Genomic DNA, 42,689 nt, shown 5'->3' on the forward strand with positions numbered 1-42,689 from the left:
CGCGCCATCAGCTCTTCGAACGGTTTCTTGCGGAAACAACACATCATGACGGTGTTGGTGGCCACCACATTATAGGCCGCGGCGTCCCGTCCTGGGCGTCCCACAAAATCGCTGGGCAGCAAAAGGCCCACCATCTGTGTGCGCCCGTCTTCCATGGTCTGGGTCAGCGTGGCCACGCCTGACACAACCGAACCGACAAAATCCATCTGATCCCCGGACCACACAATCGGTTGCCCGGCTTCATAGCTGCGATAATATTTGACCGTATCCAGCTCATCCAGCTCATCCGCATTACATCGCGCACAGACGGCCCGGTGTCGGATCGGACAATCCGCACATTTCACATGCGAGAGGACGGGCGCTGCCATGGTAAATTCCAATTGATCTGGGTCAATGACCTGGGGACGTTACGACCCCTAAAATAGAGGCATGGATACGAAATCACAATTGGCCCGCCTCGGTTTATTCGATGCCAAAGTGCCGCGCTATACAAGCTACCCCACGGCGCCTCATTTTGGATCATCTGTGGATTCACCCTTGTTTAAAAGGTGGATCAATGACATCGCGCCCAACAGTGCGATCTCTCTTTACGTGCATGTTCCATTTTGCCGCAGGCTCTGCTGGTTCTGCGCTTGCCGCACCCAAGGCACCCAATCCGATTCCCCCGTGCGCGCCTATCTGGACGTGCTCAAGGCGGAATTGGACCTGCTTGCGCAGCATCTGCCCAACGGCGTCACCCTATCCCGCCTTCATTGGGGCGGCGGCACCCCGACCATGTTATCCCCCGACATGATGCGCGATCTTGCCACCAAAATCGCATCCATCGCCCCACTGGCGAAGGACGCCGAATTCTCGGTCGAGATTGACCCGAACGAAATCGATAGCGCCCGGATCGAAGCCCTGGTCGCAGCCGGAATGAACCGCGCATCCATTGGCGTGCAGGATTTTGACCCCGAAATTCAGGAAACGATTGGTCGCCCGCAAAGCTATGAGACAACGCGCGCCACGGTTGAGATGTTGCGCGCCCATGGGATCGACAGTCTGAATGCGGATATTCTGTACGGGTTGCCTCACCAGACCAATACTCGGATGGCGGATAGCGTTCAGAAACTGCTGTCTCTTTCGCCTGATCGCGTCGCCCTTTATGGATATGCGCATGTGCCATGGATGGCGCGCCGTCAAAACATGATCCCGTCTGAAGCATTGCCCACGCCAGAAGCCCGGTTGGAGCTGTTTGAAACCGCACAGCAATTGTTTCAATGGGACGGCTACAAAGAGATCGGCATCGACCATTTCGCCTGCCCCGAAGACGGGCTGTCGGTGGCGCAAGCCCTTGGCAAACTACGCCGGAATTTCCAGGGCTATACCGATGACCGCTCAGACGTGTTGATCGGCATCGGCGCCTCGTCCATCTCACGGTTCCCGCGCGGCTATGCCCAAAACGCAGCCGCCACGTCAGCACATACAGCGGCCATACGCGCGGGTCGGTTTTCCACATCTCGCGGTCATTCGTTTTCCCAAGACGACCACATGCGCGCCCGGATGATCGAGGCTTTGATGTGCGATTTCCGCATTGACGGGGATGAGATCCAAAGGAAGTTCGCTATATCCGAAAGCGACCTGAAAGCGTTGTTTGAACACGTTGCCGTGCGTTTTCCGGATATGGTAACGCTCAGCGGCAGCGACTTTGTTATCCCCACGCATGCCCATCCGCTGACACGCGTCATCGCCCGCGCGTTCGACGCCTATGACCTCAGCAAAGCAGGCCACAGCGCGGCGATCTAACACCTAGATTACAACTGGTTCTCCCGCCCGTCGCCGCCGCATGTATGACATGCAGCGCTCCAGGTGGGCCAGGCTCGGCGCAGAGCGCCGAGCCTGGCCCAAGGCCGCCAAGGGGTCATGCCGAAGGCAGGGCACCTGCGGGCGCGGGAGTTCTAGCTCTACATTTTAGACGGAGCAGACCCATTACTCAGTAGGCACTGCGGCTGACAAAAGGCTCTGGGTATATGCGGCTTGCGGCGCTGTAAAAACAGCCTCTGCCGGGCCGGTTTCAACCACATCGCCCTGGTTCATCACCAGTACGCTGTGTGACATCGCCCGCACCACGTTCAAGTCATGGCTGATGAACATATAGGCCAGACCATAGCGTTTCTGCAGATCCCGCAGCAGCTCGACAATCTGAACCTGAACCGTCATGTCCAGCGCCGAAGTTGGCTCATCCAGCACCACCAGCTTCGGCCGCAAAACCATCGCCCGGGCAATGGCGATCCGCTGCCGTTGCCCGCCGGAAAACTCATGCGGGTAGCGGTCCATGGCAGCCGGATCCAGCCCGACCTCCTCCATCACTTCGGCCACCAGTTCGCGTTGATTGCGATGTTTGTCGACCTCGTGCACCGTCAAACCTTCGGCGATGATCTGCGCACAGGTCATTCGCGGTGACAGCGCACCAAAGGGATCCTGAAACACAATCTGCATATCCTTGCGCAGGTCCCGCAGTTCCCGCGTCGACCATTTGCGCAGATCTTGGCCCTCAAACTGTACCGCCCCTTCGGAGGCAATCAACCGCATGATCGCCAAAGCCATTGTGGTTTTGCCAGACCCGGACTCTCCCACAATCCCCAAGGTCTCCCCCGCGCGGATCGAAATGGAGCAGGGATTCACCGCCTTGATATGGCCAACCGTTTTGCGTAGCAGCCCGCGTTGGATCGGGAACCAGACCTTCAGATCTTGAGCCGCGACAATTTCAGGCGCGTCTTCTGGCACCGGATCCGGAATGCCAGATGGTTCAGCCGCCAACAATTTTTGCGTATAGGGATGTTGTGGGTTGGTAAAGATCTCAGCCGTGGGACCCGTCTCGACAATCTCACCATCTTTCATCACACAAACCCGGTCGGCAATCCGACGCACAATGGCGAGGTCATGGGTGATGAACAACACGCCCATGCCCTCACGTTCCCGCAGCTCGGCCAATAGATCAAGGATCTGCGCCTGAATGGTCACGTCGAGCGCAGTTGTCGGCTCATCCGCGATCAGAATGTCGGGTTTATTGGCCAAGGCCATCGCGATCATCACTCGCTGGCGTTGCCCACCTGACAGCTGATGCGGATAGGCGCCCAAGCGGCTTTCGGCGTCACGAATTCCCACTCGCTGCATCAGCTCCAGGATACGTTGGCGCGCAGCAGCCCCGACCAACCCCTGATGTAGCGAGAGGCTTTCGGCCAATTGTTTTTCCAACGTATGCAACGGGTTCAGCGAGGTCATCGGCTCCTGGAAGATGAAGGAGATGTCGTTGCCTCGCACCGCCCGCAGATGGGCCTCGTCCGCGCCAACCATTTCGGTGTCGCCATATTTGACCGACCCCGTGACCTCGGCGCTTTCGCCGAGCAGAGACACGGTCGACAGGGCTGAGACCGACTTTCCGGACCCGGACTCGCCCACCAATGCCACGGTTTCCCCTTTGTCGACGGTGAAGGACACGCCTTTTACCGCCTCGACCCGTCTGCCGTCCTGACGGAAGGCCACGCGGAGGTCTTTCACTTGCAAAACTGCGCTCATGAAAAGGTCTTTCTTGGATCAAATGCATCGCGCACGCCTTCAAAGATGAAGACCAGAAGCGAGAGCATCAGGGCAAAAGTGATGAAGGCGGTGAAGGCCAGCCAGGGGGCTTGCAGGTTCTGTTTGGCTTGCAATGTCAGCTCACCCAACGAGGGCGACGATGACGGCAAACCAAAGCCGAGGAAGTCCAGCGAGGCCAGTGTGCCAATGGTTCCGGTCACGATGAAAGGCAACATGGTCAGGGTCGCCACCATGGCGTTGGGCAGCATGTGACGGAACATGATGGTCATGTTTCCGACCCCCAACGCCCGCGCCGCGCGCACGTATTCCAGATTACGCGCCCGCAGAAACTCCGCCCGCACCACGCCCACCAACGCGGTCCAGCCGAACAGAATGCTGAGGAAAACCAACAGCCAGAAACTGCGCCCCAGGATCGCAAATAGGATGATGATGACATAAAGCGACGGGGTGGAGGACCAGACCTCGATTATCCTTTGGAAGATCAGATCGACCCAACCGCCAAAGAAGCCCTGAACCGCGCCAGCAACAACGCCGATGATTGTCGCGGCAGCTGTCACCATCAAGGTGAACACAATCGACAGGCGGAAGCCGTGGATTACACGCGCTAAAACATCACGTTTGCGACTGTCGGTGCCCAGCCAGTTCTGCGCATTGGGCGGCAGTGGCGCCGCGCCTGGTCGGTCCACGGCTGTATCAAAGGAATAGGGAATGAGCGGCCAGATCGACCAGCCTTTTTCAAATCCTTCTGCCTCATAAGTGCCCGCGCCAATCGCCTCAATAATCCCTTCAGGGTCATCGAAACACTCTTCCAACCCACCGGATCGGATCAGACATTGCACTTCGGGGTCGCGATACGCCGCTTCCGTCTCAAAATCGCCGCCAAAACGGGTTTCTGCATAGGAGGTCACAACCGGCATAAAGAACTCACCCCGGTAGCGCACAAGGATTGGTTTATCATTGGCCAGAACATCCGCCAGCAGGGACAGACCAAAGAGGATAGAGAACAAGACCAGCGACCAATAGGCCCGGCGGTTGCCCCGGAAATTGCGCCAACGGCGCTGGTTCAGCGGTGACAAAGTAAACATCGACATCGCTTTATCCCTCCCGGCTTTCAAAATCGATGCGCGGATCGACCAGCACATACATCAGGTCCGAGATAATCCCGACCACCAGCCCCATCAGGCCAAAGATGAACAAGGTGCCAAACACAATTGGATAGTCCCGCGCCACAGCCGCTTCAAAGCCAAGCCGCCCAAGGCCGTCGAGCGAGAAGATCGTCTCGATAATCAGGCTGCCGCCAAAAAACACACCAATAAACACCGCAGGGAATCCTGCAATCACGATCAACATAGCGTTGCGGAACACATGGCCATACAGCACGCGATTTTCCGACAGCCCTTTGGCACGGGCGGTCATGACATAGTGTTTCTTGATCTCATCCAGGAAGGAGTTCTTGGTCAAAAGCGTCAGCGTCGCAAAGCTGGCAATGGTCGAGGCCAGAACCGGCAGCGCGATGTGCCAAAAATAATCGCCGATTTTGCCGATCAGGCTGAGTTCGCTGAAGTTATCCGAGGTCAGTCCCCGCAGCGGGAAGACCTGCCAATATGAACCACCGGCAAACAAGACCAACAACAGGATCGCAAACAGAAATCCAGGGATCGCATAGGCCGCAATAATCGCACCGCTGGTCCAGGTGTCAAAGTTACTGCCGTCCTTGATCGCCTTGCGAATGCCCAATGGAATTGAGATCAGATAGGCGATCAACGTCGACCAAAGCCCCAGCGTGATCGAGACCGGCATTTTTTCAAGCACCAGATCAATCACGCCGATTTTGCGGAAATAGCTCTCACCAAAATCAAAGCGCGCGTAATTGCCGAGCATCAGCAAAAACCGCTGCAAGGGTGGCTTGTCGAAACCAAACTCACGCTCAAGCTCTTCGATAAACTCAGGCGGCAAACCGCGGGCACCGGCGTATTTCTCATCACCACCGCCGCCCAGGGTCAGATCATTGTCCAGCTCCAGGTTCGCCTCGGCCCCGCCGCCAGAAAAGCCGGCAAAGACATCGCCCTGCCCCTGTTGCTGGGCGATGATCTGTTCAATCGGGCCGCCGGGGACAAATTGCACCAGTGCAAAGTTAACAATCATGATCCCCAACAAGGTGGGGATCACCAACAACAAACGTCGTAGGATGTAGGCTGCCATGATTACCGCAACGCGCCTTTGGCTTTTAGATCCGCTTCTTTGTCGGGGTTGATCCACCACAGATCCAACCAGCCCAGCGCGAATTTCGGCAGGTTTTCGGGGTATTCGTACATATCGAAATGGCTGACCCAGTAGTTGGGCACATAGCCACTTGGAAGCACGAAAAACTCATGACGCAACGCACGATCCAGAGCCATGAGTGCTTGGTCTTGGTCAGTCTTGCTGGTTGTTTCAAACGATGCTTCAATAATCGAGTCGACCAACGGGCTGGCCAGTCCGGCCGGGTTAAAAATACTAAACGCGGCTTCTTTTGAACCGTATTGCTGCGACAGCCCGCCCCCCGTGGACATAAAAGATCCGTAGCGAGAGGAGTAAACCATGTCGAAATCGCGTTCACGATCCCGCAGTGTAAATTGTGCAGGGTCAACTTTCTCGGCGATTGCATCTACGCCCAACGCTTGTAGGTTTTGAACATAGGTTTCGATCATAGTCGCGATGGTTTCAGGAACACTCGTCGCGTAAGGGATTTCGATCTTCAGCGTCTCCCCCACAGCGTTACGACGCAGCTTGTCGTCCCCGACAACCCAACCGGCAGCATCCAGCATTTTCGCGGCTTTGCGCAGGTTGCGACGATCACGCAACCGTTCTGCGTTTGAGGTATGGCTATAGGACACCGGTGTTGTCAAAAAATCAGCTGGCACGACTTCGCCTAAGCTTTTCAGAAATGACAACTCACCACCTGTCGGGACATCTTTGGCTTCTAGATCGGTGCCCTCGACAAAGGAACTGCGCTGCGTCGACAATCCGAACAACAACGATTCATTGACCCACTCAAAGTTGAAGGCCAAAGCTAGGGCTGCACGGACTTCTTTATCGGCCAACTGCGGCTTGGCCAGATTGAAGACAAATCCAGTTGGGTTCGGTGGGTTTTGGTTGGGGATTTCTGCCTTCACTACATTGCCGTCACTCACATTTGGAAAGTCATAGCTCGTCGACCAAATCTTGGCGTCTCGCTCCAAACGAAAGGTATATTCGCCCGCCTTAAAGCCCTCAAACGATGCGGTTTGGTCCGCGAAGTACTCAACACGAATACGATCGTAGTTATGGCGTCCGACATTGATGGGCAGGTCTTTGCCCCAGTAGTCATCGCGTCGGTTGTACACGATCCGGCGGTTTACATCGTAGCTGTCCAGCATATAGGGACCTGAACCCACAGCAACCTCATACCTGGGCTCATCCAAGCGACGCGTTTCATCCGCTTCAAACCAGGCTTTGGAAAACACAGGCGTGTTGCCCACCGTTTCAATCAGACTACGGCGGGTGACATCCGTATTGAATGTAAACTTGACCGTATGATCATCCAACGCTTCCGCACCGGTGACCATATTGCTCACGGCTTGCGCATAAGACGGCAGGCCTTGGGTGATGAACAGCGTGTGGCTATAGACGACGTCCTCGGCCGTGACCGGCGTCCCGTCCCAAAACGTAGCTTCGGGTCGCATGTGGAAGATCACCCAATTGCGTCCTTCATCATACTCCAAGCTTTCCGCCAGCAGGCCGTAGTATTGCCCCACCCCGTCGCTGGTACTCTCAATCAGGCTGTCATACTGAATCGTCGTCAACACTCCTGCACGCCCTTTGACGGTGTAAGGGTTCATATTGTCAAACGTGCCCGAGGTCGCCAGCGATAACTCCCCGCCCTTGGGGGCCTCCGGGTTCACATAGTTCAGATGTTCATAATCCGCCGGATAGTCGAGATTGCCGAAATAGGAATAGCCGTGGCTCTTGGTCAACCCGTCTTCGGCACGGGCAAGTCCGGTGGCCAGTATGAGCGCGCCAAGACCAAGGCCCAACCATTTCATCGGTGTTCCTATTCGGGCAACGGTCGCAACACGGGCCTGCACATCGGGTGACTGCATCGACGGATCCTCCATTTGGGTTCTACTGCCAGAGTTATGGATTACTTCTATGTGTCCAAGCACAGCTAATACAAGTTTAGAGAATGTGAACACCCCGTGAAGAGGCGAACTGATGCCTGAAAAAGAAACAGCCGCCACCCGTTAGGGTAGCGGCCTCAAATTCATCGCTTACGCGGCGCGACTTACTGAATTGTCGCCAGATATGCGATCAGGTTCGCGCGGTCTGTGTCTTTCTTCAGACCGGCAAAGCTCATCGAGGTGCCCGGCGCGTAGTCTTTTGGTTTTGCCAGGAAGGTATTCAATGCGTCTTCGGTCCAGGCTCCGGCAGGCAGTGCGCCTGAGTAGCCGAATCCTCCGGCGGAATTGGCCTCACGCCCGACCACACCAAACAGGTACGGGCCGGTTGCGTTGGCACCACTTTCCAATTTGTGGCAAGCGGAACACTTCTTGAAAACCTTGGCACCTTTGCCCACATCCGCGGTGGCCAAGAGCTCGGTAAAGCTTACTTCTTCAACTTCTGCGGCACCGCCAGCATCAGCGACTTCAATCACATAGGACGCCTCACCGTGGCTATCCATTGCATAAATCTCTGTTGCCGCCCATTTGCCTAGCAGGAATACGAGGAACGCACCGCAGAATCCTGCGGTCGCTTTGGTAAGGGTCATCGTGTCGAACATGATCGCGAGTCCATTTAGCTGTCTGCCCGTTTGTCTAAGGCTTCCCCTATACACTGACAAGGTATAGACAGCGCGACTAAATGCCCGTTTATTGAAGTTTTCTACGGATGAGACGTAAATGACCCGCAAAATCGCCATTCAGGGAGAACTTGGCTCCTATAGTCACGAGGCTTGCCGCGCTGCGCGACCCGATATGGAAGTGTTGCCCTGCCGCACCTTTGAACAGGCAATTGCCGCTGTGAACACCGAAAATGCGGATCAGGCAATGCTGCCGGTCGAGAATTCCACCTATGGCCGTGTCGCAGATATTCACCGTCTGCTGCCCTATTCCGACTTGCATATTGTCGACGAAGCCTTTGTGCGGGTGCACATCAATGTTCTGGGCGTTCCGGGTGCCACCTTGTCCGATATCAAGGAAGCCTATTCCCATCTGGTACTCCTGCCGCAATGCTCGAGCTTTCTAAAGGAACACGGCATCGTGGGCCGCGTCAGCTCAGACAATGCGCGGGCCGCCCGCGACGTGGCAGAACGCGGTGATCCCGCCGTTGCAGCCTTGGCCAGCGAATTAGCGGGTGAGATTTATGGTCTGAACGTGCTGGCTCGCCATGTAGAAGATCAGGGAAACAACACCACCCGGTTCATCATCATGGATCGAGAAGCCAACTACGAACGTCGCGGCGAACATGGGATGGTCACCAGCTTTGTCTTTCAGGTGCGCAACATTCCTGCTGCGCTTTACAAGGCAATGGGTGGTTTTGCCACCAATGGCATCAACATGGTGAAACTCGAAAGCTATATGATCGACGGCTCTTTCACCGCAACCCAGTTTTATGCCGACATCGAAGGCCACCCAGATGACGCAAACGTCCAGCTCGCCATGGACGAGCTGGCATATTTCACCACAAATATCAAGATATTGGGCGTCTTTCCCGCCAGCCTGCAACGCCACGAGTAGCACTGATTCGGGGTGTTTGGGGGACTATGCGTAGTCGCCCAAACGCTCTTCCAAAATTGTGACGAACTTGCCAATCCGCTCGCGGAAGCGTTGCTCCACCTTGCCACGTGCCAGTTTAAGCGATTGCAACACCAACCGGCCCGGCAGGGTCGAGGCCGCGAGATCCGCGACAATCGCCACTCTGGTGCAATTCGGTGACAGGGCCACCAGTTCCACATTGAAAAGCCCGGACACACCGCCGCCTTCACCTTTGACCGCAAGAAAGGTTGCGGGCTGCAATTGCTTCAAGGTCAGATCCAGCGTACGCCCTTTGCCGCGCAATTGAAATGCAACCCGCCACTGCGTGCCTTCCGACACATCACCTTGTGTGCGACGTTCAACGTCCAGCCCACGGCGGGCCGCAAGACGTTCCAGATTATCGAAATCAGACAAAAGCTGAAAAACCCGCTCAATCGGGGCGTCGATATCTTCCGATGCTTTCAGTTCCATGTTCTCACCTGTTCGTAACGTTCAAATCCGCGGACCACTGATTATTCAGCGCAGTGTATCCGCAAGCCAGTTATCAAGAAGGAAACGCGCAATCGCTCCTTTGCGGGCTGGGCGAATTTTTGGGTGTAAATCTGCCTGAGATTCCATGACCTCCTGCTTATTCACCCAAAGCGCATCCTCAATTTCCTTCGGGTCGATTGTAATCTCTTCGCTGGTGGCTTCGCCCCAACAGCCAAACATCAGCGACATTGGGAAGGCCCAGGGCTGGCTGGCCAGATACCCCACGGGGCCGACCGTGACGCCGGTTTCCTCAAAGACTTCGCGGCGCACGGCGGCTTCCAGCGTTTCTCCGGGTTCCACAAACCCAGCCAACAGCGAATACATCCCCTCGGGCCAGCCTGGGGAGCGGCCAATCAGCACTTTGTCGCCACGCGTGATCAACATGATGACAACCGGGTCGGTGCGCGGGAAATGACGCGCGCCACAACCTCCACAGATCCGTTGCCAGCCCCCGTCGATCAAATCGCTTTTGTGACCGCATTTCGAGCAAAAACCGTGACTTTGGTGCCACGCCAGAACCGCCTTGGCTGTGGCTGCGATCTCACCGTCCTGCGGCGACAAAGCCACCATAAAGCTGCGCAGCTCTGCGAACACGTCGCCTTCGGGCAAGTCGGGATGCTGCTGCTCAGTCAGATCACGGAACGCTCCGATTTGGCTCAGATCTTCCTCGTGCGTATCCCATCCCAGAAGCTCCTGCGCGAATAGGCCTTCACTGGAGTTCCCCAACCCCAGAAACACTGTGCGTTCCGGTGCGTTTTGCACCAGCGGGTGCTGCGTGTCCAACATGATCAATTGATCCGGCATTGGCGCGACATCTGGGTTTTGCGAACGGCGCACCAACGGCTTGCCCTCCCACAGCAAAAGAACCTTGCTGCCCTGTGCCCAAAGATCAGACAGCGTTTCAGAGTCCCCTCGAAGATTGGCCGCCCGTTCCAGACCGCCGCCGCCAAAGGTTACCGTTTCTGCATGTTTCATCCGCTCTCTGCCCATTGCTTATTTTTTGTACGGTTTCGCCTTACAAATTACCGTCATAGCGCCAACTGCACATAATTACTTGGCGAAGTTTTCGCAAAAAATCGCTTCTGTGCCAATATTTTACGGGGTCAATCTTCTCTAAGTTGCACCACCCCCCAAAAATGGTGAATTGTTAAGATTCTATACTTTGCACATGCTTTAAACACTGTTTCTATGTGCAAGAACACAGAAGAAACCCAAGTGCGAGCAGAATAGAAATGCGCCAGGCAATGGCAAAATGACAGGTCCTTTAACGCCTCCCAGTCCCTCGGTGGCCCGGTTACGCCTTATGGCAACAACCGATCTGCACGCACATCTCATCGCTTATGATTACTACGCTGACAAAACGGATACCCCCCTTGGGCTGACACGCGTTGCAACCCTGATCCAACAGGCCCGCGCGGAAGCACAGGCCGAAGGTATCGCCACGCTGTTGATGGACAATGGCGATGGATTTCAGGGCGCCCCCCTTGGCGAAAGCATTCTGCACGGACAAAGCCAACGCCACCCTTTGATGACCGCCTTCAACGTGCTGCAATATGATGCAATCGGTCTGGGCAATCACGACTTCAACTATGGGCTGCCAACCCTGGGCCGATTGCTCAAGGATGCGCCCTGCCCGGCACTGTGCTCCAACATGAGCGCGATTGAACCCGGGTTGGAACTGCCGTTCAAAGCCAGCACCATCATTGAAAAACCAATGCCCGGCGTTGCGGATGCACCGCCTGTGCGTATTGGCGTTTTGTCCGTTTTGCCGCCGCAAACGGTTATCTGGGATGCCTATTTCCTGGAAGGTCGGGTGGTTGTGCAGGACATGGTAAACGCCGCACGCGACACAGCGCGCGCCCTGCGCGAACAGGGCTGTGATCTGGTGATCGCACTTGCACACACGGGGCTTGGCGACCGGGACGCTGTCCTGAACATGGAAAATGCCCTCTACCCGCTCAGCGCTTTGGAAGAGATCGACGCGCTGGTGGCCGGCCATACCCATCTGGCCCTGCCCGACGCCCAGCACCAATTCCCCAATCCCGTGGTCATGCCCGGCGCATTTGGCAGTCATTTGGGTCTGATCGACATGTCGCTGCGCTGGGACGGTGCCCGGTGGAGACTGCAAGACACCCATTCTTCGTTGCGCGCGGTCGCGCCGGACGACGGGCCGTTGGTTGCCGAAAACCAGGACCTGCGTGCAGCCCTATGGGATGACCATGTCGAGGCCTGTGCGCGTTTGAACCAACCAGTGGGGCACATCACCTCGCCGCTGCATTCATTCTTTACGTTTTTCTCCCATGACCGTTCGCTGGCACTCAGCGCGTCTGCGCAGGCTGCCGCGGTGCGTGCTTATGTCCAAGGGACACCGGCCGAAAATCTACCGCTTTTGTCCGCTGCCGCTCCCGGCAAATTTGGCGCCCGTGCCGGACCCAGTTTCTACACCGATGTGCCCGCCGGCCCCGTCACCATGCGGCATGTGACTGATCTGCAGATCTTTCCCAATCGGCTACGGGCGGTTGAAGTCACCGGCACCGAGCTGCTGGACTGGCTGGAGATGTCTGCGGGGATTTTCAACCGTGTTTCTCCGGGCAGCCAGGACCAGCCATTGGTCAACGATCAGCGCGCCGGACACAATTACGATGTGATGTTTGGGGTCGAATATGAAATCGACCTGACACAGCCTGCGCGGTTCAACAGCACCGGCACTCTGGTCAATCCAACCGCCAAACGCATCCGCAATTTGCGCTGGGATGGCACACCGGTGCGCCCCGAACAACGCTTCCTGGTGGCCGTCAACAGTTACCGTGCCAGCGGCGGCGGGCATTTCAACATGGTGCGATATGCACCGCAACTGTCCTTGCCGCCGGTGCGTCTGCGCGATGTCATCCGCGACTATATTGCGGGCCACCTGCGCCGCGACCCGTTAGATGATGCGCCGACACCTTGGCAGTTCAGCCCAATAGAAAACGCTCATGTGGTCGCGCTGACAGGGCCGGCAGCAGCCGTGCATCTGGATGAGCTTCCTTCAGAACGCCTTTCGTTATTGCCTGTTGATAGCAACGGGTTCTTGGGGCTGCGCTTGCAGCTCTGATCCGGTTCTGCGCGGCACGCCCCCCGTCGCGCAGAACCGCTCTTTCCCTTTGTCATGCCCTTGTCATTCTTGGATCTGCACTCTATATGCGGAGTCGAGAGGTTGGCGCGGGCAGGCGCCTCGCCAACCTGGTCAGGTCCGGAAGGAAGCAGCCACAACGAGCCCCGCTTGGGTCGATGTCCAACCTCTCACTTTACCTCCCCTACAGGTGAACGCAAAATCTTGGGTGCGGCTCCGCGCGACCTACAAGATTTCGTTTGACGACTCGCGCCCCTTCCAGATAGCCATAGTACAGATGGTTCTTGAGCCCCCATCGGTGGGCCAGGATGAAAAGGGAACACGGTGCGGAGCCCGGATGCGTCTGACGCAAAATGGCTCTTACTCCGCGACTGCCCCCGCAACTGTAAGCGGCGAGCGATCTTGATCACAACCACTGGCCCTCAATTGGGCCGGGAAGGCGTCAGGAAAGCAGCGACCCGCAAGTCAGGAGACCTGCCATCGGACTTGAAACTCGAAACCGGGCGGGGTGCTCCGGGACGGGATCCGATTGTAGCCTGCGTTAAAACAGCCGCATGTGATCTTTGCCTCTCCCCGTCTTTTGCGCGCGGAGGGCGCTATGATCTGGACCAACGAAACACACGACTGTGCTGCAACCCATTGTCCGAAACTTGGCCGCCCCTGCCCGGCCGCCATGCGCATGTTAAAAGCGCTGAGCGCCAGCATGACCCAGGCCAAGGGTGTGACCGAAGACAATTTTCAAATGACTGGCCAGGCGGGATTAAACGCCTGCGCTGAGGGCTGTATGGCGCGGTTTGTCGCCTCTCATTACCGCATTCGGGTGTTCTGTGGTGTAAGCATTACCGCAGATCAGTCGGATCTGGACCGGTTTGCCGATGTGATGCTGTGCGACGCAAGCCCGGGGCCCAAGGGGCTGGGCAATTTGCCAATACGCCCGCGCGCCCTGGCGCAGGCCGTCCCGCAGCGCCCGCCCGTTGCGACAACCATCGCCCGGCATCTTGCAGCCGTGGACCCGACATAAAGACGGGGATCACACCCGCCGTGCGCCGATGGCCCAGGCCAGCTGCTCTTCGGTTTCCACCGCGTCCGGCTGCACGGCGCGCAAGCGTTTCAGGGCGGAATGCGGTTGCTCGCCCGCTTCGATCATCAGGCGCAAGACCGCCATGCCGGACCGGCCACAGCCGCCATTGCAATGCACCAAAACCCGGCCGCCTCCGACCAACGCCTTGCGGGCGGTGTGGCTGGCCTTGGGCCATTTGAACAGGACATCCGGTGCTGGGGTCGCGTAATCCACAACAGGCAGATGCAGCCACCTGCTGGCCATGCTTTGAATGTCGGCGCCTAATGTCACAGCACCCACGCCCTCATGCTCGGCCCTGGTTGTCATCGACAGGACAAGCCCCGGTTTCCAGTCGTTGATATGGTGCAAATCCGCCTGATAGGTCCCGGTTGCGCCCGGCAATCGGCACAAGGCCAATATCCCGTTCGCCACCGAAAGGGCATGAATTGTCAGCGTGCTTTGATCAGGGTCCACTTGCAGTGAACCAAGATCCGTCGTTGAACTGCTTTCCAGTCGCATCAGCGCCTCCCCAGCTGGGCTAGAGTTCCGCCATTCCCACAATTAAACTCTAACTCTGGAATGCGTCATTCGCCTAGGGTTTTCTTTGACCGCCGCAAAACACGCCTGTGATTTCAGCGCTGGAACGACCCCACACGAGATGAGCGGTGGACGAAGGGCGCGCGCTTCCTTACCTTGATGCAAACCCGAAATTGACGCGAATCCGGCAGACCCATTATGAACGACACCCCCAGCGGCGAGACGGGCACCCAGCCCAAATATCAGGTACTTGCGCGGAAATACCGCCCCGAGACCTTTGCCGATCTGGTGGGGCAGGACGCTATGGTGCGCACCCTGAAAAACGCCTTTGAGACGGGGCGGATTGCGCAGGCCTTTGTGATGACGGGGATCCGGGGCACCGGCAAAACCACGACCGCGCGGATCATTGCCAAAGGGATGAACTGTATCGGCCCCGACGGCCAGGGCGGACCAACCACCGAACCGTGTGGTCAGTGCGAACATTGCACCGCGATCATGGAAGGCCGGCACGTCGACGTGATGGAGATGGATGCGGCCTCCCGCACTGGTGTTAACGACATTCGCGAGATCATCGACAGTGTGGCCTATCGCGCGGCCTCGGCCCGCTACAAGATCTTTATTATCGACGAAGTGCACATGCTGTCGACCTCGGCCTTTAACGCGTTACTCAAAACGCTGGAAGAGCCGCCCGCCCATGTCAAATTCATCTTTGCCACCACCGAAATCCGCAAGGTTCCGGTGACCGTCCTGTCGCGCTGCCAACGCTTTGACCTGCGTCGGATCGAGCCTGAAGTGATGATCAGCCTCCTGCGTAAGATCGCCGGGTCTGAGGGAGCCGAGATTGCCGCAGACGCGCTGGCGCTGATCACCCGCGCCGCCGAAGGCTCTGCCCGGGATGCGACATCCCTGTTGGATCAGGCAATTTCCCATGGCGCGGGCGAGACAACCGCAGAGCAGGTGCGCGCCATGCTCGGCCTGGCAGATCGCGGCCGTGTGCTGGATCTGATCGACATGATCTTGCGCGGTGATGCAACAGCGGCGCTAACAGAACTGTCCAGCCAATATGCCGAAGGGGCCGACCCGCTCGCTGTTTTGCGCGACCTTGCGGAAATCACCCACTGGGTCTCGGTGGTGAAAATCACCCCGGATGCCGCAGAAGATCCAACCATCAGCCCGGATGAGCGCGCCCGCGGCCAAGCCATGGCCGAGGCCCTGCCGATGCGGGTTCTGACCCGCATGTGGCAGATGCTTCTGAAAGCCCTGGAAGAAGTCTCGGCAGCACCAAACGCCATGATGGCAGCAGAAATGACAGTGATCCGCCTGACCCATGTGGCCGATCTGCCCAGCCCGGAAGAATTGCTGCGCAAACTGCAGGAGTCACCAACGCCGCCTATTGGTCCAGGCGGTGGGATGCCCATGCAAAACATGGGCGCGCCTGCGGCGAGCGGGGGGGGCGCGGCTTCGGCTTACGCCTCAGCCGCGCCGCAAGGTGCACCCGTTGCCCCCCGCTCTGGCGGGTCGTCCATGGCGAGCAGTGGCGGGGCGGGTGCGATGGCTGCTGTGACTCCGGCACCCAATCTTGCGCTGGCACGCTATCCCACGTTTGAACATGTGGTCGAATTGATCCGTAAACACCGCGATGTCAAACTGTTGGTGGAAGTTGAGGGCGGCATTCGCCTGGCGGCCTATCAACCGGGTCGGATCGAATTCACCCCCTCACAAAGCGCCCCACGTGATCTGGCTGCGCGCCTTGGCACGGCCCTACAGAACTGGACCGGCAACCGCTGGGTAGTCTCGATTGTCGATGGCTGCGTGGCTGAGACGATTGCCGAAGTCCGCGACGCCGCAGAAAATGCCCTGCGCGCCAAAGCCACGGCGCATCCATTGGTGCAGGCCGTGCTCGAAGCCTTCCCTAAAGCCAAGATCAAGCGCATCCGCACCCCAGAAGAGATGGAAGCCGAGGTGCAGGCCCAAGCCCTGCCCGAGGTAGAGGACGAATGGGATCCGTTTGAAGAATGACCCCCAGCTCCTTTGCGCGACCAAAGCCCCCCCAACAACCCCCTGAGTATTATTTGAGGCCCATATGATCGAACGTCTCCACACCGGCCAACGCATGAGCAAGATCGTCAAACACAACGGCACCGCCTATCTGTGCGGTCAAGTTGGCAATGCAGGCGACACAGTCGCCGAGCAAACCCGCGAATGCATCCGCCGTATTGAACGCCTGCTGGAAGAAGCAGGTTCCTCCAAAGAGCAAATTCTCCAGGTCGTGATCTGGCTGGCGGATATGGCGGATTTTGCCGAGATGAACGCGGTCTGGGATGTCTGGGTTCCCGAAGGACACGCCCCGGCCCGCGCTTGCGGTGAAGCCAAACTGGCCCGTCCCGAACTAAAGGTCGAGATGATCGTCACGGCCGCTTGTGATTAAGAGCTGCGCCGACTGCCACATCTCGCGGTAGCTACAGCCACTGCCCCGTCGCGCTTCACCCTCTCACGCGTATTTGTACGGCTTTAGCTTCATCTTTTCCAAAATACTTCGGGGGGTGAGCCAATTGGCGAACATTGGGGGCAGCGCCTCCTCCCCCTTGTCGAAACGGATCGCGCTCCGTATCTAAAGATCAAACGTATGCGATACTGCACCCTCAAAAGATAGGAGCCCCCGATGTTAAAAGGCCTCGGTGCTCTCGGCGATATGGCCGGGATGATGAAAAAAGCCCAAGAAATGCAAACCAAAATGGCCGAGATGCAGGATGATCTCGCCAATCTGACCGTTGTGGGCGAAGCCGGTGCAGGCTTGGTCAAGGCCACTGCCACCGCCAAGGGTGAGCTGACGGCGCTGGACATCGACCCTTCGATCTTTTCCGGGGACGACAAGGAAGTGGTCGAAGATCTGATCCTTGCAGCAATCAAGGACGCACAGGCAAAGGCCGCTCAGAAATCTCAAGACGAGATGAAGCAGCTGACCGACAGCCTTGGCCTGCCCGCCGATATGAAGCTGCCGTTTTAAGCATAAAATTGGCCGACACGTGCCCCTTGCGCGTCGGCCAGATCAGACACCGGACGCAAACCGAGCGAAACAAAACTCGAACATTTTGCTTTCCGCGTGCTGCCGCTGTGCCGTATAAGACATAAAGCAACAGCAAATCAGTCGGACGCCCTGCCCCCGTGTCGCAAAACTCCACCGCCGAAATCGAACAACTGATCGCCCTTCTGGCCAAACTGCCGGGACTGGGCCCACGCTCGTCGCGCCGCGCGGTCCTGCACCTGATCCGCAAACGCGAGTTGCTGCTCACGCCACTGGCCGCCGCCATGCAAGAGGTCGCCACGACAGCGCGCAGTTGCCTCAACTGTGGCAACGTTGGAACCAGCGAGATCTGTGCAATCTGTAGCGATGAGGGGCGGGCGAACGGCGAACTCTGCGTGGTCGAAGATGTCTCGGATCTTTGGGCGATGGAACGCGCTGGCGTGTTCAAAGGGCGCTACCATGTCCTGGGTGGCACCCTGTCGGCACTGGACGGCGTCGGGCCGGACGAGCTGCGCATCCCACAATTGGTGGACCGGGCGACAGCCGAAAGCGTGCAGGAAGTCATCCTGGCGCTCAACGCCACCATCGATGGCCAAACCACCGCGCACTACATTGCGGATCTGATGCCCGATCAGGTTGCGCTCACCTCGCTGGCCCAGGGTGTGCCAATCGGAGGCGAGCTGGACTACCTCGACGAAGGGACAATCTCGGCGGCTCTCAAAGCGCGCAAGGCATTCTAAACTCTGTGTCTCTGAAGAGAGCTGGCTCATTGAGGCCTACAAAAGCCCTCCATCACGAAAACGATCACCCAGCAAAAAACAAATGCTCCCGCGCTTGCAGATGTGCTCTGGCCATTGGCCAGAGCACATCGCAATCTTGGGCGTAGCGCCGCGCCGAAGGCGCGGCGCTACGCCCAACGGGAGGACAGCAATCTTTGATTGCCGACGACGGGCGGGAGTTCTACGGTCGAAACTTCAGAACCGGCCAAAGAAGAAATTCAGAAACTGCGAACCGCTGATAGAAGTGCTGCGAAGCCGACGTCAGTGACATCCTTATGCAGGACGAGCCGCAGCGGTTCGTTTTCGCCAAAATTGATTTTCACACCGGCAGCAGTGAGGCTTGCAACCAATCGTTCTTGCACATCAGACTCCACACGCAAGAACAGCATATTGGTGTCCCCCCGAACATCTGTGATCCCCGCGGTTGCCAGTGCCGCCTTCAACTCGGCCGCCCGGGCGTGGTCATCAGCCAGTCGCGCAGTGTTATGCTCCAGCGCGTAAAGCCCCGCTGCCGCCAAAACGCCTGCCTGCCGCATTCCGCCGCCCAGTATTTTACGCAGACGCCGCCCTTTGCCGATCAGGTCAGACCGCCCAACAAGAACCGACCCCACCGGTGCGCCCAACCCTTTGGACAGGCAGATAGATACCGTATCAAAAGGTGCTGCCAACGCCTTTTCGCCGCATTGCAAGGCGACCGTCGCGTTAAAGAACCGAGCACCGTCCAAATGGGTCGAAAGCCCCGCCGCACGCGCCACATCCACGACCTCAACACAGCGCGCCAATGGCACCGCCATGCCGTTGTGGGTGTTTTCCAAAGACAGCAGACGACTGATCGGATGATGCGCGTCATCCGCTTTGATCGCCTTGGCAATATCAGCCGCGCATAGCCCGCCGTCCGGTTCGACACGGCGCGGATCCAAAACACATCCACCCAGAACCGACGCACCGCCGGCCTCGTATTTATAGACGTGATAGTCGCGCCCGGTGATCACCTCTTCACCGCGCCCGCAATGAGCCAGCATCGCGATCAGATTGCTCTGCGTACCTGACGGCAGGAACAACGCCGCATCCTTGCCCAAGCGTTCAGCCAGCGTGGCTTCCAGACGGGCGATGCTGGGATCTTCACCATAGACGTCATCGCCGACTTCGGCCTCGGCCATAACCGCGCGCATGGCCGCATCCGGCCGGGTGACGGTGTCACTGCGCAGATCGCATTGGGTGTCGATGCCCAGTTCCAGAGACTGTTTCGAGCTGTATTGGCTCATGACCAAACTCCCTTGCCGAACTCACCCTAAATCCAGGTTTGGCCGAACGTCCGATTGTTGTGTTTAGATGGTGCACCGAACGTTTTTGTCGCGCCCTTGCGTCTTGCATTTAGGCGTAAGCCGCAGTGAAGATCAAAACCTGAATTGTATGCGATACGTTTGACCGGCACACGGGTACGATCGATGACATGGTCAAAGCTTGCATAGAGGAAAACCGGCTTCGGGCGGTGGCGCCATAACTCGGTGGAAAATACATAAATTCACACAAATCTTTCGACAAAATTAACGATTGATGTTGGCGAAAATGTGAAGTGACACTTACCCTAAACGAAAGTACATTCGTACAGACGTGTACTTTAAAGTGTAGCTTTATTTGCCTTGGGCAATTTGCCCACTATTTGTTTGTTTATTCTTAGTTTGATTTTGCGGGGAGCACTTGTGCAGTTTAGCCCCCAAGCAAACCAGCACTATTACCCCGCAAAGAAGCCGCAGCATTTTCGTGCTGCGGCTTTGAACGTTCTTACGGGCTGTCTGAATAGGCTTACGCGCGGTCCTCGTCGTCCTCATCCTCACCGCCACCAGCGGGCAGGTTAAAGAAGCTGTCCGCGTCCACAATCGGATCGCTGTCCGAAGGATTCTGCTCTGCCGGATTGCCACCCAGCGTAAAGGCTTCCAGACCTTCGATACCGCTTGGCATCTTGGGTTCTGCATCCATTTCCAGGGATTGCTCGGTCGACACCAGCTTGCGACGCTCATCATCGCTCATCACGCCGCCTTCGGCCGCTTTGGCCGCCGCAGCTTTTTGCACCACAGCGTCCAGCTCGGATTGTTTACACAGGCCCAGCGCAACAGGATCGATGGGCTGCATGTTGGAAATATTCCAATGCGTCCGCTCGCGGATCGACTGAATGGTCGGCTTGGTTGTGCCCACCAGTTTGGCGATCTGACCATCGGACAGTTCCGGGTGGAATTTCACCAGCCACAGGATCGAATTCGGGCGGTCCTGGCGTTTGGACAGCGGCGTGTACCGCGGTCCGCGACGCTTTTCTTCACCGGCTGCAGCCGGGTTGAACTTGAGGCGCAGCTTGTGCAGCGGGCTTTCTTCGGCCTTGTCGACCTCTTCCTGGGTCAGCTGGTTGTTGGCAACGGGGTCAAACCCCTTTACGCCCACAGCCACTTCACCATCGGCGATGCCCTGGATTTCCAGCTCGTGCATGCCTACAAAATCACCGATCTGCTTGAAGCTGATCGTCGTATTGTCCACCAGCCACACGGCGGTCGCCTTGGCCATCAACGGTTTTGCCATGCGTCTTCTCCTTCACGCGTGCCTTATCCCCGGATATAGCTTCCCTGTCGCCTGGAACAGGCGGCCCCGGTATTTTGGGGCAGGTTTCCGTTTTCGGGGAACTTAAACCTCTATATAGTCGCCTTCGTTTGATAAGGAAAGAGGCCAATGCGCGCTGTATTTTACGCACTCCTACTGATTATTCCCGCCCTCACCGCGCCTTTGGCTGCCGAGGGGGAACGCGCCGGAGAATTTGACTACTACGTCTTGACGCTCAGCTGGTCTCCGAACTGGTGCGAGGTGGAAGGCGATGCCAAAGGCTCGGACCAATGCGACCCGCGCCACGATCACGGATGGGTCATGCATGGGCTCTGGCCACAGTTCCACCAGGGCTGGCCCAGCTATTGTCGGACGACACAACAGGCCCCGACCCGCCGGATGACCGGCGAGATGGCCGATATCATGGGCACATCCGGCCTAGCCTGGCATCAGTGGAAGAAACACGGCACGTGTTCTGGTCTATCGGCCCAGAGCTATTTCAACCTCTCCCGCCAGGCCTATGAGCAGATCGAGCGACCTGCGATCTTTCGCAATCTCGACAAAACAGTCAAACTGCCCGCCTCGATTGTCGAGGACGCCTTTCTAAAGGCCAACACCGATCTTGACCGAGACAGCCTGACCATCACCTGCCGCGCTGGCCATATTCAGGAGGCCAGGATTTGCCTTTCGCGCGATCTGAAACCGGTGCCCTGTGGGCGTGATGTGATCCGCGATTGCCAGCTGAAGGATGCGCTGTTCACCCCGATCCGATAGGCCCTTCACGCCAATTTGGTGCATCTGTGAAAGATTGAAATCCCATTTTGTGCTATCCTTAACCCAGGGCCGCCCCAAGGCCGACGCTCAGACATTCACGGCACCGGCCAGACAGGCGGCAGCATGTAGGTGAGGAAAAGGGGTAAGGCATGGCACAGACAATTGGAAACCCAGCCAGCTGGCTGATGAAGCATTTCGCCAGCTCAGGGCAGCATCTTGGCGATTCGGTCGATCTGATCCGATCGCCCAGCACCAATCTGCCGGAGGTGCGGCGGCTGGCGATGCAAGATCTGGTCGCAGCACTCCAGATGGGCATGCGCGATTTCGCGGCCTGTCGCAGCGACGCGATGTTTACCGTGTTCATGTATCCACTGATCGGCCTTGCCATGGTTGCAATGGTCGCATCAGAACAGTTTTTCCCGCTTTTGGTGCCGATGATCTTTGGCTTTGCCATTGTGGGTCCTGCGGCAGCTGTGGGGCTATATGAAATGTCAGCCCGCCGCGAGGCCGGGTTTGAGGCAAAATGGAGCGATGCGTTGAACCTGGTGCGCACCCCGGCTTTTGTGCCGATCCTAATACTCAGCCTGTTTCTGGCGGCCCTGTTTGTTTTGTGGCTGATCGTGGCCAATATGATCTTCACCTACACGATGGGTCCGGAGACGCCGGAGCGCCTGTCGACCTTCTTGCGGGATGTGGTGATGACACCGGAAGGTCGGGCGATGGCGGTGATCGGTATGGCGGTGGGATCGATCTTTGCGCTGACGGCCTTTGCCACATCGCTGATTTCCTTCCCGATGCTGTTGGACAGACGAGTCGGTGTACCGGTGGCGGTTGTCACATCGATGCGTGCCGTGCGGCATAATCTGCGGGTGACTTTGGCCTGGGGCATCCTGGTTGGAAGCGCCCTGGCCATTGGATCCATCCCCTTCTTTGCAGGGTTGATCATCATTGTGCCAATCCTGGGTCATGCCACATGGCATCTCTATCGCCGGCTGGTTGTTTAGCTCAAACTACAGCGATTTTCGACCGCCCGCCAAAGGCGGGCGCGCCGCGCAAGCGGAGGCCGGGCGCAGCTGCGCCCGGCCTCCGCTTGCGCGGCGCCGTTGCACCTATCGGAACAACGCCTGTTTCGTGACATAACGTCAGCCTGCAACCTGCAAAACAATCTTGCCAATATGGGCTGAGCTTTCCATGCGCGCATGGGCTGCACTCGCCTGTTCAAAGTCAAAACACTGGTCCATCACCGGTGCGACCTTTCCGGTCTCCAGCAAAGGCCAGACAAGCCGCTTTAACTCAGCTGCAATCGACGCCTTGGCCAGATCACTTTGTGGGCGCAGCGTGGATCCCGTGATCGTCAGCCGCTGCATCATCACATGGGCAAAATTCACCGCAACCTTTGGCCCGGACAAAAAAGCGATTTGGACCAGACGCCCATCATCTGCCAATGCTTTGATGTTACGTGGAATATAGTCACCTCCCACCATGTCGAGGATCACATCTGCGCCGCCTTCGACCCGCAACACATCAACAAAATCGCCGTCGCGATAGTTGACCGCCCGTTCCGCACCCAGATCCAGACAGGCCTGACATTTTGCATCCGTCCCCGCCGTCGCAAAGACCCGAGCGCCAAAGGCGTGCGCCAGCTGGATCGCAGTTGTGCCTATCCCAGACGAGCCGCCGTGCACCAAAAATCGCTCTCCGGCTCTTAGCCCCCCACGCTGAAACACATTTGACCAGACCGTAAAGAATGTCTCAGGCAGGCAGGCAGCTTGTTTGAGGTCCAGACCGTCGGGAACGGGCAAGCAATGGGCCGCTGGGGTGGCCACATATTCCGCATAACCACCACCGGGCAACAAGGCACAAACCTGATCGCCCACTGCGACGCCACTGACACCAGAGCCAACTGCAACAACCTCTCCGGCAGCTTCCAGGCCGGGCAGATCGCTGGCACCGAGCGGCGGCGCATATGAGCCTGCACGCTGCAGAGCATCCGGTCTGTTCACCCCCGCATAGGCCACTTTGATCACCACCTGATCCACCGCAGGCACCGGCACCGGGCGGCTGCACAGCTGCAAAACCTCTGGCCCACCAGGTTGAGAAATCTCGATCGCGCGCATTGTCTCTGTCATGGCCTGCTCCCTCTGTTCGGTCAGCGTGTTTAACCTTTGTGTTTTACGCGAACGCGCAGCCATCCTACCCGTGATACTGGCTGCGACATGCTGCCCGCGCACCCACCCAGAGCCTTAACTCTGACGGCCAGGCAGATCGTCACGCGGCTGCGGCTTCTTTATCTGGCTCGCCAACCAGTTTGGCCCCGCCAGCAAAGGCTTCAACAACGGGTTGTTTTGCACCCCGGCTTTTACCTTTTCAAACAGCATCACATCATCGATACGCCGTTCCAAGAAGTCCCAGGTCGCCTGGTGCTCCAGACTGTCATCGCCCAGCCAATACAGCACCGTCGCCGAGTAGACACCCGACAGGGTCATCCGCTTGCTGTACCAATTCACATCTTCCGAGGTGTCGCCCAGCGTGTCCCAGATCGCGTCACTGGTCGACCAGACTGCCCGCGCACCGTCGCCTGCATAGATCGGCAGGGAGAACAGCGTGGTGCCCCGCCGGACCAGTTCTTTGTCCTCGATCACTTCAAGGCGGATGCGCACGGCTTGGGCAATCTTGTCGCGAAACCGCATGCCGTCCATATCGGCCGCCTTTAGTCGGTTCACCATCGCTTGGTCGCCAGCCATGTGAAAGGCCATCGCCAGATCCACCGCACCACGAGGACAGACCAGTTTGGCCACCGCCGGATCCACATCCGCATCGCGAATCGCCGCTTGGAATGTTTCTTCGCTCCAGCCATCAAAGGGCACATGCATCACCGCAGCATCCAGTATCTGGGCCCGAATTTCGGTTTGATCCGTCTCTGTCATGGCTATCTCCCTGCTTACACGATGTTATGTCGAGGACTCGCCCCACCTACTAGACAAAATAACATCGTCTTGCTATACGGCCAGCTCCTGCAATTTCCTTGCAACTCTTATCTAGAAAGGTGGTGAAAACCACATGCAGGTTAGTGTTCGCGACAATAACGTCGACCAGGCGCTTCGTGCCCTGAAGAAAAAGCTGCAGCGCGAAGGCGTTTTCCGCGAAATGAAGCTCAAGCAACATTTCGAGAAACCGTCCGAGAAAAAAGCGCGTGAGAAAGCTGAAGCGATCCGTCGTGCCCGTAAACTGGCACGTAAGAAAGCACAACGCGAAGGTCTCCTCTAAGGAAATTTTCTGTGGCGCGCGGGTCGACATGTCGATCTGAGCGATGCTTCTCCAGTTTTGTTCTGGATACTGTAAAGTGTAACGACCCCCGCAGCCTTGGCTTCGGGGGTTTGTTTTTGGGGGGCGCGGCTCTGCAGGGCAACGCGACACCGCTGCCCAGAACAACGGGCCAGATGCCGGATCAGTACTAAAGGCAACATCAACATTTCTTAATACAGCCGACGTCGCGTGAGCCATATCTTCCGAACGAACTTCGCATTGTCACCCCAAAGAAGCCACATTTGCACTTTAGGCGACGCTCAAAACGATTCCGGATCGGCATGCACGCCACTGCGCACTGGCAGAATTACACTTAAATTCTGAAATACAATGGGCGTATTTACGCCGAAACAACTCTCTACATTCACCAAAAGCAAATTTACGCCACCACTACCATCGTGAAACGGCGAGGATTTACCGATTCGTTACGATTTTAAACATGCGCCAAGCAGCCTGCCCTAATTCCGCGCTAATCCCATCGTAGAGGTTAACACGACGACCTCGCGACGAGGCTACCCTAGGAGAAGTACCTATGAGCGAAGCGAGCGCTTTTGAGCGACAGATGTTGGAATTGATCAACGCAGAACGTGCGGCAAACGGGCTTGACCCTGTGCAGCTAGAACTGCGACTGAATGAATCCGCCGAAGATCACAGCACATGGATGCTTGACGAAGATGTATTTTCACATACAGGTGAAAACGGCTCATCCGCCGGCGAACGCATGTCTGACGCCGGATTTGAATTCACGGGAAGCTGGCGCTGGAGCGAGAACATCGCCTGGCAGAGCGAACGTGGCGACCCCGGGCTCGAAGACGATGTGATCGATCTGCACAACGCCTTGATGAACAGCCCTGGCCACCGCGCCAATATCCTGGACCCCAATGTCACGGTCATTGGCATCGGGATCGAGCTGGGCGAGTTTGATGGCTACACCGCCGTCATGGTCACGCAAAACTTTGCGCGCACCTCCGCTGACCTGCAGTTGGATGACGGCATTGCGTCCGTCCCGGATTCGACCGAACCGGACCCCGTTGAACCCGCGCCAACCGAACCGGAAGCAGCGCAACCAACCGCTGGCAACGATGTAATCACTCTGGAAACACCAGGTGCGATTGACCTTCTAGGCGGGCATGATACTGGCACCGGCACCACTGGAAATGACACCATCCGGGGCGGCAATGGCCGCGACGAGTTGATCGGCAACGCAGGCGCTGACAGTCTGTTTGGCGGACGTCATGCCGATGATCTATATGGTGGCGACGGTCGTGACCGATTGTTCGGTGGGGCTGGCCACGATGAACTGTTTGGCGACGGCGATCGCGACGTCCTGCGCGGCAACAACGGTCGCGACACCCTAGACGGCGGAGCTGGCAACGATGTGCTAGTGGGTGGCAACGCAGAGGATACGTTCGTGTTCTCCGCAGGCGTGGACCGGATAAATGACTTTAGCGCAGGTGGCGTCGATGACATCGTAGATCTCACAAACGCCAATGGCATCGACAGTTTTGAGGATCTGGTGGCCAATCACACCCGGCAGCTGAAGAACGGAAACCTGCGTATCACAGATGCCGATGGCGATCGTTTGGTGATCAAGAACACCGATCTGTCGGATCTGGAAGCATCGGACTTCCTGTTCTGATCCAACGGCTTTGCCGCTGCGCCCCATGCCTTTGATCAGGACGCGGCGGTTGTTGGAATAGGGAACGTTCAATCAACCTCCTGATCTGCCCCTCTCCCGCACAGTAAGATATCCAAATACATATCTAAAACCGGGAGAGCGCTCCACGAATGCCACCGAGCGGGTCACGCGTCTTCTGATCCGCTCTCAGATAGAAAGCCCGGCCATTGGCCGGGCTTTCTATCTGCACTTGATTTTGTCAGCTCAATAGACCTTGGGCACATGCAGCTCGTCCGGCAGGACGCGGCGTTCGTAGTCGGGATTGTATTCACGATCAGGCAAAGCGACTTTTTCGCCGGGGACATCCTCATAGGGAATACGTGTCAGCAGATCTTCGATACAGTTCAACCGTTCGCGTTTCTTGTCGTTGCCTTCAACAATGAACCACGGGGCCTCGGGGATGTTGGTGCGTTCAAACATCTCTTCCTTGGCCTTGGTGTATTGCTCCCAACGAATCCGACTCTCCAAATCCATAGGCGACAGCTTCCACTGTTTCATCGGATCATGTATCCGCATCATAAAGCGCAGCTGCTGCTCTTCATCGGTGATCGAGAACCAGTATTTCAGCAAGATGATGCCGGATCGCGCCAGCATGCGTTCAAATTCGGGAACATCCTGAAAGAACTGTTCGACCTGATCGTCTGTAGCAAAGCCCATGACCCGTTCTACGCCGGCACGGTTGTACCAAGACCGATCAAACAGCACGATCTCACCTGCAGCTGGCAGATGCGGCACATAGCGCTGGAAATACCACTGGCTCTGCTCCCGACGGCTGGGCGCGGGCAAGGCCACGACGCGGGCCACCCGGGGGTTCAGACGTTGCGTGATCCGCTTGATCACGCCACCCTTACCTGCACTGTCGCGACCCTCAAACAGGATGCAGACCTTGGCGCCGGTATGTTGCACCCAGTCCTGAACCTTGATCAGCTCGGCCTGCAAACGCAGCAGGTTCTGGAAATAGACTTTGCGATCCAGCATCTCGGGGTGCTGCGCGCGGTAGATCTTGCGCAGCTCCATCGACAGCATGGGCTCGGCGAATTCGATCTCAAAATCCTCATCCAGCGTGTCCTGCAGTTCAGCCTCAAGCCAATCCATAGTTGTGTTGTCTGAATCGCTGGTCACAGGGATCTCCTTCATCAAATTCAAAATCCATACGAGGCCATACCGGCCTCATATGATCGTTTCATGTCAATTGGGCAAAAAACCACCGCGCGGCACGCGGTTAGGGTTAGTAGCATAGCGCCGAACAGGCAAAGGTTGAAGGCATCGCCCTACGCTGCACCTCATTTATCTTAACCAATTACCGCGCAATGCTCAAACAGGCAGCGCCGTTGTCTTGAACACCGTGCGCAGAGCAAAAGAGCTCTGCATTTGTGCCACCCCGGGCAGGCGCGCCAGATACTGGCGGTGGATCCGGGCAAAGTCATCGGTGTTCTGTGCCACGACTTTTAGAATGTAATCCGCAGTGCCCGCCATAAGATGACATTCCAGCACATCCGGGATCAGCGCGACGCCTTTCTCAAACGCATCCAGCAGCTCATCCGCTTGCCCCGACAGGGTGATTTCGACAAACACCGTGGTGGGCACTTCCATTTTGCGCGCATCCAAAAGCGCTACATATTTACGAATATAGCCATCCGCCTCTAACCGTTGCACCCGTCGGTGGCAGGCCGATTGGGACAGGTTCACTGCCTCGGATAGGTCAGCATTTGATATCCGCCCCCTGTCTTGAAGCACCTTTAGAATCCGACGATCTGTTTCATCTAGGGACATTTGTCGAAGATCCTTTCACACTTAACCCTATTTTCTCGAATATCCTTCTATTGCCGCAAAGTAAATATACCCAGAAAGGCAACACATTTTACCGCAACTGCGTCACGCTGAGATCACTGGGAATTGTGAGAGCGTGCAGGAGAGTCACCATGAAAATCGGATGCCCCACCGAGATCAAGCCACAGGAATTTCGGGTCGGAATGACACCGGACGCTGCGCGCGAAGCGGTCAACCACGGCCATGCCGTTTATATCCAACAGGGTGCCGGTCTGGGCGCTGGTTTCTCTGATCAGGACTACCAACAGGCCGGCGCCGCCATTCTGGACACCGCCGAAGAGATTTTTGCCACCTCCGAGATGATCGTAAAGGTGAAAGAGCCGCAAGCGGTTGAACGCAAAATGCTGCGCGAAGGCCAGTTGCTGTTCACTTATCTGCACCTCGCCCCCGACCCTGCGCAAACCCGTGACCTGCTGGCCTCTGGCTGCACTGCGATTGCTTATGAAACCGTGACGGATACCCATGGTGGCCTACCCCTACTGGCGCCGATGTCCGAAGTGGCCGGTCGCCTCGCCCCACAGGTCGGTGCCTGGACCCTGCAAAAAGCCAATGGCGGACGCGGCGTTCTGATGGGCGGCGTGCCCGGTGTTGCCCCGGCCAAGGTTGTGGTCATCGGCGGCGGTGTTGTCGGCACCCACGCGGCCAAGGTTGCCGCTGGCATGGGCGCAGATGTCACCGTGTTGGATCGCTCGCTCAACCGGTTGAAATATCTGGACGATGTCTTTGGTCGTGATTTCAAAAACCAATATGCCACCGCAGGCGCCACGGCCGAGCTGGTGCGCGCTGCCGATATGGTGATCGGCGCGGTTCTGATCCCCGGTGCCGCTGCCCCCAAACTGGTGACTCGCGCGGATCTGTCCGAGATGAAGCCCGGTGCAACCCTGGTGGATGTCGCCATCGACCAAGGTGGCTGTTTTGAAACCTCCCACGCGACCACACACGCCGACCCGATCTATGAGGTCGACGGCATCATGCACTACTGCGTCGCCAATATGCCCGGCGCCGTGGCGCGCACCTCGACCCAGGCTCTCGGCAACGCCACCCTGCCCTTCCTGCTGGCCCTGGCCGACAAGGGATGGAAACGCGCCTGCTCGGATGATCCGCACCTGTTGAACGGTCTGAACGTCCACTCTGGCCAGCTGACCTATGAGGCTGTGGGTCAGGCGCTTGGCCTTGACCATATCGTGGCGGAAACCGCCATCCAGTAACCGTCCCCGACCCCCCTCCTGCGCGGCTCTTTTCATGTCCATGGTCGCGCAACACTCGCGTTTTGCCCTTGATCCGCCTTTACCCTTCCGGGTGGTTCTTGGGCAAAACGCCTTTTAATTTCCCCAAACGCATAAGTTGAACCGCATGTATTGGCAATTTACAGGCGGCCCTTGCCTCCATTACCCTGCGCGCACCTCGGAAAACCCAAAATAAACAAGAGGGTGACCCAGGGGGCGAACGGGGACAAAGGGAAACGCGACATGCTCAACGAGTTCAAATCATTTATCGCCCGCGGCAACGTCATGGACATGGCCGTCGGTATCATCATCGGGGCGGCCTTCACCGCAATTGTGAAATCCATGGTGGATGATCTGGTCAATCCAATCATCGGCCTGTTCACAGGTGGCATCGATTTCACCAACAACTTCTTTGTACTGTCCGGCGACGGCGAATATGCCTCGCTCGAAGCCGCCCGCGAAGCAGGCGCTGCCGTCTTTGCCTATGGCGCCTTTGGCATGGCCGTGCTGAACTTCCTGATCATCGCTTATGTGGTCTTCATGCTGGTTCGCTACGTGAACAAAGCCAAAGAAGCGATGGAAAGCAAAGAGGAAGACGTCGCAGAAGAAGCACCAAAAGGACCGAGCGAGCTGGACGTGCTTTTGGAAATCCGCGACTCGCTGAAATCCAGCAAATAAACATCACGACCGCCGCATATTGCATGGGGCGGTCCTTTTTCGCTTTATTTCAGAACGATCGTTCTGTAATTGGTAAATATGGCACGACTACAATCATACGACCGCACCACGCTGGTACAAAAGACGCTGCAACTGTTCTGGTCAGGCGGCTACACGGCAACATCGATGGATGACCTGGTGCGCCAAACCGGTGTCAGCCGTCATGGCATCTACAAAGAGTTCGGTGGTAAAAAAGGCGCGCTGTTGCATGCGTTGGACCTGTATCAGGCACAGATCGTCACCCCGGCCTTTCGCCGCGTCGAACAAGCCGAGGCAACGCTTGATACTATCGCGGCGTATTTCACTCTTCAAATCGATCTGGCACAAAAATCCGGCCTGCCGGGGCCTGGATGTCTGGTCGCCAATCTCACCACGGAAATCGCGCCCCACGACGCGGAGGTCCGAGGCAGAGTCGACGCCCATCACACCCGCCTGCGCAGCGGTTTCCGATCAGCGCTGGCCAATACCGCGCCAGATCAATCCCCTGACCAACTGCACGCACGGGCCGAGGCGACGCTGACCTTTGCAACTGGGCTCTGGTCCCTGTCGCGCGTGACCGAGGAGGCAGGCGTCCTGCACGCCGTCGCCAACCACTTCATATCCATGTTAAAAAGTGACATCACATGAGCCCCCTCGCGATAACACGCCATCTGCCCACCGCCTTTCTCTGGGCCTTGGGGTTCAACATGATCTGGATGAATGTCTCCGAGGTTTTTCGCTATTTTGCCTTAGTGATGCCGATGATGCGGGATGCGATGCATGTCATTCCCAAGGTCGCGCCGATGAACCTGCCAGTGTTTCTGATCTGGGGGATCTGGGACACGCTGTTGGTGGTCGCGGTCACGGCTATCGCCTGGTTGACGCTTGATCGGTTTGGTGAAACCTGGCAGTCCCAGCTTGCAACAGCAACTGGCATTTGGGCCTCGATCTTTGTGATTTTATGGCTTGGGCTCTACAATATGAACCTCGCTCCACTGTCTGTGGCGCTGGTCGCCCTCCCCTTGGCTTGGGTTGAAGTCGCGGTCGCCGTCTGGCTGGTTCATATCGCGCGCAGACGCAGCCGAGACTGAAACAGCAGCGATCTAACCACCGCGCGCGCGCCGCAACAGCTGGTTCTGCCCCCCGCGATACTCCACTCTGCCCGCCGCTTTGTACCCTAACTTTGCGGCCAACCGAACCGAGGGCACATTGTCTTGGGTAATCATCGCTGCCGTCTCAGGCCAGGGCTGGCCGTCGGCCCAATGCAGCGCAGCCACCATCGCCTCTTGGGCCAGGCCCTGCCCTTGGGCTGCGGGATCCAAAACCCAACCGGCTTCAATCGGATCCGCGCCCAGAATATCCTTGAGCGCAGGCTCGGACAGGCGCGGCAGGATACAAAATCCCGCCATGCCCAAATAGGCACCATCGCGCGCGGTGATCGCCCAATAACCAAAGCCAAGCGCCGCCCAATGGCCGATGTGAAACATCAGTTTGGCCCAGGCGGTTTCCGCCGTTACAGGCACGCCGCTGATATGTTTCACAACCTCGGGCTGTGACCAGACCCGTAGCACATCACCGTAATCCTGCAGCCCATGGGCGCGCAGGATCAACCGGTCGGTGCGGATCTCGGGCACGATCATTTGGGCAGGGTGCCCTCCGCCACATAGGTCAGGATCTCAACCACTTGCGCGGGGGTTTCTGCCACAGCCAGCGCCGCTGCATGCACTTCTTTCAGCGCATGTTGGTGTTCCGGCTGGCTCAGCACGATGATCGACTTGCCAAGGGCCGCCGCATAGCCCGCGTCAAACGCCGCGTTCCACTGTTTATATTTCTCACCAAAGCGCACCACGACCACATCGGCCTCTTCGATGCCCTTGCGGGTGCGGATGGCATTCAACTTGGCGCCCTTGTGGTCATGCCAGAACTTGCTGTCCTCGGCGCCCAGAATGGCGACGCCGCAATCATCACTGGCCGCATGATCGGTGACCGGTGCGTTGAACAGAATGCCAAGCGCCTCGCCGCCCTCTATGATCTGCTCCCGCCAATCCGTGTGGATCTCACCAGAAAGATATACGCTCATCATCGGACATGTCCTCCGCCTGCGCCCCAACTGGGGGCTGTTGTTCATCCCGCCTACACCTAGCGCAGGCGTGCGCCTCAATCCACTGACGAAATCTTGCGCGCGACGACAAATCGACCTGGGGTGCTGACCGGGTAGTCTCCTACCTCAACCACCTCAAAGCCCGCGTCTTGGATCATCTGCTCCAGGGTTGCGGTGGTCAGAAACGAAACCGTTTTTGGCGCTTTTCCAACCCACTGCATCACGGAAACCATCGCCGTCATGATCATACGTTTGATCACGCGAGCCTCGCCCAAGCTGGGTGTTTTCGAGATGAACAAACCCCCGTCGGGCAATCGCGCCGCAATCGCCGCCAGGTCCGCCGTAAGGTCTGGCAACAGGTGCAGCAGGTTCATCGCCAAGATCACGTCAAACGGACCTTCGGGAGCGTCCTGCGCCACGGCCACTTGAGTGGTCAGGTTGTCAACAGCGGCCTCAGCGGCGCGCTGATCGGCGATGGCCAGCATCGCGGGCGCCAGATCGGTTGCGGTGATCGACTTGACCTGCCCCGCCAGTTTGACGGCGGTGGTTCCAGTGCCCGCACCCAATTCCAGAACATCTTGTTCTGGCGTCAGATAGTGCGCCACCCGGTCCAACGTCCGCGCATAGGCGTCCTCATCACGCACCGGCAGCGCCGCATATCGCTCGGCGATACCATTCCAAAACCCTAAATCAACTGACATGTCACACACTCCATTGTTGTGCGCATCTTAGGCCCACACTAGCACGCGATGAATTGCCTAAAATCGCAAGGGACCTATACAGGGATGTATGAGCAGCCCCGATTGGACCCATATCCGCGCCTTCCTCGCCACCGCCGACACCGGATCCCTGTCGGCCGCCGCCCGGCAGTTGCGCCTGACCCAACCGACCCTATCACGTCAGGTCGCCGCGCTTGAGGATGAGATGGGCGTGATGCTGTTTGAACGTCTGGGCCGCGCCTTGCAATTGACCGATGCTGGGCATGAACTCTTGGCCCATGCGCGCCAGATGGGTCAGGCAGCCGAGGCCTTTGCCATCACTGCCACCAGTCAAAGCCAAGAGGTCGAAGGGCTGGTCCGCATCACTGCATCGGATGTGTTTTCCGTCTATGTCCTGCCCCAAGCGCTGCGGATCCTCGCCGAACGCGCACCGCGCCTAAAGATTGAGATTGTCGCAGACAACGACCTGCGCGACCTGATGCGGCGTGAGGCTGATATTGCCATCCGTCACGTCCGCCCGGACCAACCCGATCTGGTCGCCCGTCTGGTGCAGGAGGCGCGCGCCTATCTTTATGCTTCAGAAGACTACGTCAAAGCCCACGGCGCGCCGGCCACATTGGCCGACTGCAGCCAGCATGAATTCATCGGCTTTGGCGCGGTGGACGAGATGGTGGAATTTCTGAAACCACTGGGTATTGAGACCACGGCTGAAAACTTCCGGTTCAACACCCACAATGGTCTGGTGGCGTGGGAGCTGGTGCGCCAAGGGTTCGGCATCGCCATCATGGCGTCCGATGCAGGCGACAACACTCCGGGCGTGATCCGCATCCTACCCCAAATCGCGCCGGTGCCCTTCCCCATTTGGCTCACCACCCACCGCGAGCTGCACACCAGCCGCAAGATTCGGTTTGTCTTTGACGTACTGGCCGAGGTTCTGACGCAGAAAGGGTAGCGCAGAAAACGCCCCGACGGACCTGTGCCCAAAAGAAAAAACGCGCCCCGAGATGGAGCGCGTTTTCAAATTCGATAAAGTGCAGAGCTTAGGCGCGCAGCTCACCGCCGGTGGCTTTGGTCACTTTGGCGATGATCTTGGCGCTTACCGCTTCGATGTCTTTTTCCTTCAACGTCTTGTCTGTGGGTTGCAGGCGCACGGTGATGGCCAGGGATTTCTTACCCTCCCCCAGCGAGCCGCCGATAAATTCGTCAAAGACACGTACGTCGGAGATCAGCGCTTTGTCTGCACCAGCCGCCGCGTTGACCAGCGTCAGCGCCTCGACCTCGGTGTCGACAACAAAGGCAAAGTCACGCTCGACCGCTTGCAAATCGCTGATTTCCAGCGCACCGCGGTTGGCACCGGATTTGCGCGGCATCGGGATCTCTTCGGGCCAGATGGTAAAGGCAACCGCCGCGCCTTTGATCCCCAGCTCCGACAGCACCTTGGGGTGAACTTCACCAAAGACGCCCAGGGTCTTTTTCGGGCCCAGGCAAATGCGACCGTGGCGACCCGGATGCCACCAAGCATCGCCTTCACGCAGGATCTGAACCTTTGCAGGGGCGCCAATCGCGCTCAGCACCGCTTCAACATCGGCTTTGGCGTCATACACATCCACGTCGCGCGACGCGCCATGCACATCCTTGGAGCCGTTTTTCCCCACCAGAAGACCTGCGATCTGTTCGCGCTGTTCGCCCGGCTCACCGCCCTGGAACACGGGGCCTACTTCAAACAGAGCCAGATCCATATAGCCTCGCGCTTGATTGCGGGCAGCCGCCTGCAGCAGTCCCGGCAACAGATCCGGGCGCATATGGCTCATCTCGGATGAGATCGGGTTCGCCAGTCTGGTGATATCGTCTCCACCGCCAAACAATGCCGCCGCCGCTTGGTCGATAAATGTATAGCTCACCAATTCATTATAGCCGAGAGCCGCCGAGGTTCGTCGCGCCATCTGCATGCGACGCTGCTGCGCGGTCATCACCGGTTTGGGGATGCCATCGGTCAAACGCGGCAGTGGCTTGCCTTCCAGTTTGGTCAGCGAGGCGATCCGCGCCACTTCTTCCACCAGATCAGCTTCGCCCATCACATCGGGGCGCCAGCTGGGCACATGGGCCATGTTGCCTTCGAGACGGAAGCCCAAACGGGTCAGGGTCTGGCGCTGCTCGCTTTCGTGGATTTCCATCCCCACCAGCGACTGCACCCGCTCGGGGTTCAGTTTATAGGCGCGCGCATGGTTGGGCACATCGCCGGCGATCACCTTCTCGGACGGTTCACCACCGCATAGATCGAGGATCATCTGGGTCGCACGTTCCAACCCTTCGACGGTGAATTCCGGATCCACACCGCGTTCGAACCGATAACGCGCGTCGGAGTTGATCTTGAGCGCGCGGCCGGTGGTGGCGATCTGGATATGATCCCAGAACGCGCTTTCAATGAAGACATCAACCGTCTCCTCGGTACAGCCCGTCTCTTCGCCACCCATAATGCCGGCAACGCTTTCGACGCCCTTGTCGTCCGAAATCACCATTTGGCCTACGGCAAAGGTGTATTCTTTCTCATCCAACGCCAGCAGGGTTTCACCACCTGTCGCGCGATGCACGCGCAGATCACCGGAGACTTTGGCCACGTCAAACACATGCAGCGGACGGTTCTGGTCAAAGGTGAAGAAGTTGGTGATATCCACCAGGGTAGAAATCGGACGCAGACCAATCGCGGTCAACCGATCCTGCAGCCACTTGGGGCTGGGTCCGTTCTTCACACCACGGATCACACGCCCGGCAAAGACCGGCGCGCCGTCCAGCGTGTCCTCATCAATGGTCACTTTGATCGGGCATGGGAATTTGCCATCAATCGGGGTGAATTCGGTTGTCTTCAACTCGCCCAGGCCCCGCGCCGCCAGATCGCGCGCGATACCATAGACACCCAATGCGTCGGGGCGGTTCGGGGTGATTGCAATCTCGATCATCGTGTCGACCTTGGCTGGGTCGTTCTGCGCCAGCCAATCAACCAAGGAGTCGCCCACTTCGCCACTGTCCAGCTCGGCAATACCATCATGATCTTCGCCCAGCTCCAATTCGCGCCAGGACGCCATCATGCCGTGGCTTTCAACGCCGCGAATTTTGCCAACCGACAGGGTGAAATCCAGACCCGGCACGTAATCACCCGGCTTACACAGAACCACGGTGATCCCGGCTCGCGCATTTGGCGCGCCACAGACGATCTGTTTCTCGCCCTCATCGGTCATAACCTTGCAGACGCGCAGGCGATCGGCGTCGGGGTGTTGTTCGGCGGCTTCGATTTTGGCCAGGGTAAAGGCTTTTAGCGTCTCAGCCGGGTTCACCACCTCTTCAACCTCAAGTCCGAGGTCGGTAAGTGCTTCACAGATCTCGTCCACAGATGCGGTGGTGTCGAGATGTTCTTTCAGCCAGGACAGCGTGAATTTCATCGGTCAAGGATCCCTTGGCAAGCCATGCGTATACCCCGCAGGCAATGGCAAAGAATGGCCCAAGGTGCAAGCCTTGCGCGCGCTCATCGCTCAAGGATAGCTGGGGGTGCGGCCCAAAAGCTCGTCCAGCTGCCGGCCGATCCAACCATGGGGGACAAAATGGCCGCCCGGATGCAGATCCAACACCACTTTACCCGCGTCACAGTCCCAGGCGTTGCGGTGAAATGTCAGGAATTCGCGCGCGTGCCAGTCGCCGCCATCTTGGCCCGCACCACAGCCAAGGCGTGCCCGCCACAGGCCCACGGCATAGGTGGGATCATCGCCCGCAGGCCCTTTGGAATAGCTCATCACCGTGTCGGTCAACCCATGCACATGACGCACCTCAGCCGGGGCTTGGTCGCAGCGACTGTCTTCATGCAGCGCGCCCGCAATCGCCAGCAAGGCCGCCACATGGTCCCCGCTTTCACAGGCATAGCGCCAGGCCATCACCGACCCCAGCGAATAGCCAGAGACGTAGATCTTTTCCAAATCAATCGGATAGTTCTGCGCGACATCTTCGAGCACACGATTGGTGAAATCGACCTCATCACTGTCGGCCTGCCAATAATCCCACGCACGACCAACGCTGTTAGGCGTCACCAACAACACGCCCCGCCGTCTGGTCGAGGCGCCAATCCGGTCGCTGCGCTGCGCATGTACCCCGTTGCGGCCCCAACCGTGGTAATGCACCAGAACCGGCAGCGGGCTTTCCCCATCCCAGCCATCCGGTGCCATCACATGATAGGACCGACCGTCCAATTCACAGGGCTGATCCAGATGACAGTCAACGGCTTTCCACGGCCCCATCGCAATGGCGGCAGAAGCGGTAAAAAGGGTGGCGGCAAGGGCAAGCATATATCTCATGCCCCGGACCCTAGAAGATTTTGGTGAACAGTCACTTCACATGTGGGTTAGTGAGATGCTTCAAACCCGGCCACTCGTGTAAATCACAACAAAAGGAACTCGACTGCCCGGGTGGGCGCAACGCGCCCGCCGTGGGGCGGGCAGGCGCGTGCCGAGCCGCAAAGCGGCCCGGCTTTAGAAATTAATGCCGAGCTTCTCGGTCGCTTCTTGCTTTAGGTATGCGATAGCTATGTCTTTCACCATTCCAAGTGTTGCTCCACCCAGATCACCCACGGCTGACTTTGTTTTGTTCCAGATGGTATCGTCTCGAATAGCTACGATGTAGTCATGCCCCATGTTTGTTAGTCTAAAACCGGTGTCGGAAACTTGAGACACAAGCCCAGCGTCTGAGAGCAAGGCCACGTGATGGTTCCGTTCGATTTGCTCCTGCGGCATGCTGAGGTATTTTCGAAAATGCAGTACATCGTTTTCGTCACTCTCAAATTCAAAAAGCAACTCTCTCAGCAAATCATCATTGCGCTTCATAAAGCCTCCAATCAAAAAGAGCGCCCTTTGGGACGCCCTTTTATTCATTCCACAACTTTAAGTTAAGTCAACGCGACAAACCACCATGCAGCGTCGGCATGTCCAGACATTGGAAACCGTAGTGACGCAGCCAGCGCAGGTCGCTGTCGAAGAAGGCGCGCAGGTCGGGGATGCCGTATTTCAGCATGGCCAGACGGTCGATCCCGATGCCAAAGGCAAAGCCCTGATAGACCTCGGGGTCGATGCCACCGGCTGCGATGACCTTGGGGTGCACCATGCCAGAGCCCAGAACCTCGAGCCAGTCGTCGCCCTCGCCCACTTTCAACGTGCCGCCTTCCCAGGAGCAGCGGATGTCCACTTCGGCGGACGGTTCGGTGAAGGGGAAGTGAGAGGCGCGGAAACGCAGTTCCACATCGTCGACTTCAAAGAAGGCTTTTACAAACTCTTCCAGCACCCATTTCAGGTTCGCCATTGAAATGTCTTTGTCCAGCGCCAGACCTTCGACCTGATGGAACATCGGCGTGTGGGTCTGGTCGTAATCGGCGCGATATACGCCACCGGGACAGATGATACGCAACGGTGCGCCCAGTTTTTCCATCGAGCGGATCTGGACAGGCGAGGTATGGGTGCGTAGCACATGCGGCGGGCGGTTGTCGCCTTCACCGCGGTGCATATAGAATGTGTCCATCTCGGCCCGCGCGGGGTGGTGGCCGGGAATGTTCAGCGCGTCAAAGTTATACCAATCGGTGTCGATGCGCGGCCCTTCCTGCACGGAAAAGCCCAGCTCGGCAAAGATCGCGGTGATCTCTTCCTGCACCTGGGTGATAGGATGCAGCGTGCCTTGGCGGCGTTGCGGGCGGGTCGGCAGGGTCACATCCAGCCATTCAGAGCGCAGACGTTCGTCCAATGCAGCATCAGCCAGACCGGCCTTTTTGGCTGCCAAAGCCGAGTTGATCTCATCCTTCAGGGCGTTCAGCGCCGGGCCCGCCACCTGGCGTTCCTCGGGTGTCATTTTGCCCAGCTCGCGCATCTTCAACGCGACTTCGCCTTTTTTGCCAACAGCGGCGAGGCGAATGGCCTCCAGCGCGCTCTCATCTGCGGCCTCGGCAATCTGACCCAGATATTTTGCCTTAAGATCGTCCATGACGGTCCCCCGAATTCTGCTTAAGTCCTGCTACCACACGCGCCGCCAAACGCAAGGGGGCTGACGCGCGCAGCCCTGCCACCACCGGAGGCCGTTGCTGCAAAACCTGCACGCGCCCTGCGCAAAACCTTGCAACTGCCGCTACGACACGCCATCTTGGGAGGGAAGACCTGCGGCGCTTTTGTTTTTCCCGGGACCTGGACTGATGAGTACCTTTGTTGCACGCAAACTCACTACCATTTTGGCGGCGGACGCTGAGCGGTTCAGCGCAGCCATGGAAGCCGATGAGGTCGGCACCTATTCTGCGCTGAAAGCCGCCCGCGCGGTGTTTTTCAAACTGATCGAACGTCATGGTGGCCGGGTCGCCAATACGGCCGGCGACGGGCTGATTGCGGATTTCCCATCGGTGGTTGAGGCAACGCATTGCGCGATTGAGGTCCAGCAGGAACTGGCGGCAAAGGACGGCGCGCTGCGCTTTCGCATCGGCATCCACCTAGGCGATGTGATCTGCGACGGCGAGGACCTTTTGGGGGATGGCGTCAATCTGGCCGCGCGTTTGCAAACCATGGCCGAACCCGGCGGCATCCTGATTTCGCGCCAGGTCTACGATCAGGTCCACAACAAGCTGACCATTGGCTTTGAATACCTCGGCGAAAAACACGCGAAGAACCTGCCCGACGAGATCTCAGTCTATCGGATCACCACCGCCGAGGCCGGAGCGGCCAAGTTCGAAAAACTCCGCCCCAAGGTCAAAGCCAAAAGCCACGCGCAGACATCTGAACATCAGGACCGGGTGGCCCATGTCTGGGACGATGATTTTGAGGATTTCGACGCCAAATCCCATGCGCCTGATCCCGACAATGAGACACCCTCGCGACTGGATCAATTCGCACTAGAGAGCAAGACACAGAAGTGGTTTGTTTTTGGGGTTGGCGGCGCGGTGTTGCTGAACCTGATCACCGGCGGTGGGTTCTGGCCTGCCTGGCCGATCCTTGCCTTTGCGCTGCTGTTTGGCCTGCGCTACGGCGAGCGCGCCATGGGGTTCAAAACCTATAAATCGATCCCCGTGCGCATCTGGGTCTTGGTGCTGTTTCTGATCGGCGTCAATGTGATGAGCTTTTCCGGCCCCTGGGCGGTTTTCCCGGTGGGCGCGCTGCTGCTTGGCAGTTGGCTTTTGTACAAGCAACCGACGACGGACTGATACGCCTCAGGCGGCAAGCCCGGCCAGCATCGCGGCCTCACGTGTGCGCGCAATCATCCGCACCGGCGTAAGACAGGCATCCGGGCACAGACGCAGTTCTGGAAACAGGGCATAAATCTCCTCGGCGGTGTCTTTTTCCCAACCCTTCATGCCTTCACCTGCGGGCAAAAAGCTTTCGGACACCAGCCCATGCGTGCGCAGCAGCTGATGGTCGTCAAACAGCAGATGCACATAGGTCACCAGATCGCAATCAGCACGCGTGACCTGTTCGCCGTCCACCAGTGCCTTGGCTGGAACCAGAACCTCATCGGCACCAAACACCAACTCGGCCTGCCACCCCTGCACCAGGATCCGATGCTGGGGCGAGACATAGATGTCTTTCTCCGCGCCCAGAACCCCTTGGGCAATGCGCACCGGGGCAAACTCCCCCTGCCCGCGCACGGTGGTCTGACCGGACCAGCGCAACACCTGCGGCCCGTGATCCTGTGTCAGCACCAAATCGCCTGCGCGTAACGCCTCCACCCGGCGTGGCCCAGACGGGGTATCGACCAGGGTCCCAGCGGTGAAACAGGCAATCCCCGTGTCCCCTGGCCCCACCACGTCATGCACCAGCGTGTCGGGATTTGGTTGATTGAACTGCAGCGTGGTCGTCGTGGAGTTCGGCCCCACCAAAACCGCCAGATTATCCGAAGTCTCGCCTGCGGCCAGCCCGTCAACCGCCACAATATTCTGGGTGCCGCCGCCGATGTCATAAAAGTCGATGACCTCAGACGTGTCGATATTGGTCAGCGCATAGGCCTCATAATTGTTGGAGCCGCCGCCATCCGGGTCGGTCAGCAGAATATTAAAATCATCTGCCGAGATGACATAGATGATCTCACCATTGTCCGGATCGACCGAGACCTGCACATCCGGGTGGGTCAGTGGGATCTCTATGCCGACCTGACCGTTGGACTGGTAAAAGGACACCGTGAAATCCGCCGGATCCTCGCTGGGTGACAAGGCCACCTCAAGGAATTCGGACACGCCCGACGATGCGGCATAGGCGTTGGAATAATGGAGTTCACTGATACGGGCCATTGGGTCTTCCAATAATTACATCCGTAAAAAATGAATGCCGATTTTGTTAAAATTAAGGAAAATTAACCCTTTTTCTTCCCCATCACAAAATCAGCGCAACCGCATAAAAAAACCCGCCGGATTACTCCGACGGGTTTCAACTGTCAAAACAGACAGATTTTTTTAAGGCTTAGGCAGCCAGTGCGGCCTGCGCTTGTGCAACGATTGCACCAAACGCTTCGGGCTCATGCACGGCCAGATCAGCCAGAACCTTACGGTCAACTTCGATACCGGCCAGGGTCAGACCATTGATGAAGCGCGAATATGTCAGCGCCTCGTCATGGCTGCGGACAGCTGCATTGATACGCTGGATCCACAGAGCGCGGAAATTCCGCTTCCGGTTCTTACGGTCACGGGTTGCATATTGGTTGGCCTTATCGACGGCCTGGCGCGCGACCTTAAAGGTGCTCTTGCGGCGGCCATAATAACCTTTTGCAGCCTTGATGACTTTTCTGTGACGGGCGTGAGTGACGGTACCACCTTTAACGCGGGACATAGCTCAGATCTCCTCTTAACGATCGTAGGGCATGTAGCCCTTGACGGTTTTTGCGTCGGGCTTGGACAGGGTGGTGGTGCCGCGGGCATCACGGATGAATTTCGTGGTACGCTTGATCATACCGTGGCGTTTGCCGGCCTGACCTGCTTTTACCTTACCGCTAGCGGTAACCTTAAAGCGCTTCTTTGCGCTCGACTTTGTCTTCATTTTGGGCATTTCCGTCTCCTTCAATGCGGGTTCGCAATACACACGACTCGGCATGCCACTTAGCCGGACGCGCGAACAGAACGGCCATTTAGAAGCAGACGCCCCCGATGACAACCCCAAAAGACACTGCACCGTCGCAAACAAGGGAGAAACAGCGAACCGAATGCAGGAGTGCTGTATCGGCACGACACAACCGAATGTCTCTCTGAATTAGATCACCGAACACCCGCTTCCCCAGAATCCAGGACAAGACGACCGGTGTAGACATTTAACATGTCCGTCGTCAGGGTTTTTGGAACCAATGGCAGCTTAAACTAAGAGAGTATCTGGCTCATCTGGTTGGT

General features: G+C 57.8%; 43 protein-coding genes, 1 other RNA gene and 1 riboswitch (1 of these 45 only partly in view). Of the genes, 19 read left to right on the forward strand and 25 right to left on the reverse strand.

From position 1 onward, the window contains the following. On the reverse strand, positions 1 to 368 hold the start of the coding sequence (gene fnrL / locus KMP13_RS15985; RefSeq protein WP_215266984.1) for a transcriptional regulator FnrL. Its footprint begins 370 nt before the window's first position; the window shows 368 of its 738 coding nt (coding positions 1-368); the start codon lies at positions 366 to 368; the stop codon falls past the left edge of the window. Between the two features lie 61 nt (positions 369 to 429). On the opposite strand from fnrL, the gene hemN reads away from it, so the two are divergent. Beyond that, on the forward strand, positions 430 to 1,785 hold the full coding sequence (hemN, locus tag KMP13_RS15990) for an oxygen-independent coproporphyrinogen III oxidase (protein WP_215266985.1): 1,356 nt from the start codon (positions 430 to 432) through the stop codon (positions 1,783 to 1,785). 183 nt (positions 1,786 to 1,968) lie between these two features. Here the strand turns inward: hemN and KMP13_RS15995 are convergent, their stop codons facing one another. The 5 genes from KMP13_RS15995 to KMP13_RS16015 all read right to left on the reverse strand — a co-directional run bounded on the left by KMP13_RS15995 (position 1,969) and on the right by KMP13_RS16015 (position 8,377). Then, a complete protein-coding gene (locus KMP13_RS15995; protein ID WP_215266986.1) occupies positions 1,969 to 3,558 on the reverse strand; it encodes an ABC transporter ATP-binding protein in 1,590 nt (529 codons plus the stop codon). After that, positions 3,555 to 4,664, reverse strand: coding sequence for an ABC transporter permease (locus KMP13_RS16000; RefSeq protein ID WP_215267025.1), 1,110 nt, complete (start codon positions 4,662 to 4,664; stop codon positions 3,555 to 3,557). The genes KMP13_RS15995 and KMP13_RS16000 overlap by 4 nt, the downstream gene beginning before the upstream one ends. A gap of 10 nt (positions 4,665 to 4,674) precedes the next feature. After that, complete coding sequence (locus KMP13_RS16005; protein WP_215266987.1) at positions 4,675 to 5,781, reverse strand: microcin C ABC transporter permease YejB; 1,107 nt, start codon at positions 5,779 to 5,781, stop codon at positions 4,675 to 4,677. A 2-nt stretch (positions 5,782 to 5,783) separates the two neighbouring features. Then, the gene (locus KMP13_RS16010) at positions 5,784 to 7,700 is read right to left on the reverse strand and encodes an extracellular solute-binding protein (protein WP_215266988.1); all 1,917 of its coding nucleotides are present in this window, start codon (positions 7,698 to 7,700) and stop codon (positions 5,784 to 5,786) included. A 182-nt stretch (positions 7,701 to 7,882) separates the two neighbouring features. Beyond that, positions 7,883 to 8,377, reverse strand: a complete 495-nt coding sequence (locus KMP13_RS16015; RefSeq protein ID WP_215266989.1) for a c-type cytochrome — start codon at positions 8,375 to 8,377, stop codon at positions 7,883 to 7,885. A 118-nt stretch (positions 8,378 to 8,495) separates the two neighbouring features. On the opposite strand from KMP13_RS16015, the gene KMP13_RS16020 reads away from it, so the two are divergent. Continuing rightward, positions 8,496 to 9,332, forward strand: a complete 837-nt coding sequence (locus KMP13_RS16020) for a prephenate dehydratase (RefSeq protein ID WP_215266990.1) — start codon at positions 8,496 to 8,498, stop codon at positions 9,330 to 9,332. Positions 9,333 to 9,356: 24 nt separating this feature from the next. Here the strand turns inward: KMP13_RS16020 and KMP13_RS16025 are convergent, their stop codons facing one another. Together KMP13_RS16025 and nudC are read right to left on the reverse strand one after the other, a co-directional pair. Then, positions 9,357 to 9,821 (reverse strand): SRPBCC family protein, encoded by a 465-nt coding sequence (locus tag KMP13_RS16025; RefSeq protein ID WP_215266991.1) that lies wholly within the window; start codon positions 9,819 to 9,821, stop codon positions 9,357 to 9,359. A 45-nt stretch (positions 9,822 to 9,866) separates the two neighbouring features. Further along, a complete protein-coding gene (gene nudC / locus KMP13_RS16030; RefSeq protein ID WP_215266992.1) occupies positions 9,867 to 10,856 on the reverse strand; it encodes an NAD(+) diphosphatase in 990 nt (329 codons plus the stop codon). A 277-nt stretch (positions 10,857 to 11,133) separates the two neighbouring features. Between nudC and KMP13_RS16035 the strand changes: the two genes are divergently transcribed. The 3 genes from KMP13_RS16035 to KMP13_RS16045 all read left to right on the forward strand — a co-directional run bounded on the left by KMP13_RS16035 (position 11,134) and on the right by KMP13_RS16045 (position 14,014). After that, positions 11,134 to 12,975 (forward strand): bifunctional 2',3'-cyclic-nucleotide 2'-phosphodiesterase/3'-nucleotidase, encoded by a 1,842-nt coding sequence (locus KMP13_RS16035; RefSeq protein WP_215266993.1) that lies wholly within the window; start codon positions 11,134 to 11,136, stop codon positions 12,973 to 12,975. A gap of 95 nt (positions 12,976 to 13,070) precedes the next feature. Beyond that, an RNA gene (gene ffs, locus KMP13_RS16040) (signal recognition particle sRNA small type) lies at positions 13,071 to 13,169 on the forward strand. 85 nt (positions 13,170 to 13,254) lie between these two features. Then, positions 13,255 to 13,489, forward strand: a riboswitch (cobalamin riboswitch). A 102-nt stretch (positions 13,490 to 13,591) separates the two neighbouring features. Further along, a complete protein-coding gene (locus KMP13_RS16045) occupies positions 13,592 to 14,014 on the forward strand; it encodes a hypothetical protein (protein WP_215266994.1) in 423 nt (140 codons plus the stop codon). A 9-nt stretch (positions 14,015 to 14,023) separates the two neighbouring features. Here KMP13_RS16045 and KMP13_RS16050 read toward each other — a convergent pair whose 3' ends face one another. After that, positions 14,024 to 14,572 (reverse strand): protein-tyrosine phosphatase family protein, encoded by a 549-nt coding sequence (locus tag KMP13_RS16050; protein WP_215266995.1) that lies wholly within the window; start codon positions 14,570 to 14,572, stop codon positions 14,024 to 14,026. Between the two features lie 216 nt (positions 14,573 to 14,788). Between KMP13_RS16050 and KMP13_RS16055 the strand changes: the two genes are divergently transcribed. From KMP13_RS16055 to recR, 4 genes are all read left to right on the forward strand, one after another. Next, positions 14,789 to 16,609: a DNA polymerase III subunit gamma/tau gene (locus KMP13_RS16055; protein WP_215266996.1), complete on the forward strand. Its 1,821-nt coding sequence runs from the start codon at positions 14,789 to 14,791 to the stop codon at positions 16,607 to 16,609. A 64-nt stretch (positions 16,610 to 16,673) separates the two neighbouring features. Next, positions 16,674 to 17,018 carry a RidA family protein gene (locus KMP13_RS16060; protein ID WP_215266997.1) on the forward strand — a complete coding sequence of 115 codons (345 nt, stop codon included), beginning with the start codon at positions 16,674 to 16,676 and terminating at the stop codon, positions 17,016 to 17,018. Between the two features lie 234 nt (positions 17,019 to 17,252). Continuing rightward, on the forward strand, positions 17,253 to 17,597 hold the full coding sequence (locus KMP13_RS16065; protein ID WP_215266998.1) for a YbaB/EbfC family nucleoid-associated protein: 345 nt from the start codon (positions 17,253 to 17,255) through the stop codon (positions 17,595 to 17,597). Positions 17,598 to 17,755: 158 nt separating this feature from the next. Further along, positions 17,756 to 18,355, forward strand: coding sequence for a recombination mediator RecR (gene recR, locus KMP13_RS16070; protein WP_215266999.1), 600 nt, complete (start codon positions 17,756 to 17,758; stop codon positions 18,353 to 18,355). 257 nt (positions 18,356 to 18,612) lie between these two features. On the opposite strand, the gene ltaE is transcribed toward recR, so the two are convergent. After that, positions 18,613 to 19,659, reverse strand: a complete 1,047-nt coding sequence (gene ltaE, locus KMP13_RS16075) for a low-specificity L-threonine aldolase (protein WP_215267000.1) — start codon at positions 19,657 to 19,659, stop codon at positions 18,613 to 18,615. Positions 19,660 to 20,200: 541 nt separating this feature from the next. After that, positions 20,201 to 20,965 carry a DUF1013 domain-containing protein gene (locus tag KMP13_RS16080; protein WP_215267001.1) on the reverse strand — a complete coding sequence of 255 codons (765 nt, stop codon included), beginning with the start codon at positions 20,963 to 20,965 and terminating at the stop codon, positions 20,201 to 20,203. 147 nt (positions 20,966 to 21,112) lie between these two features. Here KMP13_RS16080 and KMP13_RS16085 point away from each other — a divergent pair, with 147 nt between their 5' ends. Both KMP13_RS16085 and KMP13_RS16090 read left to right on the forward strand, forming a co-directional pair. Beyond that, complete coding sequence (locus KMP13_RS16085; protein ID WP_215267002.1) at positions 21,113 to 21,757, forward strand: ribonuclease T2 family protein; 645 nt, start codon at positions 21,113 to 21,115, stop codon at positions 21,755 to 21,757. A 149-nt stretch (positions 21,758 to 21,906) separates the two neighbouring features. Beyond that, the gene (locus KMP13_RS16090; RefSeq protein ID WP_215267003.1) at positions 21,907 to 22,761 is read left to right on the forward strand and encodes a DUF2189 domain-containing protein; all 855 of its coding nucleotides are present in this window, start codon (positions 21,907 to 21,909) and stop codon (positions 22,759 to 22,761) included. Between the two features lie 138 nt (positions 22,762 to 22,899). Here the strand turns inward: KMP13_RS16090 and KMP13_RS16095 are convergent, their stop codons facing one another. Beyond that, positions 22,900 to 23,886 carry an NAD(P)H-quinone oxidoreductase gene (locus tag KMP13_RS16095; protein WP_215267004.1) on the reverse strand — a complete coding sequence of 329 codons (987 nt, stop codon included), beginning with the start codon at positions 23,884 to 23,886 and terminating at the stop codon, positions 22,900 to 22,902. A gap of 114 nt (positions 23,887 to 24,000) precedes the next feature. Then, positions 24,001 to 24,684: a COQ9 family protein gene (locus KMP13_RS16100; protein ID WP_215267005.1), complete on the reverse strand. Its 684-nt coding sequence runs from the start codon at positions 24,682 to 24,684 to the stop codon at positions 24,001 to 24,003. Between the two features lie 133 nt (positions 24,685 to 24,817). On the opposite strand from KMP13_RS16100, the gene rpsU reads away from it, so the two are divergent. Beyond that, positions 24,818 to 25,024, forward strand: coding sequence for a 30S ribosomal protein S21 (gene rpsU, locus KMP13_RS16105; RefSeq protein WP_005614280.1), 207 nt, complete (start codon positions 24,818 to 24,820; stop codon positions 25,022 to 25,024). 571 nt (positions 25,025 to 25,595) lie between these two features. Continuing rightward, on the forward strand, positions 25,596 to 26,702 hold the full coding sequence (locus tag KMP13_RS16110) for a CAP domain-containing protein (RefSeq protein WP_215267006.1): 1,107 nt from the start codon (positions 25,596 to 25,598) through the stop codon (positions 26,700 to 26,702). A 243-nt stretch (positions 26,703 to 26,945) separates the two neighbouring features. Here the strand turns inward: KMP13_RS16110 and ppk2 are convergent, their stop codons facing one another. Together ppk2 and KMP13_RS16120 are read right to left on the reverse strand one after the other, a co-directional pair. Continuing rightward, positions 26,946 to 27,836: a polyphosphate kinase 2 gene (gene ppk2, locus KMP13_RS16115; protein WP_251363903.1), complete on the reverse strand. Its 891-nt coding sequence runs from the start codon at positions 27,834 to 27,836 to the stop codon at positions 26,946 to 26,948. A 219-nt stretch (positions 27,837 to 28,055) separates the two neighbouring features. Beyond that, positions 28,056 to 28,514, reverse strand: a complete 459-nt coding sequence (locus tag KMP13_RS16120) for an Lrp/AsnC family transcriptional regulator (RefSeq protein WP_215267008.1) — start codon at positions 28,512 to 28,514, stop codon at positions 28,056 to 28,058. 149 nt (positions 28,515 to 28,663) lie between these two features. Here KMP13_RS16120 and ald point away from each other — a divergent pair, with 149 nt between their 5' ends. The 4 genes from ald (at position 28,664) to KMP13_RS16140 (ending at position 31,584) form a co-directional block, all read left to right on the forward strand. Next, the gene (ald, locus tag KMP13_RS16125) at positions 28,664 to 29,779 is read left to right on the forward strand and encodes an alanine dehydrogenase (protein ID WP_215267009.1); all 1,116 of its coding nucleotides are present in this window, start codon (positions 28,664 to 28,666) and stop codon (positions 29,777 to 29,779) included. Positions 29,780 to 30,040: 261 nt separating this feature from the next. Then, positions 30,041 to 30,475 carry a large conductance mechanosensitive channel protein MscL gene (mscL, locus tag KMP13_RS16130; RefSeq protein ID WP_215267010.1) on the forward strand — a complete coding sequence of 145 codons (435 nt, stop codon included), beginning with the start codon at positions 30,041 to 30,043 and terminating at the stop codon, positions 30,473 to 30,475. A gap of 78 nt (positions 30,476 to 30,553) precedes the next feature. Then, positions 30,554 to 31,141, forward strand: coding sequence for a TetR/AcrR family transcriptional regulator (locus KMP13_RS16135; protein WP_215267011.1), 588 nt, complete (start codon positions 30,554 to 30,556; stop codon positions 31,139 to 31,141). Then, complete coding sequence (locus KMP13_RS16140; protein WP_215267012.1) at positions 31,138 to 31,584, forward strand: hypothetical protein; 447 nt, start codon at positions 31,138 to 31,140, stop codon at positions 31,582 to 31,584. Before KMP13_RS16135 ends, KMP13_RS16140 begins: the two co-directional genes overlap by 4 nt. A 12-nt stretch (positions 31,585 to 31,596) precedes the next feature. On the opposite strand, the gene KMP13_RS16145 is transcribed toward KMP13_RS16140, so the two are convergent. From KMP13_RS16145 to KMP13_RS16155, 3 genes are all read right to left on the reverse strand, one after another. After that, positions 31,597 to 32,133 (reverse strand): GNAT family N-acetyltransferase, encoded by a 537-nt coding sequence (locus tag KMP13_RS16145; RefSeq protein ID WP_215267013.1) that lies wholly within the window; start codon positions 32,131 to 32,133, stop codon positions 31,597 to 31,599. Beyond that, on the reverse strand, positions 32,130 to 32,573 hold the full coding sequence (locus KMP13_RS16150; RefSeq protein ID WP_215267014.1) for a YtoQ family protein: 444 nt from the start codon (positions 32,571 to 32,573) through the stop codon (positions 32,130 to 32,132). The genes KMP13_RS16145 and KMP13_RS16150 overlap by 4 nt, the downstream gene beginning before the upstream one ends. Positions 32,574 to 32,650: 77 nt before the next feature. Continuing rightward, complete coding sequence (locus KMP13_RS16155) at positions 32,651 to 33,295, reverse strand: class I SAM-dependent methyltransferase (RefSeq protein ID WP_215267015.1); 645 nt, start codon at positions 33,293 to 33,295, stop codon at positions 32,651 to 32,653. Positions 33,296 to 33,383: 88 nt separating this feature from the next. Between KMP13_RS16155 and KMP13_RS16160 the strand changes: the two genes are divergently transcribed. Then, positions 33,384 to 34,265, forward strand: coding sequence for a LysR family transcriptional regulator (locus KMP13_RS16160; RefSeq protein ID WP_215267016.1), 882 nt, complete (start codon positions 33,384 to 33,386; stop codon positions 34,263 to 34,265). Positions 34,266 to 34,353: 88 nt separating this feature from the next. On the opposite strand, the gene pheT is transcribed toward KMP13_RS16160, so the two are convergent. From pheT to pheS, 4 genes are all read right to left on the reverse strand, one after another. Further along, positions 34,354 to 36,750 carry a phenylalanine--tRNA ligase subunit beta gene (gene pheT / locus KMP13_RS16165; protein WP_215267017.1) on the reverse strand — a complete coding sequence of 799 codons (2,397 nt, stop codon included), beginning with the start codon at positions 36,748 to 36,750 and terminating at the stop codon, positions 34,354 to 34,356. A gap of 90 nt (positions 36,751 to 36,840) precedes the next feature. Further along, positions 36,841 to 37,653 carry an alpha/beta hydrolase family esterase gene (locus KMP13_RS16170; RefSeq protein WP_215267018.1) on the reverse strand — a complete coding sequence of 271 codons (813 nt, stop codon included), beginning with the start codon at positions 37,651 to 37,653 and terminating at the stop codon, positions 36,841 to 36,843. Positions 37,654 to 37,827: 174 nt separating this feature from the next. Beyond that, the gene (locus KMP13_RS16175) at positions 37,828 to 38,178 is read right to left on the reverse strand and encodes a DUF2513 domain-containing protein (protein WP_215267019.1); all 351 of its coding nucleotides are present in this window, start codon (positions 38,176 to 38,178) and stop codon (positions 37,828 to 37,830) included. Between the two features lie 67 nt (positions 38,179 to 38,245). Further along, a complete protein-coding gene (pheS, locus tag KMP13_RS16180; RefSeq protein WP_215267020.1) occupies positions 38,246 to 39,322 on the reverse strand; it encodes a phenylalanine--tRNA ligase subunit alpha in 1,077 nt (358 codons plus the stop codon). A gap of 205 nt (positions 39,323 to 39,527) precedes the next feature. Here pheS and KMP13_RS16185 point away from each other — a divergent pair, with 205 nt between their 5' ends. After that, positions 39,528 to 40,523, forward strand: coding sequence for an adenylate/guanylate cyclase domain-containing protein (locus KMP13_RS16185; RefSeq protein ID WP_215267021.1), 996 nt, complete (start codon positions 39,528 to 39,530; stop codon positions 40,521 to 40,523). A gap of 6 nt (positions 40,524 to 40,529) precedes the next feature. Here KMP13_RS16185 and KMP13_RS16190 read toward each other — a convergent pair whose 3' ends face one another. The 3 genes from KMP13_RS16190 to rpmI form a co-directional block, all read right to left on the reverse strand. After that, positions 40,530 to 41,603 carry a Hint domain-containing protein gene (locus tag KMP13_RS16190; protein ID WP_215267022.1) on the reverse strand — a complete coding sequence of 358 codons (1,074 nt, stop codon included), beginning with the start codon at positions 41,601 to 41,603 and terminating at the stop codon, positions 40,530 to 40,532. A gap of 169 nt (positions 41,604 to 41,772) precedes the next feature. Further along, positions 41,773 to 42,138 carry a 50S ribosomal protein L20 gene (rplT, locus tag KMP13_RS16195; protein ID WP_215267023.1) on the reverse strand — a complete coding sequence of 122 codons (366 nt, stop codon included), beginning with the start codon at positions 42,136 to 42,138 and terminating at the stop codon, positions 41,773 to 41,775. Between the two features lie 15 nt (positions 42,139 to 42,153). Beyond that, positions 42,154 to 42,354, reverse strand: coding sequence for a 50S ribosomal protein L35 (gene rpmI, locus KMP13_RS16200; RefSeq protein ID WP_153217419.1), 201 nt, complete (start codon positions 42,352 to 42,354; stop codon positions 42,154 to 42,156). Between the last annotated feature and the right edge of the window lie 335 nt (positions 42,355 to 42,689).

The sequence above is a fragment of the Epibacterium ulvae genome, assembly GCF_018678075.1.
GTDB lineage: Bacteria > Pseudomonadota > Alphaproteobacteria > Rhodobacterales > Rhodobacteraceae > Epibacterium > Epibacterium ulvae_A.

What these genes read in the sequence shown, in the direction of transcription:
- hemN (WP_215266985.1), top strand. Translation starts at nt 430, where the DNA reads ATGGATACGAAATCACAATTGGCCCGCCTCGGTTTATTCGATGCCAAA.
- KMP13_RS15995 (WP_215266986.1), bottom strand. Translation starts at nt 3,558, where the DNA reads ATGAGCGCAGTTTTGCAAGTGAAAGACCTCCGCGTGGCCTTCCGTCAG.
- KMP13_RS16000 (WP_215267025.1), bottom strand. Translation starts at nt 4,664, where the DNA reads ATGTTTACTTTGTCACCGCTGAACCAGCGCCGTTGGCGCAATTTCCGG.
- KMP13_RS16005 (WP_215266987.1), bottom strand. Translation starts at nt 5,781, where the DNA reads ATGGCAGCCTACATCCTACGACGTTTGTTGTTGGTGATCCCCACCTTG.
- KMP13_RS16010 (WP_215266988.1), bottom strand. Translation starts at nt 7,700, where the DNA reads ATGCAGTCACCCGATGTGCAGGCCCGTGTTGCGACCGTTGCCCGAATA.
- KMP13_RS16015 (WP_215266989.1), bottom strand. Translation starts at nt 8,377, where the DNA reads ATGTTCGACACGATGACCCTTACCAAAGCGACCGCAGGATTCTGCGGT.
- KMP13_RS16020 (WP_215266990.1), top strand. Translation starts at nt 8,496, where the DNA reads ATGACCCGCAAAATCGCCATTCAGGGAGAACTTGGCTCCTATAGTCAC.
- KMP13_RS16025 (WP_215266991.1), bottom strand. Translation starts at nt 9,821, where the DNA reads ATGGAACTGAAAGCATCGGAAGATATCGACGCCCCGATTGAGCGGGTT.
- nudC (WP_215266992.1), bottom strand. Translation starts at nt 10,856, where the DNA reads ATGAAACATGCAGAAACGGTAACCTTTGGCGGCGGCGGTCTGGAACGG.
- KMP13_RS16035 (WP_215266993.1), top strand. Translation starts at nt 11,134, where the DNA reads ATGACAGGTCCTTTAACGCCTCCCAGTCCCTCGGTGGCCCGGTTACGC.
- KMP13_RS16045 (WP_215266994.1), top strand. Translation starts at nt 13,592, where the DNA reads ATGATCTGGACCAACGAAACACACGACTGTGCTGCAACCCATTGTCCG.
- KMP13_RS16050 (WP_215266995.1), bottom strand. Translation starts at nt 14,572, where the DNA reads ATGCGACTGGAAAGCAGTTCAACGACGGATCTTGGTTCACTGCAAGTG.
- KMP13_RS16055 (WP_215266996.1), top strand. Translation starts at nt 14,789, where the DNA reads ATGAACGACACCCCCAGCGGCGAGACGGGCACCCAGCCCAAATATCAG.
- KMP13_RS16060 (WP_215266997.1), top strand. Translation starts at nt 16,674, where the DNA reads ATGATCGAACGTCTCCACACCGGCCAACGCATGAGCAAGATCGTCAAA.
- KMP13_RS16065 (WP_215266998.1), top strand. Translation starts at nt 17,253, where the DNA reads ATGTTAAAAGGCCTCGGTGCTCTCGGCGATATGGCCGGGATGATGAAA.
- ltaE (WP_215267000.1), bottom strand. Translation starts at nt 19,659, where the DNA reads ATGAGCCAATACAGCTCGAAACAGTCTCTGGAACTGGGCATCGACACC.
- KMP13_RS16080 (WP_215267001.1), bottom strand. Translation starts at nt 20,965, where the DNA reads ATGGCAAAACCGTTGATGGCCAAGGCGACCGCCGTGTGGCTGGTGGAC.
- KMP13_RS16085 (WP_215267002.1), top strand. Translation starts at nt 21,113, where the DNA reads ATGCGCGCTGTATTTTACGCACTCCTACTGATTATTCCCGCCCTCACC.
- KMP13_RS16090 (WP_215267003.1), top strand. Translation starts at nt 21,907, where the DNA reads ATGGCACAGACAATTGGAAACCCAGCCAGCTGGCTGATGAAGCATTTC.
- KMP13_RS16095 (WP_215267004.1), bottom strand. Translation starts at nt 23,886, where the DNA reads ATGACAGAGACAATGCGCGCGATCGAGATTTCTCAACCTGGTGGGCCA.
- KMP13_RS16100 (WP_215267005.1), bottom strand. Translation starts at nt 24,684, where the DNA reads ATGACAGAGACGGATCAAACCGAAATTCGGGCCCAGATACTGGATGCT.
- rpsU (WP_005614280.1), top strand. Translation starts at nt 24,818, where the DNA reads ATGCAGGTTAGTGTTCGCGACAATAACGTCGACCAGGCGCTTCGTGCC.
- KMP13_RS16110 (WP_215267006.1), top strand. Translation starts at nt 25,596, where the DNA reads ATGAGCGAAGCGAGCGCTTTTGAGCGACAGATGTTGGAATTGATCAAC.
- ppk2 (WP_251363903.1), bottom strand. Translation starts at nt 27,836, where the DNA reads ATGGATTGGCTTGAGGCTGAACTGCAGGACACGCTGGATGAGGATTTT.
- KMP13_RS16120 (WP_215267008.1), bottom strand. Translation starts at nt 28,514, where the DNA reads ATGTCCCTAGATGAAACAGATCGTCGGATTCTAAAGGTGCTTCAAGAC.
- ald (WP_215267009.1), top strand. Translation starts at nt 28,664, where the DNA reads ATGAAAATCGGATGCCCCACCGAGATCAAGCCACAGGAATTTCGGGTC.
- mscL (WP_215267010.1), top strand. Translation starts at nt 30,041, where the DNA reads ATGCTCAACGAGTTCAAATCATTTATCGCCCGCGGCAACGTCATGGAC.
- KMP13_RS16135 (WP_215267011.1), top strand. Translation starts at nt 30,554, where the DNA reads ATGGCACGACTACAATCATACGACCGCACCACGCTGGTACAAAAGACG.
- KMP13_RS16140 (WP_215267012.1), top strand. Translation starts at nt 31,138, where the DNA reads ATGAGCCCCCTCGCGATAACACGCCATCTGCCCACCGCCTTTCTCTGG.
- KMP13_RS16145 (WP_215267013.1), bottom strand. Translation starts at nt 32,133, where the DNA reads ATGATCGTGCCCGAGATCCGCACCGACCGGTTGATCCTGCGCGCCCAT.
- KMP13_RS16150 (WP_215267014.1), bottom strand. Translation starts at nt 32,573, where the DNA reads ATGAGCGTATATCTTTCTGGTGAGATCCACACGGATTGGCGGGAGCAG.
- KMP13_RS16155 (WP_215267015.1), bottom strand. Translation starts at nt 33,295, where the DNA reads ATGTCAGTTGATTTAGGGTTTTGGAATGGTATCGCCGAGCGATATGCG.
- KMP13_RS16160 (WP_215267016.1), top strand. Translation starts at nt 33,384, where the DNA reads ATGAGCAGCCCCGATTGGACCCATATCCGCGCCTTCCTCGCCACCGCC.
- pheT (WP_215267017.1), bottom strand. Translation starts at nt 36,750, where the DNA reads ATGAAATTCACGCTGTCCTGGCTGAAAGAACATCTCGACACCACCGCA.
- KMP13_RS16170 (WP_215267018.1), bottom strand. Translation starts at nt 37,653, where the DNA reads ATGAGATATATGCTTGCCCTTGCCGCCACCCTTTTTACCGCTTCTGCC.
- KMP13_RS16175 (WP_215267019.1), bottom strand. Translation starts at nt 38,178, where the DNA reads ATGAAGCGCAATGATGATTTGCTGAGAGAGTTGCTTTTTGAATTTGAG.
- pheS (WP_215267020.1), bottom strand. Translation starts at nt 39,322, where the DNA reads ATGGACGATCTTAAGGCAAAATATCTGGGTCAGATTGCCGAGGCCGCA.
- KMP13_RS16185 (WP_215267021.1), top strand. Translation starts at nt 39,528, where the DNA reads ATGAGTACCTTTGTTGCACGCAAACTCACTACCATTTTGGCGGCGGAC.
- KMP13_RS16190 (WP_215267022.1), bottom strand. Translation starts at nt 41,603, where the DNA reads ATGGCCCGTATCAGTGAACTCCATTATTCCAACGCCTATGCCGCATCG.
- rplT (WP_215267023.1), bottom strand. Translation starts at nt 42,138, where the DNA reads ATGTCCCGCGTTAAAGGTGGTACCGTCACTCACGCCCGTCACAGAAAA.
- rpmI (WP_153217419.1), bottom strand. Translation starts at nt 42,354, where the DNA reads ATGCCCAAAATGAAGACAAAGTCGAGCGCAAAGAAGCGCTTTAAGGTT.